Genomic DNA, 55660 nt, shown 5'->3' with positions numbered 1-55660 from the left:
GTGCCGCCTCGAGAATGTTGTCCCACGCGGTTTGTGCATGGGCGGGAAGGGCAAAAAGGCTGGCTGCGGCGAGCAGAAAATGGCGTCTGAGCATGGTCATCCCTGTGTAAGGGCCGAAGGTGTGGCCACAAGCCTGCTTGTCGCAGGATATGGCATTGGGATATGCAGGGCATCGCCTTGGTGGCAAGGGATATTCTGGCCAGACACTTGTTCGTGACGGGCAGACACATTCGCGCCAGCCGCTGTAACGCGAGGCCGTTTTTGACGAAGCAGGAGCGTGGCAGGAAAGGATTTTCGCATGCTGGACGGGGTGATGCGCCGCCTGATCGATCCGCCCTTGAACCGGGCGGGGCATTGGCTGGCCGCGCGGGGGGCGACGGCGGATGGCGTGACGCTGCTTGGCCTTGGCTTTGGTCTGGCGGCGGCGGCGATGCTGGCCGTTGGCCTGCCGGGCTGGATGGCTTTGCTGCCGCTTTTGCTGGGCCGTCTGCTGGACGGGCTGGATGGCGCGGTGGCGCGCGCAACGTTCAAGACCGATTTCGGCGGATATTTCGATATCTTTTGCGACTTCGTGTTTTACGCGGCGATTCCGCTGGCCTTTGTGCTGCGCGATCCGGCTGCGAACGGGGTGGCGGGGGCCTTTTTGCTGGCGGCGTTTTACACCAATGCGGCGAGCTTTCTGGGCTATGCGATCATTGCGGCCAAACGGCGGATGACGACCACGCAGCAAGGCGAGAAATCGCTGTATTATGCCGTTGGATTGCTGGAAGGCACCGAGACGATCGGGTTTTTCGTGCTGCTGTGCCTGTTCCCGGCCCTGTTTCCCGAGGCGGCCTTGATTTTCGGCGGGCTGTGTCTGGTCACCGCGGCCGCCCGTGTGGTGCTGGGGCGGCGCGCGTTTTTCGATGCGCCCTCCGGTCGGGATTAGACGAGGGCGCGCGCGGCCTGATGAAAGCGGAAGAAGCCATGCGTTGCATGTGGCCAAAGCGCGGCATCATAAGGGCGCATCGCCCGCACGAGACGGATGTTTTCCGCCGCGAGCCGTTGGTCGAGATCGGTGAGCAGATCGGCCACGGGGCCAACCGGGGCGAAGGGCGTGACGACTTGCAGGGCTGCCGTCTGCCGTGCCCAAGCCACCACCGCATCCACCGCGCCCGGGCCGTGCACCGGACCATGCAAAGAGGCCAGATCGGCGCTGTGGCGCTGAATGCAGTCTTCCACGCCTTGGCGCAGGAAATCCTTGATGAGCGGCGAGACCGGGCGCGGGGAGCGCGCCTCGGGATCGAGCAGGAAAGCGGTCGAGAGGGGGCGCAGCCCGGCGTTTAACAGCCAGTCCGGTGACAGATCTTCCTCGTGCAAAAGCAAGGCGGTGGGAAGGCCATGGTCCCAAGCGCCACCTTGCGGGCAAGGGCCTGCGGGTGGATTTGCGGGGCCGCTGATCGGGAAATCCTGCGTCGCAAGGCCCTTGGGCCAATAGCGCCCGTCGCTGAGCGTGGTGATCGCCTCGGCCTTGGCGAGATAGGTTTTGCCAGGCGTGTGCAGGCCCGCCACCCAGCGCCAGGACAGGGTGTTCGACGCGGGATCGCCGTCAAGGAGGTGGCGCAGGAAGAAATCGGCCCCGAGTTGCCACGGCAGATGCAAGGTGAAGATCCAGATCGAGGCAAAACACATGCGCTGATGGTTGTGCATATAGCCGGTGGCGACCAAGTCGCGCGCCCAATCATCAAAGCCATCGATCCCGGTTTGTCCGGCGCAGGCGGCCTCATGCGTGCGGGCAAGATCGCGGTCACGGTCGAGTCGGGCGAGCGCGGCGTGCACCGCCGCCCGCGTCTCACGCCAGACCTGCGGGCGCATTTCGAGCCAGCCCTTCCAATAGGTGCGCCAAAGCACTTCGGACACGAATGTATCGGCCTCGGCCCCATGGGCGGCGCGGACGGCGTGGATCACTTCGGCTTCGGTGAGAATGCGGCTGCGCAGATAGGGCGAGAGTTGCGACACATGCGGATGCCCCGGCCGGTGCAGGTTGCGCCGTATGGCGTAATCCTTGCCCGCCAGAGGCAGGAAGCGATGGAGCTGCGCCAAGGCGCTGTCGCGGGTGGCGGTGGGGTGGGGAAAGGGGGTCTTCATCGTGGCCCGCAGCTAGCCCGGTTCCGCGCAGGATCAAGGGCAAGGCTGCACAGAGGCTCTGCACCGCGATGGCGGGGAAAAAACCGGGTGCCCTTGCAGCCCCCGCATCGCCCCACTAAGACTCTGTCAATGACCGCCCCGTATTTACCTTGCAGACATCCAAGAGGCAGGCCCCATGCGCGACCCCGTTGATCACTACATGAATACCCTTGTCCCCATGGTTGTCGAACAGACCAGCCGGGGCGAGCGGGCTTATGACATCTTTTCGCGCATGCTGAAGGAGCGGATCATCTTTCTGTCCGGCCCGGTGCATGATGGCATGTCCAGCCTGATCTGCGCGCAACTGCTGTTTCTTGAGGCGGAAAATCCGTCGAAGGAAATCAGCATGTATATCAACAGCCCCGGCGGCGTGGTGACGAGCGGGCTGTCGATCTATGACACCATGCAATACATCAAGCCCAAGGTCAGCACGCTTGTGATCGGGCAGGCGGCCTCGATGGGCAGCCTGTTGCTGACCGCCGGGGAAAAGGGCATGCGCTTCAGCCTGCCCAACAGCCGGGTGATGGTGCACCAGCCTTCGGGCGGGTATCAGGGGCAGGCGACGGATATCATGATCCATGCCCGTGAGACCGAAAAGCTCAAGCGCCGCTTGAACGAGATTTATGTGCATCACACCGGCAACAGCTATGAAACGGTGGAGGCGGCGCTGGAGCGCGACAATTTCATGTCGGCCGAAGATGCCAAGGCGTGGGGCCTGATCGACGAGATCGTGGCCAGCCGTGGCAAGGTGGATGACACGACGAAGTGACACCTTGCCCCCCGGGCGGCGCGTCCGGGGGGCAATTTGACATTGTGGAGGGTTGTGGCTTGGCCTAGACTTTCCGTTGACAAGGCTTGAGGAAACCCATGGCGAACAATTCCGGCGACAGCAAGAACACGCTTTACTGTTCCTTCTGCGGCAAAAGCCAGCATGAGGTGCGAAAGCTGATTGCCGGTCCCACCGTGTTCATCTGCGATGAATGCGTGGAACTCTGCATGGATATCATCCGCGAAGAGACCAAGACCACCGGCCTGAAATCCACCGATGGGGTGCCGACCCCGCGCGACATCTGCAAGGTTCTGGATGATTACGTGATCGGCCAGATCCATGCCAAGCGCGTGCTGTCGGTCGCGGTGCACAACCACTACAAGCGGCTGAACCATTCGTCGAAATCGGATATCGAGCTGTCGAAGTCGAACATCCTGCTGATCGGGCCGACAGGCTGCGGCAAGACGTTGCTGGCGCAAACGCTGGCGCGGATTCTGGATGTGCCGTTCACGATGGCGGATGCCACCACGCTGACGGAAGCGGGCTATGTGGGCGAGGATGTGGAGAACATCATCCTCAAGCTGTTGCAGGCCAGCGAATACAACGTGGAGCGCGCACAGCGCGGGATCGTCTATATTGACGAGGTCGACAAGATCACCCGCAAGTCGGACAATCCGTCGATCACCCGCGATGTGAGCGGCGAGGGTGTGCAGCAGGCGCTTTTGAAGATCATGGAAGGCACCGTGGCCAGCGTTCCGCCGCAAGGTGGCCGCAAGCACCCGCAGCAGGAATTCCTGCAGGTGGACACCACGAACATCCTGTTCATCTGTGGCGGGGCTTTTGCCGGCCTTGAAAAGATCATCGCGCAGCGCGGCAAAGGATCGGGCATCGGCTTTGGCGCCGATGTGAAAGATCCGGATGGCCGCGGTGTGGGCGAGCTGTTCAAGGAGCTGGAGCCGGAAGATCTGCTGAAATTCGGCTTGATCCCGGAATTCGTGGGCCGTCTGCCGGTTCTGGCCACGCTGACCGATCTGGACGAGGCGGCGCTGGTCACCATCCTGACGGAGCCGAAGAACGCGCTGGTGAAGCAGTATCAGCGGTTGTTTGACATCGAAGGCGTCAAGTTGACCTTTACACCCGATGCGCTGACGGCGATTGCCAAGCGCGCGATCAAGCGCAAGACGGGTGCCCGCGGCTTGCGCTCGATCATGGAAGACATTCTGCTGGACACCATGTTCGAGCTGCCGGGGATGGAAGGTGTGCAAGAGGTGGTGGTGAAGGATGAGGCGGTGAACGCCGGGGCCAAGCCCATGTTGGTTTACACCGAAGCCCCGAAGAAGAAAGAAACCGCCAACGCCGGCTGAGACGCTGTGCGAGGGACGAGGTCGCAAGGCGCGGGTGTTCCCGCGCCTTTTTTCACCAAAAGTTGTGTTGGCGGGGGAGGACGATTTTTCTGCGAAAAATCGCGCAGGGCCCCGGCGTCTGGTGATGTGCAGGGTGCAGAGGCCCTAGACCTTGACCGCTATTTCCGCCATATCAGGCACAAGCAACCGGAGGCTCCCGATGTATTTCCTCAAGCGCCTGCTCACCTGGTGGAACAGCCAGACGATTGGCACCCAGATCTTTACCGCCCGCAAGGGGATCAAGGTGGGCGAGGATGATCAGGGCAACATCTATTACCAAACCGCCGACGCCAAGAAGCGCTGGGTGATTTACAACGGCGAGATGGAAGCCTCGCGGGTGTCGCCCGACTGGCATGGCTGGCTGCATTTCACGTGGGACGAGCCGCCGACCAAGGCGCCGCTGCGCCGTAAGGCATGGGAAAAGCCGCATCAGGAGAACCTGACCGGGACGATGGCGGCTTATGCGCCCAGCGGGTCGCTGCGCCGCGCGCAGCCAGCGCCGCGCGCCGATTATGAAGCGTGGCAGCCGGAATAATGGCATCGGAGCGCGCGGAGATCCTGGCGGGCGCTGCGGTGCTGGCCGTGGCGGTGGGGTTTTTGGCCTATGCGGCCAATTCGGCCGGGCTGATGACGCGGGTGGGACAAACCTATCCGCTGACCGCGAGCTTTCGTGCGATGGATGGAATCAGCATTGGGTCCGATGTGCGGATGGCAGGGCTTAAGGTGGGGACCATCAGTGATCTGCGCCTGAATCCGGAAACCTTTTTCGCCGATGCCACCATTCAGATCCGGCAGGACATCCTGTTGCCCGAGGACAGTGCGATTCTGATTTCTTCGGAAGGCTTGCTGGGCGGGAATTTCGTGGAGATCGTGCCGGGCGGGGCCTTGGACACTTTGTCTCCGGGGGATGAGATCGAAGACACGCAAGGCGCGGTGAGCCTGATCACGCTGTTGATGAAATTCGTCAGCGGCTCGGATGAGCCGGAGGCCACGCCATGAAGCGGCTGTGTCTGGCGCTGATGCTGCTGGCGCCCGGTCTGGCCGCCGCGCAAGAGATGGACTCGGCCCCCGGCGGGACCTTGCGCTTTCTGGACAAGGTGACGGGCCGCGTGGCGGATCTGTCGATGTCGCGCGGAGAGACGGTGCAGCTGGGTCGCTTGACGGTGTTGCTGGACGAATGCCGTTTTCCACGCGACAACCCGGCGGCGGATGCGCAGGCACACCTGACAGTGGTCGAAACGGAAGCGGCGCAGACGATGTTTTCCGGCTGGATGCTGGCGTCGAGCCCCGCGCTGTCAGCCATGGATCACCCGCGCTACGACATCTGGGTGCTGTCTTGCGATTCCGGCTTTGTGGCGCCAGAAGTGACCGAGCCGGACCCGTCGGACGAGCCGCTGGAAGAGATCAACGAAGGATAAGGCGCGTAGCCCGGGGGGGCGAACTGCGCGGCTGTGTTCAAGGCGCGCGCGAGCCTGCGGTGGTATTCGGCGCGCGGAATTTCGATGGCGCCTAGGCTTGCCAGATGCGGCGTCAGGAACTGCGTGTCAAACAGCGTGAAGCCTCCGGCACGCAAGCGGTGCACCAGCCAGGCCAGCGCGATCTTTGAGGCATCGGTCCGGCGTGAGAACATGGATTCGCCGAAGAAAGCGCCCCCCAGCACCACGCCATAGACCCCCCCGATCAGCGCGCCTTCGGCGCGGACTTCAAGGCTGTGGGCCTGTCCTTGCGCGTGCAGGGCTTGATACAGGGTAAAAATGGTCGGGTTGATCCAGGTTTCTGGCCGGTCGGCACAGGCCGCGACCACGCCTGCAAAATCGGTGTCGACCGTTACCTGATACTCCGCGCGCAAGATCGCACGGCGCAGCGAGCGCGAGATGTGGAAGCGGTCGAGATCGAAGACGCCGCGCCGCTTGGGATCGATCCAATGCACCTCGGGCGCCGAGGCGGACTCTGCCATCGGGAAGATTCCCATGGCATAGGCCTGAAGCAAAAGGGCGGGGGTGAGGTGCGTGGTCATGACACGGGCGCCGGGGCAGCGGCGCCAGCGGGGGGGCATGCCCCCCCGCCAAAGCTTAGCCGAACTGCGCGGCCAGCCATTTTTCCAGCCAGTGAATGTTGTAATCGCCGGACTGGATGTCGGGCTCGTTCAACAGGGCATCGAAGAGGGGGGTGGTGGTTTCCACCCCGTCGATGATCAGCTCGCCCAAGGCGCGGCGCAGGCGGGCCAAGGCCTCGGGGCGGTCACGGCCGTGGACGATCAGCTTGCCGATCAGGCTGTCGTAATAGGGCGGGATCGAATAGCCGGAGTAAAGCGCCGAATCCATGCGGACGCCAAAGCCGCCGGGCGCGTGGAACATCTGCACCTTGCCGGGGCAGGGCGCGAAGTTCGGCAGCTTTTCGGCATTGATCCGCACTTCGATGGCGTGGCCGTTGATTTCGAGATCATCCTGACCGAAGGACATCGGCAGGCCCGCCGCGACCCGGATCTGTTCGCGCACGAGATCCACCCCGAAAATATATTCGGTGACAGGATGTTCCACCTGCAGGCGGGTGTTCATCTCGATGAAGTAGAACTTGCCGTCTTCATAGAGAAACTCGATGGTGCCAGCCCCGATGTAGTTGATCTTGGCCACGGCATCGGCGCAGATCTTGCCGATTTCGGCGCGCATCGCGGGCGTGATCGAGGGGCCGGGCGCTTCTTCGAAGACTTTCTGGTGGCGGCGCTGAAGCGAGCAGTCGCGTTCGCCCAGATGCACGGCGCGGCCCTTGCCATCGCCAAAGACCTGAATCTCGATATGGCGGGGCTTTTGCAGGTATTTCTCGATATAGACTTCGTCATTGCCGAAGGCATTCTTGGCCTCGGAGCGGGCGGTGCGGAACGCAACCTCCAGCTCGGCGGCATTCTTGGCCACTTTCATACCGCGGCCGCCGCCGCCGGCGGTGGCTTTGATGATGACCGGAAACCCGATGCTTTCGGCCACGCCGATTGCGGTTTCGAAATCCGACACACCGCCATCAGAGCCCGGCACCACCGGAATGCCCAGATCCTTGGCCGTGACCTTGGCGGTGATCTTGTCGCCCATGATGCGGATATGCTCTGCATTGGGTCCGATGAAGGTGAGGCCGTGATCTTGCAAGGCCTGCGCGAAACTGGCGTTTTCCGACAGGAAACCATAGCCCGGATGCACGGCCTGTGCGCCCGTTATCTCGCAGGCCGAAATGATGGCGGCCTTGTTCAGATAGCTTTCGGAACTTGGCGCAGGACCGATGCAGATCGACTCATCCGCCATGCGGACATGCATGGCATCGGCGTCGGCGGTGGAGTGGACGGCGACCGATTTGATCCCCATTTCACGGCAGGCGCGAATCACGCGCAGCGCGATTTCCCCCCGGTTGGCGATCAGGATTTTTTCAAACATCGGCGTCACTCGATGATCAGGAGCGGGGCGCCGAATTCCACGGGCGTGCCGTCTTCGACCATGATGCGCTTGACGGTGCCCGAGCGGGGGGCCGGGATGTGGTTCATGGTTTTCATGGCTTCGATGATCAGCACGGTCTGGCCTTCGCTGACGGTGGCGCCGACGGTGGTGAAGGGCGTCGCCCCCGGTTCGGCGGCAAGATAGCAGGTGCCGACCATGGGCGAGGTCACGGCGCCGGGGTGCTGGGCGGGATCGTCATTGCCAGCCGGTGCGGCGGCCGCAGGCGCCGCAGCGGCGGCGGCAGGGGCGGGCGCATAGACCGGGGCAGGGCCTGCCACTTGGGTGGTGACGATATTGGCCTGTTTGACCACGCGCACTTCAAGGCTGTCATCCTCGCCATATTCGCGCTTCACGCTCAGCTCGGTCAGCTCGTTCTTGTTCAGAAGTTCTGCAAGGGCCGAGATAAAGGCCACATCTGCGTCGGGGGAATGTTTGCTCATGCCGTCCTCTGGTTGGCTTATATGCCAGTTGGTTACCGTTGACCCTTGGCGCAAGGGCCGGGCATCGGGGCTGACCGCTTATAGCCTGCGTTTTCCGGCGAGAAAAGCACCCATTCGGCTGTGCAATTTTTGGGCAGTTTTGTGCGGAAGGCCTGAAATAATGTGAGGGGCTAAAATTTACCATTTGATAAAAAAAAGGACCTGTGCCAGCGTTTTTTCAAAGATCACAAGAAAACAGGGAGACTATCGCTGATGACTCACAGCCCGCTGACGCCCGGCATTGTGTCCGGCCGCCTGCCAGCCGACAGGATCGCCGGGAACTTTGCAGACCACACGCCGCCACTGGATGGGCATGAGGCCCATGTCGCGGCGGATCGCTGTTATTTCTGCCATGATGCGCCCTGCATCACCGCCTGCCCCACCGCCATCGACATTCCGCTGTTCATCCGCCAGATCGCCACCGGCACGCCGGAAGCTGCGGCGACGACGATCTGGACGCAGAACATTCTGGGCGGCATGTGTGCCCGGGTCTGCCCCACCGAGACGCTGTGTGAAGAAGCCTGTGTGCGCGAGGCGGCCGAGGGCAAGCCGGTCGAGATCGGGCGGTTGCAGCGCTTTGCCACCGATGTGGCGATGGCGCGCGGGTTGCATCCGTTCACCCGTGCGCCCCGCACCGGCAAGACGGTGGCGGTGGTGGGGGCAGGGCCAGCGGGTCTGGCCTGTGCGCACCGTCTGGCGATGCATGGCCATGACGTTGTGATCTATGAGCGCCGCGCCAAGGCCGGGGGGCTCAACGAATACGGGATTGCCAGCTACAAATCGACGGGGGGCTTTGCGCAGAAAGAGGTGGACTGGTTGCTGCAGATCGGCGGCATCACGGTGCAGACCGGGGTGGAGCTGGGCCGCGATGTGACGCTGGACGGGTTGCTGGAGCGCCATGACGCGGTGTTTCTGGGCATCGGTCTGGGCGGGGTCAATGCCTTGCGCGCGGCGGGGGAGGAAAAGACGGGGGTGGCCAATGCGGTGGATTTCATCGCCGAATTGCGCCAGAGCACCGATCTGACCACTCTGCCGGTGGGCCGGGATGTGGTGGTGATCGGGGGCGGCATGACGGCGGTGGATGCGGCGGTGCAATCCAAGCTGCTTGGCGCCGAAAACGTGACCATCGTCTACCGGCGCGGGCAAGAAAAGATGTCGGCCTCGGGCTATGAGCAAGAGCATGCGACGGCCTCGGGCGTGCGCATCATCTGCAATGCGGCCCCGGTGGCGGTGCATGGCAATGGCGCGGTGCGCGAGGTGGAATTTGCCTATATGGCCGACACCGAGGCTGGACTGGTGCCCACGGGCGAGACGTTCCGGTTGAAGGCGGATCAGGTGTTCAAGGCGATTGGCCAGACGCTGACCGGCGTGCCGGACGGCGCGGCCGTCGCCGGGGGCAAGATCACCGGGCTGCCCGCGCGCGTCTGGGCCGGGGGCGATTGCACGGCGGGGGGCGAAGATCTGACGGTGACGGCGGTGGCGCAAGGGCGTGACGCGGCGCTTGCAATTCACGCGCATTTGTCGGAGGCGTGATGCCGCAGCGCGTGACACCTTTCACTCCGGGTGCCGCCGCCCCAGATAGGGCAGGGCCAGTGCAGCGGCCTTGTGCAGGGGGAGAGGGTCTTGGACGGAATCGGCCAGAGCATCTTGGCGTTCATCGCCGCGCATCAGGGGTGGACCCCGCTGATCATGGTGGTGTTCGCGGCCGCCGAGACCACGGCCTTTCTGTCGATCCTCGTGCCCTCGACCGCCGTGCTGGTGGGGGTGGGCGCCTTGGTGGCCACCGGGGTGGTGCCGTTTTGGCCCTTATGGGTGGGCGCATCGCTCGGTGCGCTGATCGGATCGACCTTTTCCTACTGGCTGGGGCGGCGCTATGGCGGCGCGATGTTGCAAATGCGCCCGCTTGTCGATCACCCCGATCTGATCGAACGCGCCCGCGCCGCCTTTGCAAAATGGGGCCCCGTCACGGTGCTTTTCGGCCATTTCATCGGACCGTTGCGTCCGGTGGTCTTTCTGATGGCAGGGATGAGCGGCATGCGATTGCCGCGCTTCATGATCTACAACGTGACGGGCGCCTTGGCCTGGGCCTATCTGATTCCGAAGATCGGCCAATATGGCGGCGACCTGCTGGGCTGGCTTTGGTCGCTGCTGCCCTTCTGAGCACTCCTTTCAAAAACATCAGACGTCAGGGCGGCCAAGGCCGACCTGTGACGCATCGCATGGAGAACTGACATGGCTGATCTTGCCACGGATTTCATCGGCATCAAATCCCCCAACCCGTTCTGGCTGGCTTCTGCCCCGCCGACCGACAAGGAATACAACGTCCGCCGCGCCTTTGAGGCGGGCTGGGGCGGCGTGGTCTGGAAGACCCTTGGCGCAGAGGGGCCGCCGGTGGTGAACGTCAACGGCCCGCGCTATGGCGCGATCTGGGGGGCGGACCGCCGCCTGCTGGGCCTGAACAACATCGAACTGATCACCGACCGCCCGCTGGAGGTGAACCTGCGCGAGATCAAATCGGTCAAGCGCGATTACAAGGACCGCGCGCTGATCATAAGCCTGATGGTGCCCTGTGACGAGGAGTCCTGGAAAGACATCCTGCACCGGATCGAGGACACCGAGGCCGATGGGGTCGAGCTGAATTTCGGCTGTCCGCATGGGATGGCCGAGCGCGGCATGGGCTCTGCCGTGGGGCAGGTGCCGGAATATATCGAGATGGTGACGCGCTGGGTGAAGACTCACAGCCGGATGCCCTGTATCGTGAAGCTCACGCCCAATATCTCGGACATCCGCAAGCCCGCCGAGGCGGCCAAGCGGGGCGGGGCGGATGCGGTGAGCCTGATCAACACGATCAACTCGATCACAAGCGTGAACCTTGACAGCTTCAGCCCCGAGCCGATGATCGATGGCAAGGGCACCCATGGCGGCTATTGCGGCCCGGCGGTGAAGCCGATCGCGCTGAACATGGTGGCCGAGATTGCGCGCAGTGCCGAGACGCGTGGGCTGCCGATTTCGGGCATCGGCGGGGTCACCACGTGGCGCGATGCGGCGGAGTTCATGGCGCTGGGGGCGGGCAATGTGCAGGTGTGCACGGCGGCGATGACCTATGGCTTCAAGATCGTGCAGGAAATGATCTCGGGCCTGTCGCAATACATGGATGAGAAAGGCTTTGCCTCGACCGCCGATCTGGTGGGGCGCGCGGTGCCCAATGTGACCGACTGGCAGTATCTGAACCTGAATTATGTGACCAAGGCACAGATCAATCAGGACGATTGCATCAAGTGCGGGCGCTGCTATGCGGCCTGCGAAGACACCAGCCATCAGGCGATCGCGATGAAGCCGGGGCGGGTGTTCGAGGTGATCGAGGAGGAATGCGTGGCGTGCAACCTGTGCGTCAATGTCTGTCCGGTGGAGAATTGCATCACCATGGTGGAACTGCCGAAAGGCGCGGTGGACCCGCGCACCGGGGCGACCGTGGGCGATTACGCAAACTGGACGGCGCATCCGAACAATCCGAGCGTGCAAGCCGCAGAGTAGGGCGGTTCGGACCAAGGATCTGTGATGCCGGGGGGACAAGGACGAAAAAGCGACGCTTTTTCGGGCCCCGGTCTGACAGGGCTGCGCCGCAGCCTTTAGCGCGCGCCGGGGGTGTTGAGCCTGCGGCGCGCGCAGTGCATCAGGCGTTTGTGGGTGGTGGCGGTGCGGTTGCGCAGATGGATGGCGCCGTAGACCGGCTGGTGGATCACCGGCGCATCGGGCACCAGATGGTAGCCTCCCGCCGCTGTCAGCGCGCGCGCTTGCGAGTCCATCACATAGCCCGCGCCGCCCATCTGCGCGAGCAACAGCGCCACGGCGCTGCTTTGGCCCACCGAGAGCGCTGTGGCCGCGAGATGGGGCAACAGCTGGCGGTGCGCGGCCTCGAATGCGGGCGAGAAATTCGCGCTGACATAGGTTTCTGGCGCAAGGGTGGCCAGGGTGTCGGCACGGGTTGAAATCAGACGATAGGGGAGTTCGGCGAGGCTTTCGAAATAGAGGTCGGGCTGTGGTTTGGGCGTGAAGAGCAGTGCGACGTCGAGCGTGCCTGTCACCAGATCGGCGCACATCTGGGTGGAGTAATCGGGTTCGATATAGAGCGCGGCCTGGGGCAGCAAGGCGCGGAAATCGGCGACGAGCGCGCCCAGATGAGCGGGGGCCAGATCATTCTGCACGCCGATGCGCAAGGTGAGTGCGGCGGTGCCATTGGCCAGCACCGCGCGGCGGGCCATCGTCCATTCCTGCCGCAGGAGGCGGGCGTGGGGTTCGAGCTTCAGGCCTTCGGTGGTGAGCTGTGCGCCGGCGCGCGAGCGGGTGAAGAGGCGGGCGCCGACCGCCTGTTCCAGCGCCACCAGACGGGCGGAGACGGTGGATTGGGTGAGGCCCAGCCGTTCGGCCGTGCGGTGAAAGCTGCGGGTTTCGATCAGGTCGAGGAAGGTGTCGATTTGCTCGATCTGCATCGGGTGGCTCCTGTGATTGGCCGCCGGGGCGCTGCCCCGGACCCCGGGATATTTCAGCCAAGATAAAGCCTGATCGAAGTTTCCGATCAATAGCCAAGCTGCGGGCGAATTGAATGGCGGCTGTGCGGGGCGGATAGTGCGGGGACAGGTGCGGGACCTTGAACCTTTGGGAGGCTGGGGCATGGCTGGACTGCCGTCGCAAGCGCGGGTGGTGATCATCGGGGGCGGGGCGGTTGGCGCGTCGTGTCTGTACCATCTGGCTTTGGCGGGCTGGCGGGACTGCGTCTTGCTGGAGAAGAACGAGCTGACGGCGGGCAGCACGTGGCATGCGGCGGGCAATGTGCCGACGTTTTCGTCGAGCTGGTCGATCATGAACATGCAGCGCTATTCAGCGGGCCTTTACCGCGATCTGGGGGCGCGGGTGGGCTATCCGATGACTTACAACGTCACCGGATCGGTGCGCCTGGGACATAGCGCCGAGCGCTTGCTGGAGTTCAAGCGGGTGGTGGGGATGGGGCGCTCTCAGGGGATGGATCTGGAGATCCTGAGCCCCGAGGAGATCCGCAGCCGCTATCCTTTTGTGGAGACGCATGATCTGACGGGGGCGCTCTATGACCCTTGTGACGGGGACATCGATCCGGCGCAGTTGACGCAGGCGCTGGCCAAGGGGGCGCGGGATCTGGGGGCGCATGTGGAGCGGTTCTGCCCGGTGACGGCGGCGCGCTGGACCGGGGCGGACTGGGTGCTGAGCACGCCCAAGGGCGAGATCCGCTGTGACTATGTGGTGAATGCAGGCGGATATTATGCGGCCGAGGTGGGGCGGATGTTCGGTCGCCGGGTGCCGATGATGGTGATGAGCCATCAGTATCTGCTGTTCGACACCATCCCCGCGCTTGTGGCCTGGACGGCGGAGGTGGGGCACAAGTTGCCGCTCTTGCGCGATGTCGATTCGAGCTACTACCTGCGGCAGGAGAAGATGGGGTTCAATCTTGGGCCCTATGAGAACCCGTGCCGCGCGCATTGGGCGACGCCGGATGATCCGATGCCGGAGGATTTCAGCTTTCAGCTGTTTCCCGATGATCTGGAGCGGCTGGAGTTTCAGATTCAGGATGCGATGGCGCGGGTCCCGCTGTTGGCCGAGGCCAATTTGCAGAAGGTGATCAACGGGCCCATCCCCTATACGCCGGACGGCAATCCCTTGATCGGGCCGATGCCGGGGGTGCCCCATGCCTTTGAGGCGGCGGTGTTCACCTTTGGCATTTGTCAGGCCGGGGGGGCGGGCAAGGTGCTTGCGGAATGGGTGACCGAAGGGGCGACGGAGTGGGACATGTGGTCCTGTGATCCGCGCCGCTTTACCGGCTGGGAGGATCACGACTACTGCGTGGCCAAGGGGATGGAGGTGTATGGGCATGAATATGCCATCCATTTCCCGCATCATGTCTGGCCTGCGGGGCGGATGCAGCAGCTCTCGGCGGTGCATGACCGGGTGGCGGCGCTGGGGGCGCAGTTCGGGCCCTATAACGGGTGGGAGCGGGCCTTGTGGTATGCGCAGCCGGGCGATGACACCGGGGAGGCGGCGCAGCGGACCTGGGCGCGGAACGGGCCCTGGGCGCGGGCGGTGCAGGCCGAGTGCGAAGCGGTGCGGGATGGCTGTGGCCTGCTGGATTTGCCGGGGTTTTCGCGCTTTGTGATCAAGGGCGCGGGGGCGGCGGAGTGGCTGTCGCGGCAGATCACCGGCAAGGTGCCGGGGGTGGGGCGGCTGGGGCTTGCCTATTTCGCCGATGACAAGGGGCGGATCGTCACCGAGATGTCGGTGGCGCGGCTTGCGGAAGACACGCTGATGCTGATCACCGCGGCGACGGCGCAGGCGCATGACCGGGACTGGTTGCAGCGGCATCTGGCGCCGGGGCTGAGCCTTGAGGATGAGAGTGCGGCGTGGAGCACGCAGATCGTGACCGGACCGAAGGCGCGGGCGGTGCTGGGCGCGGTCTGTGACGGCGATCTGGCGCGGCCATGGCTGAGCTGGCAAGGGGCGCGGATTGCCGGGGCCGAGGTCTTGCTGATGCGGGTGAGCTTTGCCGGTGAGCTGGGCTGGGAGGTGCATTCGCGGGTGGCCGACACGCCTGCGGTCTGGGATGCGATCTGGGCGGCAGGGCGCGCGCATGGGCTGCGGCCGTTCGGGATGTTTGCGCTGAACGCGTTGCGGCTTGAGAAAGGGTATCGCGCCTGGAAAGGCGATCTGTCGACCGATTACACCGTGCTTCAGGGCGGGCTGGAGCGGTTTGTCGATTGGGACAAGCCCGCGTTTCGCGGGCGCGCGGCCTTGATGGCGGAGCGGCAGGCGGGGGTGACCAAGCGCTTTGTCACCTTGCGGGTGGCGGCTGAGGCTTATGATCCCCCCTATATGTCGACGCTCTGGCAGGGGGGCGAGGTGGTGGGGGAGACCACCAGCAGCGGCTATGGCCACCGGGTGGAGGCCTGTCTTGCGCTGGGGATGTTGCGCGCCGATCTGGCGGTGCCGGGCACGGTGGTGGAGGTGGAGGTGTTCGGCGACCGGGTGGCGGCGGAGGTCTTGCCGGACCAGCCCGTGTGGGACCCGCAGAACAGGCGCTTGCGGGAATGAGCGGGTGGACCGGGGCTCTGCCCCGGACCCCGGGATATTTGAGCCAAGATAAAGGGGATGCAGGTGGGTGTGCCGGAGAAAGCGCGGGCGGTGATCATCGGGGGCGGCATTTCCGGCTGTTCGGTGGCCTATCATCTGGCCAAGGCGGGGTGGCGCGACATCGTGCTGTTGGAGCGCAAGCGGCTGACGTCGGGGACGACCTGGCATGCGGCGGGGTTGATCGGGCAGTTGCGCGGCAGTGCCAACATGACCCGGCTCGCGCGCTATTCGGCAGGGCTTTATCTGGGGTTGGAGGCGGAGACCGGCATTGCCACGGGGATGCGGCAGGTGGGGTCGATCTCGGTGGCCTTGACGGCGGACCGGATGGAGGAGTTGCGCCGGCAGGCGACGCTGGCGCGGATTTTCGATGTGGAGGTGCAGGAGATCTCGCCCGGTGAGATCAAGGCGATGTATCCGCATCTGACAGTATCGGATGCGGTGGGGGGGGTGCATCTGCCGCTGGATGGGCAATGTGATCCGGCCAATATCGCGATGGCCTTGGCCAAGGGCGCGCGGATGCGCGGGGCGGTGATTGCCGAAGGGGTGCGGGTGGACCGGGTCTGCGTGACGGCGGGCCGGGTGACGGGGGTGGCGTATCACGGGCCCGAGGGGCCGGGGCGGATTGACGCCGATGTGGTGATCAATTGCGGCGGCATGTGGGGGCGCGATCTGGCGGCGCAGAGTGGTGTGACGCTGCCCTTGCATGCCTGTGAGCATTTCTATCTGGTGACCGAGCCGGTGGAGGGTCTGGGCCATTTGCCGGTGCTGCGGGTGCCCGATGAATGCGCCTATTACAAATCGGATGCCGGGAAGATGATGCTTGGCGCCTTTGAGCCCAAGGCCAAGCCTTGGGGCATGGGGGGCATCCGGGCGGATTTCGAGTTTGACACGCTGCCCGAGGATTGGGACCATTTCCAGCCCATTCTGGAAGCGGCGATGGCGCGGATGCCGCTGTTCCAGACCGCGGGCATTCACACGTTTTTCAACGGGCCGGAGAGCTTCACGCCCGATGACCGCTATTATCTGGGGCCAGCGCCGGAGGTGCAGGGCTATTGGGTGGCGGCGGGGTATAATTCCATCGGGATTGCCAGCAGCGGGGGCGCGGGGATGGCGCTGGCGCATTGGATCACCGAAGGTGCGCCGCCCTTTGATCTGTGGGAGGTGGATGTGCGCCGCGCGCAACCCTTTCAGAAGAACCGCCGCTATTTGCGCGAGCGGGTGAGCGAGACGCTGGGCTTGCTTTATGCCGATCACTACCCCTATCGCCAGATGGCGACCAGCCGGGGGGTGCGGCGCAGTCCGTTGCATGAGGCCTTGGCCGCGCGGGGGGCGGTGTTTGGCGAGGTGGCGGGCTGGGAGCGCGCGAACTGGTTTGCCGCGCCCGGTCAGGAGCCGGCCTATCGCCATGGCTGGCAGCGGCAGAACTGGTTCGAGAACCAGCGCGCCGAGCATAGGGCGGTGCGCGGCGGTGTTGGCCTGTTCGACATGACCAGTTTCGGCAAGATCCGGGTGGAAGGGCGCGATGCCTGTGCGGTGCTGAACCGGGTCTGCTCGGCCCAGATGGATGTGCCGGTGGGGCGGATCGTCTATACGATGATGTTGACGAACGCCGGGGGGATCGAGGCGGATCTGACGGTGACACGGCTCTCTGAGACCGCCTATCTGCTGGTGGTGCCGGGGGCGACCTTGACGCGCAATCTGGCCTGGCTGCGGGCGCATATCGGCGAGGCCTTTGCGGTGGTGACGGATGTGACGGCCGCAGAGGCGGTGCTGTGTGTGATGGGGCCCGAGGCGCGCGGGGTGATGGGCCGGGTGAGCCCGCAGGATTTCTCGAACGCAGCGCACCCCTTTGGGCAAGCGCGCGAGATCGAGATCGGCATGGGTTTGGCCCGGGCGCACCGGGTGTCTTATGTGGGCGAGCTGGGCTGGGAGATCTATGTGCCGACCGATCAGGCGGCACATGTGTTCGAGACGCTGGTGGAGGCGGCGCCCGAGATGCGGCTCTGCGGGCTCCATGCCCTCGATTCCTGCCGGATCGAGAAGGCCTATCGGCATTGGGGCCATGACATCACCGATGAGGATCATGTGCTGGAGGCGGGGCTTGGCTTTGCCGTGAGCCGCAAGAAGACCGGTTTTGTCGGGCGTGAGGCGGTGCTGCGGCGCGAGGAGGCAGGCTTGCGGCGGCGGCTGGTCCAGTTTCTGGTGCGCGATCCCGAGGCGGCGCTGTTCCACAATGAGGGCATCGTGCGCGACGGGCGCATCGTGGGCCCGGTGACCAGCGCGAATTACGGCCATGCGCTGGGGGGATCGGTGGCGCTGGGCTATGTGCCCTGCGAAGGGCAGAGCACGGCGGAGCTGCTTGGATCGGTGTATGAGATCGAGGTGGCGGGGCGCCGCTATGGGGCAGAGGTGTCCTTGGTGCCGATGTATGACCCGGAGTCCGAGCGGATGCGCGGGTGAGCGCCCCCGGGGCGCTGCCCCGGACCCCGGGATATTTAGGAACAGATGAAGGGTGGGGGAAGCGGCCATGGGTGAGTTTGACGGCGAATTGGCAGCGGTGCCGGGCGAGGATTGCGCCCCGTCGCGGGCGCGGCGGTCGGGGGGGCGGGGTGCGCGGGTGGCCTTGCGCGCGGCACCTTTGTCGGATGCGATGCGCCCGGTGCGGCCGGGAATGCCGGGGGGGCAGTATCGGCCCTTGAGCGAGGCCGGGATGCAGCAGATCCATGCGGCGGCCTTGCAGGCACTGGAGGAGATCGGCCTGAGCCAAGCGCCGCCTTCGGGGGTGGAGGTGATGACGGCGGCGGGGGCGGTCTATGGCAGCGATGGGCGGATGCGCTTTCCGCGCGCGCTGGTGGAGGACATGCTGGCGGTGGCGGCGCGGGACATCACGCTGCACGCGCGCGATCCGCGCCATGACCTGCATCTGACCGGGACCAATGTGCATTACGGCACTGCCGGGGCTGCGGTGCATATCGTGGACCCGTTCACGCTGGAGTATCGCGATTCGACGGCGCAGGATCTCTATGACGCGGCGCGGCTGGTGGATCATCTGGACAATATCCACTTCTATCAGCGCACCATGGTGTGCCGTGATGTGGTGGACAACCGCGACATGGATCTCAATACGCTCTATGCCAGTCTGGCGGGCACGGTGAAGCATGTGGGCACGTCTTTCAGTGACCCTGCGCATGTGGCCGATTGCTTTGACGTGATCCACATGGTGGCGGGGGGGGAGGCGGCGTGGCGGGCGCGGCCTTTTGTGAGCAATTCCAACTGCTTTGTGGTGCCGCCGATGAAGTTTGCCGAGGAATCCTGCATCACGATGGAGGACTGTATCCGGCGGGGGATGCCCATGCTGTTGCTGAGCGCGGGCCAGGCGGGGGCCACCGCGCCCGCGCCCATAGCGCTGACCATCGTGCAGGCGGTGGCGGAATGTCTGGCGGGGGTGGTTTACGCCAATGCGATCCGAAAGGGCGCGCCGTGCATCTTTGGCACCTGGCCTTTCGTAAGCGATCTGCGCACGGGGGCGATGTCGGGGGGGAGTGCCGAGCAAGCCTTGCTGACGGCGGGCTGCGCGCAGATGCACCACTTCTATGGGCTGCCGGGCGGCGCGGCGAGCGGCATCTCTGACAGCAAACTGCCTGACATGCAGGCCGGCTGGGAGCAGGGGATCACCAATGTGCTGGCCGGTTTGTCAGGGCTGAACATGTGTTATGAGGCGGTCGGGATGCATGCGAGCCTGCTCGGGTTCTGTCTGGAATCGCTGGTGCTGGGCGATGATCTTCTGGGACAGGCGATGCGCTGTGTGCGCGGGATCGATGTGACGCCGGACAGCACCAGCATCGAGGCGATGAAGGAGGTGTGTCTGGGCGGGCCGGGGCATTACCTTGGGTCGGAGCAGACGCTGCGGCTGATGCAGACAGAATATACCTATCCGGTGGTGGGCAACCGCATGAGCCCCAAGGAATGGAACGAGGCGGGCAAGCCCTTGTTGCTGGAAAAGGCGCTGGAGCGCAAGAATGCGATTTTGGCCAAGGCGGGGTCTCGCATCGATCCGCAGATCGATGCGGCGATCAGGGCGAAATACACGATCCACTTCCGGTAAAGGCAGGGCGGGGCATGAAGATTGGCTATATCGGGCTTGGCAATCTGGGCGGGCATCTGGCGGCCAGTCTGATCCGGGCGGGGTTTTCGGTGGTGGTCCACGACCGCGATCCGGGGCTGGCCGCGCGGCACCGGGCGATGGGGGCCGAGGTGGCCGAGAGCCCGGCGGATCTTGCGGGGCGGGTGGAGCATGTGTTCACCTGCCTGCCCTCGCCCGCGGTGTCGGCCGCGGTGCTGGCGCAAGTGCTGACGGCGGCGCGGCCCGGGATGACCTGGGTGGAAAACTCCACGCTGGGACGTGAGGATGTGCTGCAATTGGCGGGAATCGCGCAAGGCGCCGGGCTGCGGATGCTGGAGGCGCCGGTGACGGGGGGCGTGCATCTGGCCGCGCGAGGCGAGATCACGGTGCTGGCGGGGGGCGATGCGGACCTGCTGGATCTGCACCGCGCCGCGCTTGAGGCAATCGGCAACCGGCTGTTCCATATGGGGCCTTTGGGGTCGGCGGCGGTGATCAAGGTGATCACCAATATGCTCGCCTTCATCCATCTGGTCGCCGACGGCGAGGCGCTGATGCTTGCCAAGCGCGGGGGGCTGGATCTGAAGACCGCCTGGGAGGCGATTGCGGCGTCATCGGGCAGCAGTTTCGTGCATGAGACCGAAGGCCAGCTGATCCTGAACGGCAGCTATGACATTGCCTTCACGATGGATCTGGCGCTGAAGGATCTGGGCTTTGCCATGGGTTTTGGCCGTGAATTCGGCGTGCCGCTGGATCTGGCGGGGCAGACCCTGCAGACCTTTGTCAGGGGGCGTGCGGCCTATGGCGGGGGGGCGCAATCGACACAGATCGTGAAGCTGCTGGAAGACGCGCTGGGCACCGATCTGCGGGCGGACGGCTTTCCGGCGCGGTTGGCGTAAGGGGGGGGCGCTGCCCCCCGCTGCGCGCCCCCCGGAGTATTTTCAAAAGCTGCAAGTCATAACCGGACAGGCTGCAAGGATTTGCACCTTTCTGAAATACTCCCGCCGGAGGCGTCCGCCGGTGCCGCCTTACCGCCAGATGGGGTTTGACCATGCCCGTTTTCCGGCTGCGTCCATCAAGGTGACGCGCAGCCAAGGGCTGTTGCCAAAGCGGCTGAGATCGAGCGCCGAGGTGGTCATCGAATGTCCATGCACGGCGCGGGCGGCGGTGCCTTGGCCTTGGACGATCATGGCGGAGACGGCGGAATGGTCCACCTCGATGCGGGTGTCATGCAGGCGGATGTCGCGCAGCTCGGGGCCTTGGCTGGCGTAGAAATCTCCGGATTTGAGCGCGGCGAGCAAGGCTTCGGGCGTATTCTCGGCGGCCTTGACCATGACCCAGCCGCCAAAATGGTCGGGTTCGTAGAAATGCGCGTCATCGGTGGCGATCATCGTTAAGCGGCGGCCTTCGCTGAGCAGCAGATCGGCGATGGCGAAGCCGTCGGGGCGGTCGCAGCCATTGGCGCAGCCGTGGTTGTAGACCTCTACCGCATGGGCCGCAGTCACCGCTCGCGCGTCGGCGAGGGTGAGGCCGGACCATTGCGGATGTGCGATCGCCACGAAGGCGCCTGCGGCGACGGCGCGGGCGGCGAGGTCGGCTGCGGTTTCCTGACCTGGCTTGGGGTGGAAATCCGGGCTGTCCGAGGGGGCGAAATCGGGCGGCAGGCCGACGGCGAGGATATGCCACAGCTCGCCATTGGCCATGGCGCCCGAGTGCAGTTCGGCGCCGAGGATCGTGGTGAAGCCTTCGCCGCGAAAGGCTGTGGTGTCGACGATGGGATAGTCATAGGCGCCGACGAAGTGATCGGTCAGCGCCAGAAAATCATAGCCTTCGGCCCGGTAGCGGCGGCAGACCTCTTCGGGCGAGAGCACGCCATCCGACCGGGTGGAGTGGGTGTGCAGATTTCCGCGCCAGAAGCGGCCGGGGGCGGTGAAGGCGGAAGGGCGGTGCATGGCATGTCCTGACAGGTCAAAGGCCCCGGCAGGCTAGCCGGGGCCTTTGACGCTGACAAGCCGGCGCTTAGCCCAGCGTGACCAATGCGTGGCGCTTCTTGCCCGCGGTCAGTTTCAGGGGCTGGGCCAGATCGCCCGCGCCATAGCGCAGGCCACTGTCGGTGACGGTTTCGTCATTCACCTTGGCGCCGCCTTCGGAGATCAGGCGTTTGGCATCCTTGCCGCTTGCGGAAAGTCCCGCACGGACAAAGAGTTGTACGATGCCGATCCCCTCCGCGACTTCTGCGGGCGCAAGGGTGACGGTGGGCAGATCCTCGCCGATGCCGCCCTTTTCAAAGACCTCGCGCGCGGTGGCCTCGGCGGCCTGCGCGGCCTCGGCCCCGTGCAGCAGCGTGGTCACCTCATTGGCGAGGATGATCTTGGCCGCGTTGATCTCGGATCCTTGCAGCGCGCCGAGACGGTCACATTCCTCGAGCGGCAGTTCGGTGAAGAGCTTGAGGAAGCGGCCGACATCGGCATCGGTGGAGTTGCGCCAGAACTGCCAGAACTCGTAAGGTGACAGCATCGCACCATTGAGCCAGACCGCGCCATTGGCGGATTTGCCCATCTTGCGCCCGTCGGAGGTGGTCAGCAGCGGCGTGGTCAGGCCGTAGACCTCATGGTCCACCACCCGGCGCGTCAGATCCACGCCGTTGACGATATTGCCCCATTGATCCGACCCGCCCATCTGCAACAGGCAGCCATAGCGGCGGTTGATCTCAAGGAAATCATAGGCTTGGAGGATCATGTAATTGAATTCGAGGAAGGACAGCGATTGTTCGCGGTCCAGCCGGGATTTCACGGAGTCAAAGGACAGCATCCGGTTCACGCTGAAATGCCGCCCGATGTCGCGCAGGAATTCCAGGTAGTTCAGATGATCGAGCCATTCGGCATTGTTGAGCATGATGGCATCGGTGGCGCCATCGCCATAGGAGAGGTAACGGGCAAAGACCTGCTGCATTCCGGCGATGTTTTCATCGATCTTTTCCGGCGTCAGCAGCGGGCGCTCTTCGGCGCGGAAGGAAGGATCGCCCACCTTTGTGGTGCCGCCCCCCATGAGAGTGATCGGCTTGTGGCCGCATTTCTGCAACCAGCGCAGCACCATGATGTTGAGCAAATGGCCCACATGCAGCGAAGCCGCCGTGGCATCATAACCGATATAGGCAGGCACGACCCCCTTCAGAAACGCCTCGTCCAGCGCCTGATAATCCGTGCAATCGGCCAGAAAGCCACGGGTCATCATCACGCGCATGAAGTCTGATTTCGGATGGTAGGTCATTGCGTCCTCGTGTCATACTTGCGGGCGGTATAGCGGTCTGGGGGGCGCAAGGGAAGATGCGAGGTTCGGGGGCGATCTGGGCGTTGGGGGCGATGTCGGGCACATCCTTGGACGGGGTGGATGCCGCGATGGTGCTGACCGATGGTCACAGCATCGAGGCCTTTGGGCCCGACGCCTATCGCGCCTATAGCCAAGCCGAGCGTGACGTGATCCGCGCGGGCTTTGGGTTGTGGCCGGGGGAGGCGGCGGTGGCGGCGGCGGCCGAGGTGGTGGAGGCCGCCCACGCCGAGGTGCTGGCGCGGTTTTCCGGGGTGGATGTGGTGGGGTTCCACGGCCAGACCTTGGCGCATGATCCGCGTGGGCAGGGCACGCATCAGGCGGGCAATGGCGAGCTGCTGGCGCAGGTTCTGGGCCTGCCCGTGGTCTGGGATTTCCGCAGCACGGATGTGCAGATGGGCGGTCAGGGCGCGCCGCTGGCGCCGTTCTTTCACCACGCTTGCGCGCGCCATGTGGGGCTGGAGGCTCCGGTGGCCTTTCTCAATCTGGGCGGGGTGGGGAACCTGACCTGGGTGGACCCGCGCGTCGCGCAGCCCGAGGCGCCGGGGGCGTTGCTCGCGTTTGACACCGGGCCTGCCAATGCTCCGGTGAATGATCTGATGTTGGCGCGGACCGGTCTTGCGCAGGATGCGGGCGGGGTGTTGGCGGCGGCGGGGCAGGCTGATGAGGCGGTGGTCACGGCCTTTCTGGCGCATCCCTATTTCTTCAAGATGCCGCCAAAGTCACTGGACCGGAATGATTTTCCCGCCTTGCTGCCTGCGGTTGCGCATCTGGGCGATGCCGATGCGGCGGCCACCTTGGTTGCCTGTGCGGCGGCGGCGGTGGCGCGCGGGGCCGAGCATTTTCCGCAAAAGGTGGACCGCGTGTTCGTCTGTGGCGGCGGGCGGCACAATGCGGCGATGATGGCGGCGCTGTCGGCGCGGCTTGCTTGCGCGGTGGGCCCGGTCGAGCAGATCGGGCTGAACGGCGATATGCTGGAGGCGCAGGCCTTTGCCTATCTTGCGGTGCGGGTGATGCGCGGTCTGCCCACCAGCGCGCCGCTGACGACGGGCGTTCCGGCAGCGGTGGGGGGCGGCCAGATCAGCCGCCCCTAGGCCCTGTCAGTCGTCCGTCATCGGCAGATCGGGCAGGCGGCGGGCGGCCTCTTTGCGGGCAAAGGTTTTCAGGCCCAGACCGGGGCCATCCATGAACTCGGCGGCGCGGGCGGGGTCGTGCTTGGCCAGTGTGTCGATCCAGTCGGCGATGGCCTTCTGGATGAACCAGTTGCGATCGGTCACCAGATGCTCGGCCCAGATCAGCCCGGTTTCGCGGGCGTCATATTCGGGGTCTTTCAGGTTGTTCAGCTTGGCGAAGGGCAAAAGCATTTGCAGCGCGGCGCGGCGGGCCCAGTGGTTTTCGCTTTCCACCCAAGGTTCCAGATCGGCGATACGGTCCAGATCGGCCACCACGCGCTTTTGTCCGGCGGTGGTCACCAGATCGGCCAAGGCCCAGACATCCAATTCCTCGACCCACATGCAGATCACCGTCCAGGCCCGGCTGTCGGGGCGGATGCGGGCCTGCGTCAAGAGCTTGGCGGCGGCGACGCGGGCGTCATGCACATTGGTGTTCCACAGGCCTTCGGCCAGTGACACCCGGCCTTCGACCGAGAGGGCGCTGCGCCAGTCGGCGGCCTGTTCGTCGATCTGTGCCGGCGTGAGGCCCAGATAGCGGCGGGCTGCACCTTCGGGCGCCTTGTGATAGGCCTCGGCCTCTGCCGCGCGGGCAGGATCGGCCATGGATTCAAGGATTTCAAGGGCTTGATAGGGTGTCATCGCTGCGCACCCAAAGTTTCGTCTGTCACCGTCAACCCCTTTTGTCCGCGTTATCCGCGTATTTCGAACCGCACCGACCCTATCGGAAAACCGGCCCGAGAGACAACCGCATCATTCACGATCACCCCGTCGTCGCGCAGATAGATCACATCGGCAAAGCCAAGCCGGGTGACGCCCGAGGGTGATCTGAAATCGGCGGTATAGGTGAGACGCACTTCGCCGTCCTGCTCGACCACCTGCGCCGCGCCCACCGTATCTTCGCGCCGCCCGGTCCAGAGCCCGGGGCCGCTGCGGTCGAACACCCAAGTGAGCCGGTCGGTCTGGCCATCGTCATAGACGAAATCCTCGACCACCGTCAGCCGCTGACCGCCGCGCGAGAGCCGCCCGTCGAGCCGCGCGTCAAAGCGGCGTTCATCCCCGGTCAGCCAGACCCGGAACACCCCTTGGCCACGCTTTTGGCCCACGAAGGCCGCGTCGAGGGTGACGGGCCGGGTGGCAACCGTGGGAGAGGCGGGGACAGAGGCGCAACCGCCAAGGGCGGCGGCGCCAATCAAAAAGAAGCGGCGGTGCATCGGGCTCTCCGTGACGGATGTGATCGTCTCCGTCAGATAGGACGCGTCACTCCACAGTCACGGATTTCGCCAGATTGCGCGGCTGATCCACATCGGTGCCTTTGGCGATGGCGGTGTGATAGGCCAGAAGCTGCGCCGGAACCGCGTAAAGGATGGGCGCAAAGATCGTGTCGGCGGCGGGCATGGAAAGGCTGGCCCAGACTCCGTTGCCCGCCTCGGCCAGACCTGCGGCATCCGAGATCAGCAGCACCTTGCCATGGCGGGCCATCACCTCTTGCATATTCGACACCGTCTTGTCGAACAGCGCATCCCGCGGGGCCAGAACGATCACCGGCACCTGTGCGTCGATCAGGGCGATGGGGCCGTGCTTGAGCTCGCCCGATGCATAGCCTTCGGCGTGGATATAGCTGATTTCCTTGAGTTTCAGCGCGCCTTCCAATGCCATCGGATACATGGGGCCACGGCCCAAGAACAGAATGTCCTGTGCCCGCGCCAGTTCTTCGGCGAGTTTGGCGATCTCGCCCGACAGGCCAAGCGCGTGGTTCATCAGGCCGGGCAGCGCCTGCAAGGCCGCGAGATGCGCCGCAAGGCCCGCGCTGTCGACCCGGTCCCGGTCTACCCCGGCCTTGAGCGCCAAGAGCGCCAGCACCATCAGCTGCGACGTGAAGGCCTTGGTCGAGGCCACACCCACCTCGACCCCGGCCATGATCGGCAAGGTCAGATCGGATTCGCGCGCGATGGAAGAGGTGGGGACGTTGACGACCGACACCACTTTGGCCACGCGGTCCTTTGCGTAGCGCAAGGCGGCGAGCGTGTCGGCGGTTTCCCCCGACTGGCTGACGAAGATCGCCCATTGTTTGGGCGACAAAGGCGGTTCACGGTAGCGGAATTCGGACGCAATATCGATGTCGCAGGGCAGGCCGGCGACGGTTTCAAACCAATACTTCGCCACGTGGCAGGCGTAGGACGCGGTGCCGCAGGCGACCAGAACGATGCGCTCTACCCCGGTGAAATCGACGCCTTCGGGCAGATTCAAGGCGGGGTTGGCGCCCCCTTTGGAATAGTGCCGCAGGCCATCGGCCAGCACCACCGGCTGTTCGGCGATTTCCTTGGCCATGAAGTGCTTGTAGCCCGCTTTTTCAATCCGGGTGGCGTCAATCTGGATGCGGGTTTCGGCGCGGCGGGCCGGGCGGTCTTGGGCATCGAAGACCTCGGCGCCGGCGCGGGTGATCACCGCCCAGTCGCCCTCTTCCAGATAGGTGATGCGGTCGGTCATTGGCGCGAGGGCAATGGCATCCGATCCCACGAACATCTCACCGCTGCCATGGCCGATGGCAAGCGGGCTGCCTTTGCGCGCGGCGATCAGCAGGTCCGCCTCGCCATCAAAGAGGAAACAGAGCGCGAAGGCGCCGTGCAGGCGTTTGAGCGTTTGGCGCGCGGCTTCGATCGGCGTCGCCCCCGCCTCCATCGCTTGCCGGACGAGAATCGCCACGGTTTCGGTGTCGGTCTGGCTTTCCTGCGCATAGCCTGCGGCGGCAAGCTCGCTGCGCAATTCGCGGAAGTTCTCGATGATGCCATTGTGGACCACCGCCACCGGGCCTGCCTTATGCGGGTGCGCGTTTACCACCGTCGCCGCGCCATGAGTGGCCCAGCGGGTGTGGCCGATGCCCGCCTTGCCGGGCAGTGGGTCATGCACCAGAAGATCTGACAGGTTCACCAGCTTGCCCACCGCGCGGCGGCGATCCAGCCGCCCGCCATTCACCGTGGCGATCCCGGCGGAATCATAGCCGCGATATTCCAGCCGCTTCAGGGCTTCGACCAGCAAAGGGGCCACTTCGTGATTGCCCAGAACGCCAATAATGCCACACATGGAACCGGTCCTCTTGAGGGTGCGGGCATAGATGCTTAGGAGGGCCTCCGCATCTACGCGGGAAATTTATGAACAGATGCGCGGGGTCACTTGCGGCTGGCTTTGAGCTTTTGCAGGTGTTCGCGCAGGCGGGTGGCGAGGCCGGGCTTGGTGACCTGCCGCGCCCGCCCGATCGCCAGCGCCTCGGCGGGGACGTCTTCGGTGATGACCGAGCCTGAAGCGGTCAGGGCGTTGTCGCCCACCGTGACAGGGGCCACCAGCATGGTGTCCGAGCCGATGAAGGCGTTCTTGCCGATGCGGGTGCGGTGCTTCATCACGCCATCATAATTGCAGGTCACGGTGCCCGCGCCGATGTTGGTGAATTCGCCCACATCGGCATCGCCGATGTAAGTCAGATGGCCGACCTTTACGCCTTCGTCCAAAATGGCGTTCTTGATCTCGACGAAGTTGCCGATATGCACATCTTCGGCCAGTTCCGCGCCGGGGCGCAGGCGGGCGAAGGGGCCGATGGTGGCGCCACGGCTGATGTGGCAGCCTTCGAGATGGCAGAAGGGCTTGATTTCGGCGCCGGATTCGATTGTGACGCCGGGGCCGAAGATCACATTGGGGCCAATGATGGCATCGCGCCCCACCACAGTGTCCAGTCCGAAGAAGACGGTGTCCGGCGCGGTCAGGGTGACGCCGTTTTCCAGAGCCTCGGCGCGGGCGCGGGCTTGAAAGGCGCGTTCGGCCTCGGCCAGTTGGGCGCGGGTGTTGACGCCCAGCGTTTCATCCTCGGGGCAGATCACCACACCCGCCGACAGCCCGCGCTTGCGCGCCAGTTCCGGCAGGTCGGTCAGGTAATATTCGCCCGAGGCATTGGCATTGCCCACCTCGGCCACCAGCGCGAACATCAGCTTGGCATCGGCGCAGATCACGCCGGAATTGCACAAGGTGATGGCGCGTTCTTCGGGCGAGGCGTCCTTGTATTCCACGATTTTCTGCAAGGCGTCGCCTTCGGTCACCAACCGGCCATAGCGGCCCGGATCGGCGGCGTGAAAGCCCAAGACCACCACCGCGTGCTGGGCGCGGGCGGCGAGCATCGCTTCCAGCGTTTCGGGGCGCACCAAGGGCGTGTCGCCATAGAGCACGATCACATCGCCCGAAGCATCGGCCAGCAAGGGCGCGGCTTGTGCGACGGCATGGGCGGTGCCCTTCTGTTCGGACTGCACCACCGTCAGCGCATCTTCGTCGAAGGCGAGGGTGGCTTTGGTCACCGCATCGGCGCCGTGGCCGGTGACAACCACCACCCGCTCTGGCCCGAGGCTGCGTCCGGCCTGCATGGCGTGGTGCAAGAGGGGGCTGCCTGCCACCAGGTGCAGCACCTTGGGCAGGTCGGAATTCATCCGCGTGCCTTGACCTGCTGCCAGAATGACCAAAGATACCGGCATGCTGCCCCTTTCCTTATTGGTGCCCCCGTTTTACCCATGGGCCACTTGGCCGCAAGGGCCGTGTTCTTCACGCAAGGTTACAGAAGATGCGCACCGTGGTTTTCGATCTGGACGGCACTTTGGCAGACACGAGCGCCGATCTGTTGGCGGCGGCGAACGCCTGCTTTCGCGGGCTGGGGCATGGCGATTTGCTGGGCCCGGCCGATGCGCTGACCGCCTTCCATGGGGGGCGCGCGATGCTGCGCTTGGGCTTCTCGCGGCTGGGCGTCGCGGATGAGGCCTTGGTCGATGCGCAGTATCCGGTTCTGTTGGAGGCCTATGCGGCCGATATTGCCGTGCATACCACCCTTTATCCCGGTGTGGTGGACGCGGTAGAGGCGCTGCGGCGCGAGGGGTTTGCGGTGGCGATCTGCACCAACAAACCGGAAGGCCTTGCTGAAGAACTGACGCTGCGGCTGGGGATTCGGGGCCTGTTCGGCGCGTTGATCGGAGCGGATACCTTGCCCACGCGCAAACCGGATGCGGCCCCCTATCTGGCGGCGGTGCAGGAAGCGGGGGGCAATCCGCGGCGGTCGATGTTGATTGGCGATACCGAGACCGACCGTAAGACCGGGCTTGCCGCTGGCGTTCCGGTCGCGCTGGTGACCTTTGGCCCCGAGGGGCGCGGCGTCGAACGGTTGCAGCCCGAGGCGCTTTTGGACCATTTCGACGATCTGCCAGCGCTGGCCGCGCGGATGCTGCGCTGACGGTCAGTCGAGAAAGGTGCGGCGGCACCACAGGGCGGTGTCTGTGTATTCCTGCGCCAGTTCTGCGGGGCTTCGGCTGGTCATGATGCGCTCGAAGCGCTGCACCATGGCGCGGCGGCGCTGATCCTCGGTCCCGGGCACTTGATCGAGCATCACGAGGGCGGCCCGTTGGGCGTTGTCGCGGGCATTGCGCGAAATCTCGCCGAGATCAAACAACTCGGTCGAGACGATGAACAGCATCGCGGCGCAGTGCAGCGCTTGGGCGGAGCGGCCTTCGATGACAAGTTCGGCCTTTGCCGGCGTGGCAAGGGTGGCCGCCAGAAGGGCGGCGGCACAGAGGTGGCGCATGCGGATGTTCCTTTGTTCAGGCCCCCACCGTGCCACAGTGTTGTGGCGCCGCCAACCCATTGACGAGGGTCACGTTGCGCCGCATGCTGAAGGGTATGGAAAGATTTACCGGCAGTTTCACCCAGCAAGAGGCAATTCCCGAGGAGGGCATTGCGGCGGCGCTGGAGGTTATGCGCCATGGGCGGCTGCACCGCTATAACACAGCCCATGGCGAGATCGCCGAGACGGCGCTGCTGGAAGAGGAATTTGCGGCCTTTACCGGCGCGCGCTATTGTCTTGCGGTGGCTTCGGGCGGCTATGCGCTGGCGACGGCCTTGCGTGCGTTGCAGGTCTGCCCGGGCGCGCCGGTTCTGACCAATGCCTTCACGCTGGCACCGGTTCCGGGCGCGATTGCGAGCATGGGCGCGCAGCCGGTGTTTATCGAGACAACGCCCGATTTGACCATCGACTTCGCGCATCTGGAGGTTATGGCGCGGGAAACCGGGGCCCGCGTGCTGATGCTGTCGCACATGCGCGGGCATATCTGTGACATGGATCGTCTGATGGCGCTGTGTGATGGCTTGGGCCTGAAGGTGATCGAGGATTGCGCGCATACCATGGGGGCCGCGTGGAACGGCGTGCCGTCGGGGCGCCATGGGGTGATCGGTTGCTATTCGACGCAGACCTACAAGCACATGAATGCGGGTGAGGGCGGTCTTTTGGTGACGGATGACCCGGGCCTTGCCGCGCGGTCGGTGCTGCTGTCGGGGAGTTACATGCTTTACGCCCGTCACCGCGCCGCACCGCCGCCCGAGGTGTTCGAGGCGCTGCGGCTGGACGTGCCCAATGTGTCGGGGCGGATGGACAATCTGCGGGCGGCGATCCTGCGGCCGCAGATCGCGCTGCTGGCAGAGCGGGGCGTGCGGTGGAATGCGCTTTACCGCGTGCTGGAGGCGGGGCTTGCGCAGACGCAGGGGCTGCGGCTGATCCCGCGGCCGGCGGCGGAGCAATTCGTGGCGTCGAGTTTTCAATTCACGCTGCCGGAGTGGGAGCCCGAACGGGTGGCGGCGCTGATTGCGCGCTGTGCCGCGCGCGGGGTGGAGATGAAGTGGTTTGGCGCGCCGGACCCGGTGGCCTTTACCAGCCGCTATGCACATTGGCGTTATGCCGCGCCAAACCCGCTGCCGCAGACCGATGCGGTGCTGGCGGGGCTGATCGACATGCGGCTGCCGCTGACCTTTACAACCGAGGATGCAGCCCTGATCGCCCGCATCATCCGGGCCGAGGTTCTGGCGGTGGGGCAGGGCCCGGTGGGCCCGGTGGACGCGCTGCCCATGGGCGACTGATCGCGCCCGCGCGGCGTGCTGCGATTCTGCTGCCGCAGCGCGGCGTCAGCGGCCAGGCACAAACCGGACCCGGCGCATTCTTTTGAGGCTGCGACGAAATTCAACAGATATCGTCCGGTGTTTTCGCTGCCGCCTCCGTTGACCCGGCTGGGGGAGCAGAGTAAACGGGTGCCCAAGAGTGCAAGCGGGTCGCCAGCATCCGCAGCTCGCAGTCGCCAGCCGAAGGAGCATCTCGTGGACATACTTCTCCGAGAGTATTTTCCTATCATCGTTCTACTCGCACTTGCGATTGGTCTGGGGCTTGTTCTGCTCCTTGCCGCTGCCGTGCTTGCGGTGCGCAATCCCGACCCGGAAAAGGTGTCGGCCTATGAATGTGGGTTCAACGCATTCGATGATGCGCGGATGAAATTTGACGTGCGGTTCTACCTCGTGTCGATCCTGTTCATCATCTTTGACCTTGAGGTCGCCTTCCTGTTCCCTTGGGCGGTTGCCTTTGGCGAGATCAGCATGACCGCGTTCTGGTCGATGATGGTGTTCCTTGGCGTGCTGACGGTGGGCTTTGCCTATGAATGGAAGAAAGGGGCCTTGGAATGGGAGTGATGGCAGGAGCCAACACGGCGGGCGGCGACATGGAGGTTGCCACCCAGGCCCTGAACCGCGAGTTGCAGGACAAGGGGTTCCTGCTGACGTCGACCGAAGACATCATCAACTGGGCCCGGATCGGGTCCTTGCACTGGATGACCTTTGGTCTGGCCTGCTGCGCGGTCGAGATGATGCACACGTCGATGCCGCGCTATGACGTGGAGCGGTTTGGCGTGGCCCCGCGCGCATCGCCGCGCCAGTCGGACGTGATGATCGTGGCCGGCACCCTGACCAACAAGATGGCCCCGGCGCTGCGCAAGGTCTATGACCAGATGCCAGAGCCGCGCTATGTGATTTCCATGGGCTCTTGTGCCAATGGCGGCGGTTACTACCACTACAGCTATTCGGTGGTGCGTGGCTGTGACCGGATCGTTCCGGTCGACATTTACGTGCCCGGCTGCCCGCCCACGGCCGAGGCGCTGCTTTACGGCATCTTGCAGTTGCAGCGGAAGATCCGCCGCACCGGCACCCTGACCCGCTGAGGAGGAAATCATGTCCGAAGCCCAAGTCTCGGAAGCCCTGCAAGAGCTTGCCGCCCATATCGAATTGCGCCGCCCGAATGATGTGGTGGCGTCGCATATCGCGTTTGGCGAGCTGACGGTGGAGGTGGTGGCGAGCCACATCGCTGATTTCGCGGATTTCCTGCGCACCGATGCGTCTTGCCGTTTTTCCTCGCTCGTGGACATCACGGCGGTGGATCACCCCACGCGTGAGCGCCGCTTTGACGTGGTGTATCACTTCCTGTCGATGTATCAAAACCACCGTATCCGCGTGAAAATCGCGGTGGGCGAAGAGGATATGGTGCCGTCTTTGGTGGACGTGCACCCCAGCGCCAACTGGTTTGAACGCGAAGTGTTCGACATGTTTGGCATCCTGTTTTCGGGCCACCCGGATCTGCGCCGCATCCTGACCGATTACGGGTTCCGCGGGCACCCTTTGCGCAAGGATTTCCCGACCACGGGCTATACGGAAGTGCGCTATGATGAGGCGCAAAAGCGTGTGGTCTATGAGCCGGTGAAGCTTGTGCAGGAATACCGGCAGTTTGATTTCATGTCCCCTTGGGAAGGCGCGCAATACGTGCTGCCCGGGGATGACAAGGCGGGGGCGAAGTGATGGCCCGCGACCAGAGGGGAGCAGTCTGATGGACGGCGATATCCGCAGAAACACCTATGACGACGGCTCGACCGATTTCGAGACGGGCGAGCAGAAGATCCGCAACTTCAACCTGAACTTCGGCCCGCAACACCCTGCGGCGCACGGCGTTTTGCGCCTTGTGCTGGAGCTTGACGGCGAGATTGTCGAGCGGTGCGATCCGCACATCGGCTTGCTGCATCGTGGCACCGAGAAGCTGATGGAAAGCCGGACCTATTTGCAGAACCTGCCGTATTTCGACCGGCTGGATTATGTGGCGCCGATGAACCAGGAACATGCCTGGTGTCTGGCAATCGAGAGGCTGACCGGCACCGTGGTGCCGCGCCGCGCCAGCCTGATCCGGGTGCTGTATTCCGAAATTGGCCGCATTCTGAACCATCTGCTGAACGTGACGACGCAAGCCATGGACGTGGGCGCGCTGACGCCGCCGCTCTGGGGCTTTGAAGAGCGCGAAAAGCTGATGATCTTCTACGAGCGGGCCTGTGGCGCGCGTCTGCACGCGGCCTATTTCCGCCCCGGTGGGGTTCATGCCGACCTGACCGAAGCGCTGATCGAGGACATCGACCAGTGGGCGGTGGAGTTCCCGCGCGTGCTGGATGACATCGACACGCTGCTGACCGAAAACCGCATCTTCAAGCAGCGCAACGCCGACATCGGGATTGTCACCGAGGACGACATCCTGAAATGGGGCTATTCGGGCGTGATGGTGCGCGGGTCAGGCCTGGCTTGGGATTTGCGTCGCAGCCAGCCTTATGAGTGCTATAACGAATTCGACTTCAAGATCCCGATTGGCAAAAATGGCGATTGCTATGACCGCTATCTGTGCCGGATGCAGGAGATGCGCGAAAGCACGTCGATCATCCGTCAGGCGATTGCCAAGCTGCGGGTGGAAAAGGGCGATGTGCTGGCACGCGGCAAGATCACGCCGCCCAAGCGCGGCGAGATGAAGACCAGCATGGAAGCGCTGATCCATCACTTCAAGCTGTATACCGAAGGGTTCCATGTGCCCGCCGGTGAGGTTTACGCTGCGGTGGAAGCGCCCAAGGGTGAGTTCGGCGTGTATCTGATGGCGGATGGCACCAACAAGCCTTACCGCGCCAAGATCCGTGCGCCCGGGTTCCTGCACCTGCAATCCATGGACTATATCTGCAAGGGGCATCAGCTGGCTGACGTCTCTGCCATCATCGGCACGATGGATGTCGTGTTCGGGGAGATCGACCGCTAATGCTGCGCCGCCTGCACAAAGACCAACCCGCCTCGTTTGAGTTCACCCCGGCAAACCTTGCCTGGGCCGAGGGGCAGATTTCCAAATATCCCGAAGGGCGTCAGGCCAGCGCCATCATTCCTTTGCTGTGGCGTGCGCAGGAGCAGCACGGATGGCTGACGCGTCCGGCGATCGAATATGTGGCGAACATGCTGGGCATGGCCTATATCCGCGCGCTGGAAGTGGCGACCTTCTACTTCATGTTTCAGCTGCAACCCGTTGGGTCTGTGGCCAATATCCAGATCTGCGGCACCACGTCCTGCATGATTTGCGGCGCTGAAGAATTGATCGCCGTCTGTCAGGAGCTGATCGCCAAGCAACCGCATACGCTTTCGGCGGATGGCAAGTTTTCTTGGGAAGAGGTGGAATGTCTGGGCGCGTGCAGCAATGCGCCCATGGCCCAGATCGGCAAGGATTACTACGAGGATCTGACGCCAGAAATCCTGCGCAACCTGATCGCGCGCTTCAGTGCAGGCGAAGTGCCGGTGCCGGGGCCGCAGAATGGGCGCTATGCATCAGAGCCGATCTCGGGGCTGACCTCGCTCAAGGACCACGAGGCCGGGCGCAAGCCATACAATGCCAGCGCGCAACTCGCGGTGGACATTGGCGAAACGGTCAAGCGGATCGACGGCACCGAAGTGCCGCTGACGACGCCTTGGGTCCGTCAACCCGAAGCGCCTGAGGCGACGGAGGCTCCGCAAGAGCCGGTGCCGGGCGCTGGCCATGCGGCGGATGCCACCGGGGTGACGGTGCAGGAAGCGCCGGCGCAATCCAAAGGCAAGCCGGTTTCCAAGGATGACCCGGCCACTTCTGGTGCCGAAGCGGCCGCAGCCCCCGACACCGTGGCGACGCGTGACACCGGTCCGGGCACACCGGTGGCCCCAGAGCCCGGGCTTGCGCCATCGACGGTCGCAGGCTCCCGGCCGGAAGGATTGTCTGCGGCACGGGGCGGTGCAGCGGATGATCTGAAGCAGATTGAGGGCATCGGCCCGGCACTGGAAAAGCTGCTGCATGAGATGGGCGTTTACCATTTCGATCAGATCGCAGGCTGGACCGACGCCGAGATCGCATGGGTTGACCAGAACCTGAAAGGCTTTCGTGGCCGCGTGACCCGTGACAAATGGGTGTCGCAGGCCCGTATCATCGTGACCGAAGGGCTGGAGGCATTCCGCATCCGGGCCAAGACGAACGATTATTGAGAGGTCGAATGTCCGGGCCAGACCCAGAACATGCGCGCAAGATGGCCCTTCAGGCCCGTCTTGTCGCATTCGTTCTGGCCGGGACAATGTTGCTGTGGATGGGCGCGCAATATCTGGGCGGAAAGATGGGCTGGGATACCCGCTATGTCTTTCTGTTCGATTTTGCCGCGATTGCCGCGTTCTTGTGGGCGTTGGTTGTGACGTATCAGATCTGGCGCAGTCGTCAGGGTTGAAGGAAGGGGCAAGCAATGCTCAAGGATCAGGACCGCATCTTTACCAACCTCTACGGGATGCATGACCGCACCCTTGCGGGGGCGAAAGCGCGTGGCCATTGGGATGGCACCGCCGAGATCATCTCGCGCGGCCGCGACAAGATCATCGAGCAGATGAAGGCATCTGGCCTGCGCGGGCGCGGCGGGGCAGGGTTCCCGACCGGGCTGAAATGGTCGTTCATGCCCAAGCAGTCGGATGGTCGCCCGGCCTATCTGGTGATCAATGCGGACGAGTCCGAGCCCGGCACCTGCAAGGACCGCGAGATCATGCGGCATGATCCGCACACGCTTATCGAAGGCGCGCTGATCGCGTCTTTCGCGATGAATGCAAACACCTGCTACATCTACATTCGTGGTGAATACATCCGCGAGAAAGAGGCGCTGCAGGCGGCGATTGACGAATGCTATGAGGCGGGGCTGCTGGGGCGCAACGCGGCCAAGTCCGGCTGGGATTTTGACCTGTATCTCCATCATGGGGCAGGCGCCTATATCTGCGGTGAGGAAACCGCGCTGCTGGAAAGCCTTGAGGGCAAGAAGGGGATGCCGCGCATGAAGCCGCCGTTCCCGGCGGGGGCGGGCCTTTATGGCTGCCCGACCACGGTGAACAACGTGGAGTCGATCGCGGTGGTGCCGACCATCCTGCGCCGTGGGCCGGAATGGTTTGCAAGCTTTGGCCGCCCCAACAATGCCGGCACCAAGCTGTTTGGCATCTCGGGCCATGTGAACGCGCCTTGTGTGGTCGAAGAGTCGATGTCGATCCCGCTGAAAGAGTTGCTGGAGCGGCATTGCGGCGGCGTGCGCGGAGGCTGGAAGAACATCAAGGCGGTGATCCCCGGCGGGTCCTCGGTGCCTTTGTTGAACGCGGCGCAATGCGAGGATGCGATCATGGATTTCGACTGGCTGCGTGAGCAGCGGTCGGGTCTTGGGACGGCGGCGGTGATCGTGATGGATCAGTCGACGGATGTGATCAAGGCGATCTGGCGCTTGTCGAAATTCTACAAGCACGAGTCCTGCGGCCAGTGCACGCCGTGCCGCGAAGGCACCGGCTGGATGATGCGCGTGATGGACCGCTTGGTGCGCGGCGAGGCCGAAGTCGAGGAAATCGACATGCTGATCTCGGTCACCAAGCAGGTGGAAGGCCACACGATCTGTGCGCTTGGCGATGCGGCGGCTTGGCCGATCCAAGGGCTTGTGCGGGCATTCCGCGACGAGATCGAGGATCGCATCAAGGCCAAGAAAACCGGGCGCATCAGCGCGGTCGCGGCGGAGTGATGCGGGTGGCGGTGGCCATGTCCCTGACGCTTGCGCTTGGCGCTTGCGTGTCGCAGGCCCCGACGGGACCGGCGCAGGGTATGGTTGCGCCTGTCGCGGCACCGCTGCGGGTGACCAAAGCGGGACAGCCGTTCCAAGCCCATGAGGGCGTTGCCGCCCGCCGGGTGGCGGAGGCGGAGTGCAATGCGCGGGGGCGCCGTTTGCAGCCCAGCATCTATGACCGTTTCGAGGCGGGGGCTTGGGTCTATGTGGAGGGCTGCGCATGATGTGTTATGCGATAGCCGCCCAAGATTGCGTGAGGAACGCCGCGTGTCATCGCCTATCAAGGCCCGGAGTCCTTATGTCCTTGGCATGGAATGCCAAGGAGGCTTTGATGAAACTGATCCCGATGACCCTTGTTGCCCTGATGCTGTCGGCCCCTGCCTTTGCGCTGGTGCCGATCAATCAGGAGAAAACGATCAACGGCACCCTGCTGAGCGGGTTCATCGCCGATGCAATCGCCGACAATTGCCCGACGATGCAGCCGCGCAAGCTGCGGGCCTTGAACGAGTTGCTGAAACTGCGGGACTACGCGCTGCGGGTGGGCTATAGCGCGGCTGAAGTGCGGGCCTTTGTGGAAAGCCCGACCGAAAAAGCGCGGGGCAAGGCGGAGGCGGCGGCGTGGCTTGCGCGCAAGGGCGCGGTGCCGGGACAGGCCGAGGCCTATTGCGCCGCTGGTGAGGCAGAGATTGCGAACGGCAGCCTGATCGGCACATTGCTGAGGTCGACGCGATGACGGCCGCGCAACAGATTCTTCGGGCAGCGTGCTGCCCGAACCAGAACATGGCGTTTGGGCGGGTGATCCGTTCACGCCTGAGGACTGCGGAGTAAGCAGATGACGAACCTGAAGAAGATCAGCATTGACGGCATCGAGGTCGAGGTGGATGGGGCAATGACCATCATCCAGGCGGCCGAAGTGGCAGGCGTGGAGATCCCGCGTTTCTGCTATCATGAGCGTCTGACGATTGCGGGCAACTGCCGTATGTGTCTGGTCGAGGTCGTGGGCGGCCCGCCGAAACCGGCGGCAAGCTGCGCAATGCAGGTTCGCGATCTGCGCCCCGGCCCCAATGGCGAGGCGCCGGTGGTCAAGACCAACAGCCCCATGGTCAAGAAGGCCCGCGAGGGTGTGATGGAATTCCTGCTGATCAACCATCCCCTCGATTGCCCGATCTGCGATCAGGGTGGGGAATGCGATCTGCAGGATCAGGCCATGGCCTATGGCGTGGACTTCAGCCGCTACCGCGAGCCGAAGCGCGCGTCAGAAGACCTGAATCTGGGGCCGCTGGTCGCCACCACCATGACGCGCTGCATTTCCTGCACCCGCTGCGTGCGCTTTACCTCGGAAGTCGCGGGGATCACCCAGATGGGCCAGACGGGCCGGGGTGAGGATGCAGAAATCACCAGCTATCTGAACGAGACGCTGAACAGCAACCTGCAGGGCAATATCATCGATCTGTGCCCGGTGGGCGCGCTGACGAGCAAGCCCTATGCCTTTACCGCGCGTCCTTGGGAATTGACCAAGACCGAATCCATCGATGTGATGGATGCGCTGGGGTCGAGCATCCGCATCGACACCAAAGGGCGTGAGGTGATGCGGATCATCCCGCGCAACCATGATGGCGTGAACGAAGAGTGGATCTCGGACAAGACCCGCTTCATCTGGGACGGTCTGCGCCGTCAGCGGCTGGACACGCCCTATATCCGCGAGAACGGCCGTTTGCGCAAAGCGGGCTGGGGTGAGGCTTTGGCGGCGGCTGCCACCGCGATGAAGGGTGGCAAGGTGACCGCGATTGTCGGCGATCTGGCCCCGGTGGAGGCTGTGTTCAGCCTGAAGCAATTGGTGGAAGGTCTGGGCGGCAAGATCGAGTGCCGCACCGATGGGGCGAAGCTGCCTGCGGGCAACCGCTCGGCCTATGTCGGGACGGCGGCGATCGAAGATATCGATACGGCCCGGACGATCATCCTGATCGGCACCAACCCGCGGGATGAGGCGCCTGTTCTGAACGCGCGCATCCGGAAGGCGTGGAGCGCTGGTGCGGATGTGACGCTGATCGGCACGGCTGTGGACCTGACCTATGACTACGCCCATGCCGGAACGGACCGCGCCGCGCTGGTGAAGGCGACGGCGGATGCGGCGGCGACCGAAGCGGCTGTGGTGATCGTTGGCCAAGGCGCACTGAATGAAGCCGATGGTGAGGCGGTGCTGTCTCAGGCGATGAAGCTTGCCGAGGTGATGGGGGCCAAGCTGCTGGTTCTGCACACCGCTGCGGCGCGCGTCGGGGCGATGGACGTGGGCGCCGTCACCGATGGCGGCATGTCGGCGGCGATGGATGGCGCGCAGGTGATCTTCAACCTTGGCGCGGATGAGGTGGAAATCGCCCCCGGTCCCTTCGTGATCTATCAGGGCAGCCATGGCGACCGGGGGGCGCACCGCGCCGATCTGATCCTGCCCGGTGCGGCCTATACCGAAGAAAACGGGCTCTTCGTCAATACCGAAGGCCGCCCACAGCTGGCGATGCGCGCGGGCTTTGCCCCCGGCGAGGCCAAGGAGAACTGGGCAATCCTGCGGGCGCTTTCGGCTGAGATTGGCGCGACTTTGCCTTGGGATTCGCTGGCGGGCCTGCGCCGGGCTTTGGTGGCGGCGCATCCGCATCTGGGGCAGGTGGATATGGTGGCCGACAATGGCTGGACCCGCATTCCGCTGCGCGACCCGGCAAGCGCGAGCTTCCGTCTGCCGGTCAAGGATTTCTATCTGACCAACCCGATTGCCCGCGCCTCGCAGGTGATGGCGGAAATGTCGGCCTTGGCCAAATCCCGCACCCAAGCCCCTTTGGCAGCGGAGTAAGCTGATGCCACAGGCGCCCGTTCTTGCCAGCCTGACCGCCGCTTTCGCGGCGCTCTCGGCTTGTGCGCAGAGCGAGCCCGTGGCACAGGGCGACTTTGCGCCGTCTTATGAGGGCATTCAGACCGTGTTGCTGCAAGATGACATGGTCAATTTTCGCGTGGCGCTGCAAGGCGGACGCGGAAACGAAGATGTAGAAGCCTATGGCCGCTGTGCGGCCGCACAATATGCGCTGATCCGGGGGTATGGATTCGCGCGGCATGTGCGGACCACGGTGACGCAGGCAGGAAATACCTGGCGGGGGGACGCGGTCTATCTGATCTCGGCCGCGCTGCCACCCGGGCTCCGCACCATCGATGCCGAAGTGACGGTGCGTGATTGCGGAGCGCTCGGGATCCCGACGATTTGAAGATGAGAGGCTGAGAATGTCTGACTTTCTGGCAACGCCAATGGGCACGTTGGTTCTGGTCGCGGCGCAAAGCCTGCTGATCGTGGGCTTCGTGATGATCAGCCTGTTGTTTCTGGTGTATGGCGACCGCAAGATCTGGGCCGCCGTGCAGATGCGGCGGGGGCCGAACGTGGTGGGGGCCTTTGGCTTGCTGCAGTCGGTGGCCGATGCGCTGAAATATGTGGTCAAGGAAATCGTAGTGCCTGCCGGTGCGGACCGTCCGGTGTTCTTCCTTGCGCCGATGCTGTCTTTTGTGCTGGCGATGCTGGCTTGGGCGGTGATCCCCTTCAACGATGGCTGGATCTTGGCCGACATCAACGTGGCGATCCTGTTCGTTTTCGCGGTGTCGTCGCTTGAGGTTTACGGCGTGATCATGGGGGGCTGGGCCTCTAACTCGAAATATCCATTCCTTGGCTCCTTGCGGTCGGCCGCGCAGATGATCTCTTATGAAGTGTCGCTGGGTCTGATCATCATCGGCATCATCATCTCGACCGGGTCGATGAACTTCTCGGCGATCGTGGCGGCGCAAGACGGGGCTTATGGTCTGTTCTCGTGGTATTGGCTGCCGCACCTGCCGATGGTGGTGCTGTTCTTCATCAGCGCCTTGGCCGAAACCAACCGCCCGCCGTTCGACCTGCCAGAGGCGGAATCGGAACTCGTGGCTGGCTTCATGGTGGAATATTCCTCGACGCCCTATCTGCTTTTCATGGCGGGTGAATACATCGCCATCTTCCTGATGTGCGCTTTGATGAGCCTGCTGTTCTTTGGCGGCTGGCTGTCGCCGATCCCGGGGCTGCCGGATGGCTTCTTCTGGATGTTCATCAAGATGGCCTTCTTCTTCTTCCTCTTTGCCATGGTGAAGGCCATCGTGCCGCGCTATCGCTATGACCAGTTGATGCGGATTGGTTGGAAGGTGTTCCTGCCGCTGTCCTTGGGTTGGGTTGTTCTGGTGGCGTTCCTTGCAAAATTTGAAGTCTTCGGCGGCGCTTGGGCCCGCTGGACGATTGGGGGCTGATGATGGCGAACATCGACTGGAACCGCGCGACCCGGTATTTCCTGCTTCAGGATTTCATCAAGGGCTTTGCCTTGGGGATGAAGTATTTCTTCGCGCCCAAAAGCACGGTGAACTATCCGCATGAAAAGGGGCCGCTCTCTCCGCGTTTTCGGGGGGAGCACGCGCTGCGGCGCTATCCCAACGGGGAAGAGCGCTGCATCGCCTGCAAATTGTGTGAAGCGGTGTGCCCGGCGCAGGCGATCACGATTGACGCAGAGCCGCGTGAGGATGGCAGCCGCCGCACCACCCGCTATGACATCGACATGACGAAATGCATCTATTGCGGGTTCTGTCAGGAAGCCTGCCCGGTGGATGCGATCGTCGAAGGGCCGAACTTCGAGTTCAGCACTGAGACCCGCGAGGAGCTGTTCTACAACAAGGATAAGCTTCTGGATAACGGGGCGCGCTGGGAAGCCGAGATTGCCCGCAATCTTGAACTCGACGCGCCGTATCGGTGATGGTGATGACCGAAGCCTATACCAAGATGCTGCAGCAGATGTTCGAGCAGGGCCAGAAAATGGCCAGCGCGTTCATGCCCGGCATGGAAACGATCGATCCCAAGGCGTTCGAGAAGATGTTTCCCGCGATGCCGAAGGAATTGCTGGAGATGTGGTTCGGCAAGACCTTCAATCCCGAGGGGCTGGACGCGCGCACCCGTTTCTTGGTGACAATCGCGGCGCAAACCGTGCTGGGCCCGGTGGGTGAGCCGCAGTTGCGCATCACCATCAAGAATGGTTTGGCCGCCGGAGCCACGCAGCGCGAGATTGCGGAAGTGATCTGGCAGATGAGCATGTTCGGCGGCCTGCCCGCCACGCAAAAGGCACTGGAAATCGCCCAGTCTGTCTTTGCCGAGACCGAGGAGACCGAGAAATGACCGTGGCGGATTATGCCTTTTATGCCTTTGCCATCGTGGTGGTGTCGGCGGGGCTGATGGTGACCATCAGCCGTAACCCGGTGCATTCGGTGCTGTGGTTGATCCTTGCCTTCCTGTCCTCGGCGGGTCTGTTCGTCTTGCTGGGGGCCGAATTCGTGGCGATGCTGTTGATCATCGTCTATGTCGGCGCGGTGGCCGTGCTGTTCTTGTTCGTGGTGATGATGTTGGACATCGACTTTGCCGCGCTGAAGGGCGAGATCGCGCGCTACATGCCTTTGGGACTGCTGATCGGTGTGATCTTGCTGATGCAGCTTTCGCTGGGCTTTGGCGCCTGGGTGCAGGCCGAAGGGGCGATGGGGTTGCGGCAAGCCGTTGCGCCAGCGATGGAAGAGGTCGAGAACACCCGCGCCTTGGGGCTGTTGATCTATGACACCTATCTGCTGTTGTTCCAGCTGTCGGGTTTGATCCTGCTGGTGGCGATGATCGGGGCGATCCTTTTGACCTTGCGCCACCGCAAAGACGTGAAGCGGCAGAACGTGTTGCAGCAGATGTGGCGCGATCCGGCCAAGGCGATGGAGCTCAAGGATGTGAAGCCGGGGCAGGGGCTGTAAGGCCTGAGCCTGGCGGGTAGGGTGCGTGCAAGCACGCACCCTACGGAACGATAAACGGGCGCAAAGCCGCCTACGAGGGAACGACAAATGGTTGGTCTGGAACATTACCTGACAGTCGCGGCGGCGCTGTTCGTCATCGGCATTTTCGGCATCTTCCTGAACCGGAAGAACGTGATCGTCATCCTGATGTCGATTGAACTGATGCTGCTTGCGGTGAACATCAACATGGTCGCATTTTCCAGCCAGCTGGGCGATCTGGTGGGGCAGGTCTTCACCATGTTCATCCTGACCGTGGCGGCGGCCGAGGCGGCGATTGGCCTTGCGATCCTTGTGGTGTTCTTCCGCAACCGTGGAACGATCGACGTTGAAGACGTCAACGTGATGAAAGGCTAAGTCAGATGGCAACGATCATTCTTCTGGCGCCCTTGGTTGGCGCGCTGATCTGCGGCTTTGGCTGGCGCATCATCGGTGAGCGGGCGGGGCAGATCATTGCAACGGCTCTGGTGTTTTTGGCGGCGTTTCTGTCTTGGATCATCTTTCTGGGCTTTGACGGTGAGACCTATCGGGTGGTGCTGTTGCGCTGGATCGAATCCGGCACCTTGGGCAGTGAGTGGAGCATCCGCATCGACCGGCTGACCGCGATCATGCTGGTGGTGGTGAATTCGGTGTCCGCCTTGGTGCACCTCTATTCGTTCGGTTACATGGCGCATGACGACAACTGGAACCATCACGAACATTACCGTGCCCGGTTCTTTGCCTATTTGTCGTTCTTCACCTTTGCCATGCTGATGCTGGTGACCTCAGACAACCTTGTCCAGATGTTCTTCGGCTGGGAAGGCGTGGGCGTCGCGTCTTATCTGCTGATCGGGTTCTACTACAAGAAGCCAAGCGCCAATGCGGCGGCGATGAAGGCCTTTATCGTGAACCGCGTTGGTGACTTCGGGTTCGCGCTGGGTATTTTCGCGCTGTTCTACCTGACGGATTCGATCCGCTTCGATGAGGTCTTTGCGGCGGCGCCGGGCTTGGCCGAGACATCGGTCCGGTTCTTGTGGACGGAATGGAACGCGGCCAATCTGGTGGGGGTGCTGTTGTTCATCGGTGCGATGGGCAAATCGGCGCAGCTTTTCCTGCACACTTGGTTGCCGGATGCGATGGAAGGGCCGACCCCGGTTTCCGCGCTGATCCACGCGGCAACCATGGTGACGGCGGGCGTGTTTCTGGTGTGCCGCATGTCACCGGTCTATGAATATGCGCCGCAAGCCATGGCCTTTATCACTGTGCTGGGGGCTTGCACCGCCTTTGTCGCTGCGACCATTGGCTTGGTGCAGAATGACATCAAGCGTGTGATCGCTTATTCGACGATGTCTCAGCTGGGCTATATGTTCGTGGCTGCGGGCGTTGGTGTGTATTCGGTGGCGATGTTCCACCTGTTCACCCATGCTTTCTTCAAGGCGATGCTGTTCCTTGGCGCGGGGTCGGTGATCCATGCGACCCATCATGAACAAGACATGCGCAACTATGGTGGGCTGCGCAAAAAGATCCCGCTGACCTTCTGGGCCATGATGATCGGCACCTTGGCCATCACCGGCGTGGGGATCCCGCTGACGCATATCGGCTTTGCCGGTTTCCTGTCGAAAGATGCGGTGATTGAATCGGCCTTTGTCGGAAATCAGGGAGCGTTCTGGCTCTTGGTGGTCGCCGCCGGTATGACGAGCTTCTACTCTTGGCGCCTGATGTTCATGACCTTCTTCGGCGAGAACCGCGCGGGATCGGTGGGCCATGCGCATGGCCACCACGGGCATGACGACCATCATCATGAGCCGCATGAAAGCCCGACCATCATGCTGATCCCGCTGGGGGTGCTGGCGCTTGGCGCGGTGTTCTCGGGGATGCTGTGGTACAGTGTCTTCTTTGGCGACGAAGACAAGGTGCGCAACTGGTTTGGCATGGAAGCCGCGCATCACGCGGCGCAAGGCGAGGCGGCTGCGGAGACAGCAGAAGCGCCGGTCGCCGTGACAGAGGCTGCTCCGGCCGAGGGCGCTGTGGCGACGGAGGCTGCGCCGGCCGAGGGGGCTGTTGCTACCGAGGCTGCGCCGGCAGAGATGGCGGCTGCAGAGCCAGTGCCGCACCATGCGGCGGTGGCCCCGAAAGGCGCGATCTTTATCGGGCCAGAGAACACCGTGCTGCACGATGCGCATTATGTGCCCAAGTGGGTGAAGGTGAGCCCGTTCGTCGCGATGGTTCTGGGCCTTGCGCTGGCGTGGCTCTTCTACATCAAGAATCCTTCGCTGCCGGGTCGTTTGGCCGCGAACCAGCGACCGCTGTATTTGTTCTTGCTGAACAAGTGGTACTTTGACGAGCTGTATGACTGGGTTTTCGTGCGCTCGTCCAAGTGGTTGGGGCGTTTCCTCTGGAAAAAGGGCGATGGTGCCGTGATCGACGGTGGCATCAACGGGGTTGCCATGGGGATCATTCCCATGTTGACCCGCCTCGCCGGTCGGGCGCAATCCGGCTATGTCTTCCATTATGCCTTCGCCATGGTCGTTGGGGTGGTTGCCGTGATCACATGGCTCACACTGTCTGGCGCGCAGTAAGGGGGCGAAAGAGTACTTATGGACAACCTGCTTTCCATCATCACCTTCATCCCCGCGGTGGCCGCGATCATCATGGCGCTGTTCCTGCGTGGCGATGATGCCGCCGCGCAGAAGAACGCCAAATGGCTGGCGCTTTTGGCGACCACGGCGACCTTTCTGGTGTCGCTCTTCGTGCTTGCCGGGTTTGACCCTGCCAATACCGAGATGCAGTTCGTGGAAGAATACGACTGGATCTTGGGTCTGAAATACAAGATGGGCGTTGACGGCATCTCGGTGCTTTTCGTCATGCTGACCACGTTCCTGATGCCGATCACCATCGCCTCTTGCTGGGATGTGAAGGTGCGGGTGAAGGAATACATGATCGCCTTTCTTCTCCTTGAAACCCTGATGCTGGGCGTGTTCTGCGCGCTGGATCTGGTGCTGTTCTACCTGTTCTTCGAAGCTGGCCTGATCCCGATGTTCCTGATCATCGGCATCTGGGGCGGCAAAGAACGGATCTACGCGGCGTTCAAGTTCTTCCTGTATACCTTCCTTGGCTCGGTGCTGATGCTGGTGGCGATGATCGCCATGTATTGGGATGCGGGGACGACGGATATTCCCACGCTGCTGACGCATAGCTTTGCGTCTGAGAGCTTCTCGCTGTTGGGGATCACCGTGGTCGGCGGCCTGCAGACGATGCTGTTCCTTGCGTTCTTCGCCTCGTTCGCGGTGAAGATGCCGATGTGGCCGGTGCACACCTGGTTGCCGGATGCTCACGTGCAAGCGCCGACGGCAGGTTCGGTGGTGCTTGCGGCAATCCTGCTGAAGATGGGGGGCTATGGCTTCCTGCGCTTCAGCTTGCCGATGTTTCCGGTGGGGTCGGATGTGCTGGCTGATGTAGTCTTGTGGATGTCGGCCATCGCAATTGTTTACACCTCGCTGGTGGCGTTGGCTCAGCAAGACATGAAAAAGCTGATCGCCTATTCATCGGTCGCGCATATGGGCTATGTGACGATGGGCATTTTCTCTGCCAATCAGCAGGGGATTGACGGGGCCATCTTCCAGATGATCAGCCACGGTTTCATCTCGGGCGCGCTGTTCCTCTGTGTGGGCGTGATCTATGACCGGATGCACACGCGTGAGATTGACGCGTATGGCGGCTTGGTGAACCGGATGCCGGCCTATGCGATGATCTTTATGTTCTTCACCATGGCCAATGTCGGCTTGCCGGGCACCTCGGGCTTTGTCGGGGAATTCCTGACGCTGGTGGGCGTGTTCCAGGTCAACACCTGGGTGGCGGCCGTGGCAACCAGCGGCGTGATCCTGTCGGCGGCTTATGCGCTGTGGCTCTACCGCCGGGTGGTTATGGGTGAGATGATCAAGGAGGCCTTGAAGTCGATCACCGACATGACCCGCCGTGAAAAGGTGATCTTTGCCCCCTTGGTGTTCATGACCCTGCTTCTGGGCGTTTACCCTTCTTTGGTGACCGATATCATCGGCCCCAGCGTTGGCGCCCTTGTGACCGATTATCAGGCCGCGATCCCGGTTTCGGGTGAATCGCAACTGGCCCAGCACTGAAGGAGCGGGAACGATGACCGCAGTTGATTTCAACACCATTCTGCCAGAGTTCATTTTGGCGGCCTTTGCGCTCGGCGCGCTGATGTTTGGCGCCTATGGCGGTAAGGACAAGACGGCCCCGCTGCTGGTCTGGGCCACCTCTGGCCTGTTCTTCGCCTTGGCCTTGTTCATCGGCTTTGGCACCACTGGAGAGCGGATGGCCTTTGGCGGGCTGTTCACCGATGACCCGTTTGCGCGATTTGCCAAAGTGGTCATTCTGGTTTCGGCGGCCTGTGTGATGCTGATGGCGCAGGATTACATGCAGCGCCGCGACCTGCTGCGCTTTGAGTTTCCGATCCTTGTGACCCTTGCCACCATTGGGATGATGGTGATGGTGTCGGCTGGCGATCTGATGACGCTCTATATGGGGTTGGAGTTGCAGTCGCTGTCGCTGTATGTGGTCGCGGCCATGCGGCGGGACAGCACAAAATCGTCCGAGGCGGGCCTGAAGTATTTTGTTCTGGGCGCGCTGTCCTCGGGTCTCTTCCTTTATGGCGCGTCGCTCACTTATGGCTTTGCCGGGACCACCCAGTTCGCAGGCATTCTGTCGACGCTGCAGGGGGAAACACCGGTGGGTCTGACCATCGGGCTGGTGTTCATGCTGGCGGCGCTGGCCTTCAAGGTGTCGGCAGCCCCGTTCCATATGTGGACGCCTGATGTCTATGAAGGGTCGCCCACGCCGATCACCGCCTTTTTTGCCACGGCACCCAAGGTTGCTGCGATGGCATTGATCGCGCGGCTGGTGCATGACGCTTTTGGTGGCGTTCCGGGCGACTGGACCCAAGTGCTTGCCGCCTTGGCCGTGGTCTCGATGTATCTTGGCGCGATTGCCGCCATTGGTCAGCGCGACATCAAGCGCCTGATGGCCTATTCCTCGATCGCGCACATGGGCTTTGCGCTGCTGGGTCTGGCGTCGGGGACAGCCGCAGGCGTGCAAGCCATGCTGATTTATATGGCCATCTATGTGACAATGAATGTGGGCACCTTTGCCTTCATCCTGTCGATGGAACGTGACGGTCGCCCGGTGACCGATATCCAGTCGCTGAACATGTTCTCGAAAAAGGAACCGCTCAAGGCTTTGGCATTGCTGATCCTGATGTTCAGCCTTGCTGGTGTGCCGCCCATGCTTGGCTTCTTTGGCAAGTTCTATGTGCTCAAGGCTGCAGTGGATGCCGGGATGGTCTGGCTGGCCGTTGCCGGGGCGGTGGCATCGGTGATCGGGGCGTTCTATTACCTGCGGATCGTCTTTTATATCTATTTCGGCAAGGACGGCGAACCGGCAGACAGCAACATGGCACCGGTGCAATGGGTGATGATGGTGGGTGTTGCCGCCATCATGATCTTGGGCATCGTGAACCTGTTCGGGATCGAGCCCGTCGCGGCGATGGCCGCCGAAGCTCTTGTCCGTTAAGGCCATGGGCACGGCCAGATGGCCAGAGGGCACCGCGCGTGTCCTCTTGCCACAGGTCGACAGCACCAATGCTGAGGCTTTTCGCCGGGCCCCGCAGCTTGCGGGGCCTGCGTGGATTCTGGCGGCCGAGCAGTCGTCAGGGCGCGGCCGTCGCGCGCGGCCATGGTCAAGCCCGCCGGGCAATGCTTATGCGACGCTGGTGATGCACCTGCAGGACACGCCCGCGCAGATTGCCTTGCGCAGCTTTGTCGCGGCCTTGGCGCTGCATGATGCGCTGTCCTCTGTCATGAAAACACCGCAGGGCCTTTCGCTGAAATGGCCCAATGATGTGCTGCTGAACGGTGGCAAGGTGGCGGGCATTCTGCTGGAATGCCAGAGCGCAGGGCAGGGGCGCCAAACGCTGGCGATTGGCATTGGCGTGAACCTGATCGCTCATCCGCCGCTTTCTGAGGTGGAACCCGGGGCCACGCCGCCTGTCTCGGTCCTCTCGGAAAGTGGGATGCGGGTCAGTCCCGAGGCCTTCCTGACACCGTTGGCCGCCGCCTTTGCCGCATGGGAGGCACGATTCGCGACCGAAGGCTTTGCCCCGATCCGCAGTGCCTGGCTTATGCAGGCCGCGCGCCTTGGAGAGCCCATCCGCGCCCGCACCGGCACGCAGGAACGGCATGGCGTTTTTGAAAGCATTGATGCCGACGGAAATCTGGTTTTGCGCACCCCTCAGGCCACCCTTGCCATCCCCGCTGCCGAGGTGTTCTTCTGACCTCGGAGGTCAGTTTCTGCCCTGAAATAACCCACGGGGGGCCGGGGGTGTGAAACCCAAGGTCCACCCTCAGCCAAAAAGCGTGCCCCATGCTTCTCGCCATCGATTGCGGCAATACCAACACTGTGTTCTCCGTCTGGGACGGCAGCCGGTTCCTTTCGACGTGGCGCATTGCCACCGATCACACCCGCACCGCGGATGAGTATTTCGTCTGGCTGTCGTCCTTGATGGCGATGACGGGCACCCGGGTTCAGATCACCCAATCGATCATTTCATCCACCGTGCCGCGTGTGGTGTTCAATCTTCGGGTGCTGTGCGACCGCTATTTCAATTGCCGGCCATTGGTGGTGGGAAAACCAGAATGCCGCCTTCCGGTGGCCCCTCGCGTCGATCAGGGCACCACGGTTGGGCCCGACCGCTTGGTGAATACGGTGGGCGCGCATGACCGCCATGGAGGCGATCTGATCGTCGTTGATTTCGGCACCGCGACCACCTTTGATGTGGTCGATACCGATGGCGCCTATGTCGGCGGGGTTATCGCCCCCGGTGTCAACCTTAGCCTCGAGGCGCTGCACATGGCGGCTGCTGCCTTGCCGCATATCGATGTGGCCAAGCCAACAAAGGCCATCGGCACGAATACGGTGGCTTGCATGCAGTCTGGGGTGTATTGGGGTTATATCGGGTTGGTCGAAGGCATCGTGCGCGAAGTGCGGCGTGAGCGGGACCGACCCACCAAAGTTATCGCAACCGGGGGGCTGGCCTCCTTGTTTGCCCAAGGCACAGATTTATTTCACAAGATCGAGGATGATCTGACCATGCATGGCCTCGTCCTGATCCACGACTACAACAAGGAAACCGCATGAGTTTGAACCGTCTGATCTATCTTCCCCTGGGTGGCGCGGGTGAGATCGGGATGAATTGCTACGTCTATGGCTACGGCCCGCAAGGCCGTGAACGATTGATCGTGGTCGATCTCGGCGTCACCTTCCCCGATATGGATGGCAGCCCGGGGGTGGATCTGATCATGGCCGATGTCTCGTGGCTTGAGGCGCGGGCCGACCGGATTGACGGTATTTTCATCACCCACGCCCATGAAGACCATATCGGCGCGCTTGGACTGTTGTGGCCCAAGCTGAAAGCGCAGGTCTACGCCCGCCGCTTCACCGCAACCATCGGACGGTTGAAGCTGGATGAGGTGGGGCTGCCTTTGGACGCTGTCACTGTGGTCGAGCCTCGTCCTGCGGTGGTCACGGCCGGTCCCTTCGAGGTGCAGTTCGTTCCGGTCAGCCATTCGATCCCCGAGGCGAGCGCGCTTGTGATCGACACACCGGCGGGCCGCATCTTCCACTCGGCCGATTTCAAGATCGACCACAACCCGGTGGTGGGCGAACCTTGGGATGATGAGGCGATCAAGGCAATTGCAGAAGAGCGCCCGATCAAGGCGCTGATGTGCGATTCCACCAACGTGTTCTCAACCCATCCGGGGCGGTCAGAATCCACTCTGGCGGCGCCGCTGCGCGAGTTCATCTCGAAATCTGGCGGTATGGTGGTCGCGACCACGTTCGGCTCCAACGTGGCCCGGCTGAAAACCCTGGCCGAGGCTGCGCGCGCATCCGACCGTTCGATTTGCGTGCTGGGACGCTCGATGCGGCGGATGCTGTCTGCCTCGGAAGAGACAGGGGTGTTGTCAGGTTTCCCGCGTCTGGTTTCGCCGGAAGAGGCGCTCGACATTCCGCGTGGCAATCTGATGCTGCTTGTGACCGGCAGCCAAGGCGAGCGGCGCGCGGCTTCGGCGCAGCTGAGCCGCGGCAAGTATCTGGGCTTGCAGATGAAAGAAGGGGACACCTTCCTGTTTTCGTCCAAGGTGATTCCGGGCAACGAGCGCGGCGTGCTGAAGATCATGAACGCTTTCTCGGAAATGGGCGTTGATGTCGTGGATGACTCCAACGGTCTGTATCACGTCTCTGGTCATGCCAACCGCCCGGATCTGGAGCATGTGCACCGCCTGCTGCTGCCCGATATGCTGATCCCGATGCATGGTGAGCACCGGCACCTGCGCGAACATGCCAAGATCGCCACCCAATCAGGCATCGCTGCGGCGGTGGTGACCAATGGGATGATGATGGATCTGACCGGCGAGGCGCCTCAGGTTGCAGAGCATATAGAAACCGGGCGGCTTTATCTGGATGGCAATGTGCTGATCGGCGCGTTGGACGGTGTGGTGCGCGATCGTATCCGGATGGCGCTGAACGGGCATGCCATGGTGACTGTCATTCTGGATGAGGCAGACGAACCCTTGGGAGAGGCCTGGGTGGAGCTTTCGGGGCTGCCCACCGTCGGGCGGGGCGAGCGCGATCTGGTGGAAACCTTGGAGGGTGATCTGACCGCTTATTTGGAAAGCGCCGGCACCAAAGTTCTGGCCGATGACGGCAAACTGGATGAAGCGCTGCGCCGAATCGTGCGACAGGTGTCGATGGAGGAAATCGGCAAGAAGCCCGAAGTGACGGTGGTGATCAGCCGCCTGCAAGCTGATTAGGCTTTGGTTGAATTGACATGAAAAAGGCCCTGCACTGTTGCAGGGCCTTTTTGGCTTTAACGAGGGTCTGTTCAGCCGTCCGTGCCGGTGGCGGGCTCGTCTTCGGCCTCGTCCTGGGTCACTGCGGTGATCTTGAAGCTGCGCAGGATGAAATCCGGCACGTGATCGCCCATGCCGACCACGGCATGGTCACGACGGTCGCGGCGATCGTCGCGCCGCTCGCTCCGGCGCTCGTCGCGCGCGGGTTCGTCACGGCGTTCGGTGCGGCGGTCTTCCCGGCGTTCTTCGCGACGGTCTTCGCGGCGCGGTGCCATCACCGGTGCCTCAGCGACACTCTCGGGGGCGGGCTGGGCGATGGGCTCCATGCTTGCAGGGGGCGCATTTTCATCGCGCTTTGGCTTGCGGTTGCGATCGCGTTCGCGCGATTTGCCGCGCCCTTCTCCACGCGCCTCACGGGGGCGATCCGAGGATGACTCATCCAACCCACTCAGCGCCCCCTCGGGCACTTCAGCGCGCGGGATTGCCTGCTTGACCAGCGATTCAATGGCGGTCAGATACTTTTCGTCATTCGGCACGGCGATCGAATAGGCTTTGCCCAAACGCCCGGCGCGCCCGGTGCGGCCAATCCGGTGCACGTAATCTTCGGGGTGTGAGGGCACGTCGAAGTTGAACACATGGCTGACGGCAGGGATATCCAGACCGCGCGCCGCCACATCCGACGCCACCAGCAGGTGGAGCGATCCGTCGCGGAACGCATCGAGCGTTTTCATCCGCTGAGACTGTTCCAGATCGCCATGGATCGGAGCGGCATTGAAGCCATGGGCCTTGAGCGACTTGGCGACCACATCCACATCCATCTTGCGATTGCAGAAGATGATCGCATTGGTGCAGGCCTCGCCTTCACCCTTGATCAGGCTGCGCAAGACCGCGCGCTTCTCGGTGAAGCTGCGGTCCTTGCGGGAGGGCGTGAACTGGACCAGCAGCTGTTCGATCGTGGCAGAGGTGGAGTTCTGCCGCGCCACTTCAACCTTGGCCGGGTTGGTCAGGAATGTCTTGGTGATGCGTTCGATTTCAGGCGCCATGGTGGCGCTGAAGAACAGCGTCTGGCGGCTGAACGGGGTCAGCTGAAAAATGCGTTCGATATCGGGGATGAAGCCCATGTCAAGCATCCGGTCGGCCTCATCGACCACCATGATCTCGACACCGGTCAGGAGGAGCTTGCCACGCTCAAAATGGTCGAGCAGGCGGCCCGGCGTTGCAATCAGCACATCCACGCCACGGTCGATCAGTTTGTCTTGCTCGCCAAAAGACACGCCGCCGATCAAAAGCGCCTTGGTCAGCTTGGTGTGCTTTGCGTAGGTGTCGAAGTTTTCGGCAACCTGAGCTGCCAGTTCGCGCGTCGGGCACAGCACAAGGCTGCGCGGCATGCGCGCACGGGCGCGGCCCCGACCCAGCCGGGTGATCATCGGCAGCGTGAAGCTGGCCGTCTTCCCGGTGCCGGTCTGAGCGATGCCAAGCACATCGCGCCCTTCCAGCGCAAAGGGAATGGCCTGCTCCTGAATGGGGGTAGGGGTTTCATAGCCGGTATCAATCACGGCCTGCAAAACGCGCGGATCAAGCGCGAGGTCAGAAAATTTAAGCATCAGCGTCCTTTGGATGCGGGATCGGCCCGCAAATCATGAAGAGGGACGCGACTGTTCCGGGCGCCCCGGCGTTATCCATCGTACATGGATCAAGAGTTCCTTAGCTTGAATACGCTGTGCGGTCAAGCAAAGCCCATCCGGCCGAGGTGAGGGGCGCATCAGGGCTGGGATGCCAAGGTTTCCTTGGCCGCGGCTACAGCCTCTGCCAATCCGTCAACCGGTGCGGTCAGCGCGACGGGTGCCGATGCGCTGTACGGAAAGAACTGCACATCAATCGCGGCATTTGCTGCAAGAGCGGCAAAATCGGCATCGGCAAACGGCATCATGGCGCGGCAGCCATCGGGGAAACAAACCTCAAACGGGATGTCGACCGACTTGTCAGCATAGACCACCCGTGCGCCCGGAGCCAGAGCGAGGCCCAAGGGCAGAGCCAGACCAAAGCGGAGATCTTCCGACGCTTTGGGAACGGCGACAAGCAAGGTTGCCATCTGCTTGCCCGTCCCTTCCTCGGCCAGCCCGCGCGACAGGGTGCAGAGATCTGGCTGGCATTGTGTTACCCAGCCTGTGTTGTCCTGAGAAAGAGCAGCGGTGGCAAAAAGAGCAAGCGGTATGACAAGCAACAGGCGTTTCAGCATAACGGGTCACCTTTTGGGGGGCTTTGACAGGACCGGTTGAGACGGGCGACTCCGCGCCCGTCTCGAAGTTTAAGAGCAGCTCAGGCCAGTTTGCAACGCCGCCGTTTGGCGGCCAGTGCACCCAGCCCTGCCAGCAGCAGCCAGCCAGCGGCAGGCAGCGGAACCGGATTTGGCCCCGGAGGGGGGACAATGATCGTGCCGCCGACGCCCTTGAAGGCAAAAAGGAAAGTCGGCGTGATTTCCCGGCCAGTGCCAAAGCCATTCTGGTCTGGGTCCAGCCCGGACCACCCCATGGAGTAGAGTTCTGCCCCGACCGCGCCCAGAGCCGCCAAGGCGGCCGTCTTGTTCGCGGCGCCACCATAGAAGATGTCGAAGCTGTAAGACTCTCCCGCAGCGATATCGGCCAATCCGAAATCAAACCCAGCCCCATGATCTGCCGTGCCGCAGGCGCTGAAATCGACCAGGACACCGCAACCGGGAGAAATGTTGCCCAGCGCGCCCGACAGCGGATCAGCATCGGCAAAACCGTCGTTGGAAGAGCCGATCAAAAGGCTCGTGGTTCCCGTGCCTTGGATGGTGACATATTCGCTGAATGGCGTTGGCGAGGTGTCCCAGTCCATCACACGGCGATAGACAAGACCGGTCGCTGCCGTTGCCCCGGTGTTGGCCACGGTCACGCGCACCCGGTAAAGATCGTCTGTCTCTGCCGCGAGCGCAAAGTCATGCGTGACCTGCACATCCGTTCCGGTGATCTGAACCACCGAAGTCGCTGTCGTCGCCGTTGATGTGAAAGACAGCGCGGTCAGGCCGCCGATCCCCGAGGCGTTGTTTGCATAGCCCGAGGTGCCATTCACGGCCAGACCCCACCCTTCGCACAAACAGCCATGCGACGTAGACTCATATTGGTTGCCCGTGCCATCAATCCAGCGAACACCAACCTCGGTTGTTCCGACAACGTCAGCTGTTCCTCCGCCCACATTCAATTGGCCGAGGGTGTCAACACCCAGAGAAACATTGCCGTTCGTGATTACGGCACCGGATGCCGCGAGCGGGGAAAACCCGATCGCCAGCGCAAGTGCCATCAGATAAGTCTTCATTCTATCCTCCCTTGACAATTACGTGTTCAGGCAAGTGACGCAGAAATCGCGACCGGCTTAAATCAGACTGACGCAGGGTTGGGTGTGGCAGCGAAATTCTGCGATAGGTAACGTCAGTGTGAACAAACGTTACTCCTGATTCCCTTATTTTCAAGGCTATTTTTCGATTGTTGCGCTCCAGTGGACAATCCTGCCTGTTCGAGAGGGATCGGCAAACAGCTTAGAATATTTCCTCTCATGTGTGCCTGCGACGCTGGTGAACGCGCCGTGCGAACGGGAGGGTGATGTGGCACAGAAGGAAAAGCACAGCCGTTTCCCGGACGTGTCCGAGGCGCTCTCCCTCACCGTTTTGGCGACATCTGTCGGCGCCGCATCGCACCCTTTGGTATGACCCGCTTGCGGGGCTTGGGGATCATCCGGGATGACGGAAAGCTTGATCTGGCGGAAGGTGAGGCTGTGCAGCGATCTGCCCGACGAACCGCCGTTGTGTCTTTGCTCCTCGCGCGCTTGCGAGGTTGACCGTCTTCGCCATCTTGCAGGGAATCTGTTCGGGCCCACAGAGTCCGGCTGGCCGCGGGGGCACGCGATCTGTGACGATGTGCATCCTCACATCCGCTTCCGTGACGCAGACGCCTCAGACACGCGCAGGGCAGATGATGCTTGGGGGGGCAGGAGTTAGCAGGGGTCTTGCCACTCCTGCCATTACACTGTGCCGCTGCCTG

Annotated in this window: 55 protein-coding genes (2 of these 55 running past the window's edge); 39 read left to right on the top strand and 16 right to left on the bottom strand. The window is 63.2% G+C overall.

What is annotated here, in order from left to right; all coding sequences use genetic code 11:
* Window positions 1-94, bottom strand: the 5' portion of a protein-coding gene (locus CUR21_RS16635) for an ABC transporter substrate-binding protein (RefSeq protein ID WP_232622836.1). The gene continues 1106 nt to the left of window position 1, outside the view; the window shows 94 of its 1200 coding nt (coding positions 1-94); it begins with the start codon at window positions 92-94; the stop codon falls past the left edge of the window.
* Between the two features lie 204 nt (window positions 95-298).
* Here CUR21_RS16635 and CUR21_RS16630 point away from each other — a divergent pair, with 204 nt between their 5' ends.
* Window positions 299-928, top strand: a complete 630-nt coding sequence (locus CUR21_RS16630; protein ID WP_100198190.1) for a CDP-alcohol phosphatidyltransferase family protein — start codon at window positions 299-301, stop codon at window positions 926-928.
* On the opposite strand, the gene CUR21_RS16625 is transcribed toward CUR21_RS16630, so the two are convergent.
* The gene (locus tag CUR21_RS16625; RefSeq protein ID WP_100198189.1) at window positions 925-2127 is read right to left on the bottom strand and encodes an FAD-binding domain-containing protein; all 1203 of its coding nucleotides are present in this window, start codon (window positions 2125-2127) and stop codon (window positions 925-927) included. The two genes, CUR21_RS16630 and CUR21_RS16625, sit on opposite strands and share 4 nt — an antisense overlap.
* A gap of 175 nt (window positions 2128-2302) precedes the next feature.
* On the opposite strand from CUR21_RS16625, the gene CUR21_RS16620 reads away from it, so the two are divergent.
* The 5 genes from CUR21_RS16620 (at window position 2303) to CUR21_RS16600 (ending at window position 5756) form a co-directional block, all read left to right on the top strand.
* A complete protein-coding gene (locus tag CUR21_RS16620) occupies window positions 2303-2935 on the top strand; it encodes an ATP-dependent Clp protease proteolytic subunit (RefSeq protein WP_100198188.1) in 633 nt (210 codons plus the stop codon).
* Window positions 2936-3033: 98 nt separating this feature from the next.
* The gene (gene clpX, locus CUR21_RS16615) at window positions 3034-4299 is read left to right on the top strand and encodes an ATP-dependent Clp protease ATP-binding subunit ClpX (protein WP_100198187.1); all 1266 of its coding nucleotides are present in this window, start codon (window positions 3034-3036) and stop codon (window positions 4297-4299) included.
* A 199-nt stretch (window positions 4300-4498) separates the two neighbouring features.
* A complete protein-coding gene (locus CUR21_RS16610) occupies window positions 4499-4873 on the top strand; it encodes an NADH:ubiquinone oxidoreductase subunit NDUFA12 (protein ID WP_100198186.1) in 375 nt (124 codons plus the stop codon).
* Window positions 4873-5337 (top strand): outer membrane lipid asymmetry maintenance protein MlaD, encoded by a 465-nt coding sequence (gene mlaD, locus CUR21_RS16605; RefSeq protein WP_100198185.1) that lies wholly within the window; start codon window positions 4873-4875, stop codon window positions 5335-5337. The genes CUR21_RS16610 and mlaD overlap by 1 nt, the downstream gene beginning before the upstream one ends.
* The gene (locus CUR21_RS16600; protein WP_100198184.1) at window positions 5334-5756 is read left to right on the top strand and encodes a DUF2155 domain-containing protein; all 423 of its coding nucleotides are present in this window, start codon (window positions 5334-5336) and stop codon (window positions 5754-5756) included. Before mlaD ends, CUR21_RS16600 begins: the two co-directional genes overlap by 4 nt.
* Here the strand turns inward: CUR21_RS16600 and aat are convergent.
* The 3 genes from aat to accB are packed head-to-tail and all read right to left on the bottom strand — an operon-like array spanning window position 5654 to window position 8257.
* Entirely contained in the window at window positions 5654-6355 is a 702-nt protein-coding gene (gene aat, locus CUR21_RS16595) for a leucyl/phenylalanyl-tRNA--protein transferase (protein WP_100198183.1), read from the bottom strand. The two genes, CUR21_RS16600 and aat, sit on opposite strands and share 103 nt — an antisense overlap.
* A gap of 55 nt (window positions 6356-6410) precedes the next feature.
* The gene (gene accC / locus CUR21_RS16590; protein ID WP_100198182.1) at window positions 6411-7757 is read right to left on the bottom strand and encodes an acetyl-CoA carboxylase biotin carboxylase subunit; all 1347 of its coding nucleotides are present in this window, start codon (window positions 7755-7757) and stop codon (window positions 6411-6413) included.
* A gap of 5 nt (window positions 7758-7762) precedes the next feature.
* Window positions 7763-8257, bottom strand: a complete 495-nt coding sequence (gene accB / locus CUR21_RS16585) for an acetyl-CoA carboxylase biotin carboxyl carrier protein (protein ID WP_100198181.1) — start codon at window positions 8255-8257, stop codon at window positions 7763-7765.
* 252 nt (window positions 8258-8509) lie between these two features.
* Here accB and CUR21_RS16580 point away from each other — a divergent pair, with 252 nt between their 5' ends.
* The 3 genes from CUR21_RS16580 to preA all read left to right on the top strand — a co-directional run bounded on the left by CUR21_RS16580 (window position 8510) and on the right by preA (window position 11830).
* On the top strand, window positions 8510-9829 hold the full coding sequence (locus CUR21_RS16580) for an NAD(P)-dependent oxidoreductase (protein WP_100198180.1): 1320 nt from the start codon (window positions 8510-8512) through the stop codon (window positions 9827-9829).
* 90 nt (window positions 9830-9919) lie between these two features.
* Window positions 9920-10456, top strand: coding sequence for a DedA family protein (locus CUR21_RS16575; protein WP_100198179.1), 537 nt, complete (start codon window positions 9920-9922; stop codon window positions 10454-10456).
* Between the two features lie 72 nt (window positions 10457-10528).
* Complete coding sequence (gene preA, locus CUR21_RS16570) at window positions 10529-11830, top strand: NAD-dependent dihydropyrimidine dehydrogenase subunit PreA (RefSeq protein ID WP_100198178.1); 1302 nt, start codon at window positions 10529-10531, stop codon at window positions 11828-11830.
* Between the two features lie 95 nt (window positions 11831-11925).
* Here the strand turns inward: preA and CUR21_RS16565 are convergent, their stop codons facing one another.
* On the bottom strand, window positions 11926-12786 hold the full coding sequence (locus CUR21_RS16565) for a LysR family transcriptional regulator (protein WP_100198177.1): 861 nt from the start codon (window positions 12784-12786) through the stop codon (window positions 11926-11928).
* A 181-nt stretch (window positions 12787-12967) separates the two neighbouring features.
* Between CUR21_RS16565 and CUR21_RS16560 the strand changes: the two genes are divergently transcribed.
* The 4 genes from CUR21_RS16560 to CUR21_RS16545 all read left to right on the top strand — a co-directional run bounded on the left by CUR21_RS16560 (window position 12968) and on the right by CUR21_RS16545 (window position 20467).
* Window positions 12968-15409 (top strand): FAD-dependent oxidoreductase, encoded by a 2442-nt coding sequence (locus CUR21_RS16560; protein ID WP_100198176.1) that lies wholly within the window; start codon window positions 12968-12970, stop codon window positions 15407-15409.
* A gap of 57 nt (window positions 15410-15466) precedes the next feature.
* Window positions 15467-17908, top strand: a complete 2442-nt coding sequence (locus CUR21_RS16555; protein ID WP_100198175.1) for an FAD-dependent oxidoreductase — start codon at window positions 15467-15469, stop codon at window positions 17906-17908.
* Window positions 17909-17975: 67 nt separating this feature from the next.
* Entirely contained in the window at window positions 17976-19553 is a 1578-nt protein-coding gene (locus CUR21_RS16550; protein ID WP_100198174.1) for a trimethylamine methyltransferase family protein, read from the top strand.
* Between the two features lie 14 nt (window positions 19554-19567).
* Window positions 19568-20467, top strand: a complete 900-nt coding sequence (locus CUR21_RS16545) for an NAD(P)-dependent oxidoreductase (RefSeq protein WP_100198173.1) — start codon at window positions 19568-19570, stop codon at window positions 20465-20467.
* Between the two features lie 129 nt (window positions 20468-20596).
* Here the strand turns inward: CUR21_RS16545 and CUR21_RS16540 are convergent, their stop codons facing one another.
* Window positions 20597-21520: a PHP domain-containing protein gene (locus CUR21_RS16540; protein WP_100198172.1), complete on the bottom strand. Its 924-nt coding sequence runs from the start codon at window positions 21518-21520 to the stop codon at window positions 20597-20599.
* Between the two features lie 67 nt (window positions 21521-21587).
* Window positions 21588-22838 carry a tyrosine--tRNA ligase gene (gene tyrS / locus CUR21_RS16535; protein WP_100198171.1) on the bottom strand — a complete coding sequence of 417 codons (1251 nt, stop codon included), beginning with the start codon at window positions 22836-22838 and terminating at the stop codon, window positions 21588-21590.
* 56 nt (window positions 22839-22894) lie between these two features.
* Here tyrS and CUR21_RS16530 point away from each other — a divergent pair, with 56 nt between their 5' ends.
* Entirely contained in the window at window positions 22895-23989 is a 1095-nt protein-coding gene (locus CUR21_RS16530; RefSeq protein ID WP_100198170.1) for an anhydro-N-acetylmuramic acid kinase, read from the top strand.
* 6 nt (window positions 23990-23995) lie between these two features.
* On the opposite strand, the gene CUR21_RS16525 is transcribed toward CUR21_RS16530, so the two are convergent.
* From CUR21_RS16525 to glmU, 4 genes are all read right to left on the bottom strand, one after another.
* The gene (locus CUR21_RS16525) at window positions 23996-24706 is read right to left on the bottom strand and encodes a DNA alkylation repair protein (RefSeq protein WP_100198169.1); all 711 of its coding nucleotides are present in this window, start codon (window positions 24704-24706) and stop codon (window positions 23996-23998) included.
* Between the two features lie 50 nt (window positions 24707-24756).
* Window positions 24757-25278, bottom strand: a complete 522-nt coding sequence (locus tag CUR21_RS16520) for a DUF3833 family protein (protein ID WP_100198168.1) — start codon at window positions 25276-25278, stop codon at window positions 24757-24759.
* A gap of 46 nt (window positions 25279-25324) precedes the next feature.
* The gene (gene glmS / locus CUR21_RS16515; protein WP_100198167.1) at window positions 25325-27148 is read right to left on the bottom strand and encodes a glutamine--fructose-6-phosphate transaminase (isomerizing); all 1824 of its coding nucleotides are present in this window, start codon (window positions 27146-27148) and stop codon (window positions 25325-25327) included.
* 86 nt (window positions 27149-27234) lie between these two features.
* Window positions 27235-28578 (bottom strand): bifunctional UDP-N-acetylglucosamine diphosphorylase/glucosamine-1-phosphate N-acetyltransferase GlmU, encoded by a 1344-nt coding sequence (gene glmU, locus CUR21_RS16510; RefSeq protein WP_100198166.1) that lies wholly within the window; start codon window positions 28576-28578, stop codon window positions 27235-27237.
* An 86-nt stretch (window positions 28579-28664) separates the two neighbouring features.
* Between glmU and CUR21_RS16505 the strand changes: the two genes are divergently transcribed.
* Entirely contained in the window at window positions 28665-29324 is a 660-nt protein-coding gene (locus tag CUR21_RS16505; protein WP_100198165.1) for an HAD-IA family hydrolase, read from the top strand.
* Between the two features lie 3 nt (window positions 29325-29327).
* Here the strand turns inward: CUR21_RS16505 and CUR21_RS16500 are convergent, their stop codons facing one another.
* On the bottom strand, window positions 29328-29672 hold the full coding sequence (locus CUR21_RS16500; protein ID WP_100198164.1) for a hypothetical protein: 345 nt from the start codon (window positions 29670-29672) through the stop codon (window positions 29328-29330).
* A gap of 95 nt (window positions 29673-29767) precedes the next feature.
* Between CUR21_RS16500 and CUR21_RS16495 the strand changes: the two genes are divergently transcribed.
* The 23 genes from CUR21_RS16495 (at window position 29768) to CUR21_RS16385 (ending at window position 51563) form a co-directional block, all read left to right on the top strand.
* Entirely contained in the window at window positions 29768-30997 is a 1230-nt protein-coding gene (locus CUR21_RS16495) for a DegT/DnrJ/EryC1/StrS aminotransferase family protein (protein ID WP_100198163.1), read from the top strand.
* Window positions 30998-31231: 234 nt separating this feature from the next.
* Entirely contained in the window at window positions 31232-31597 is a 366-nt protein-coding gene (locus tag CUR21_RS16490; RefSeq protein ID WP_100198162.1) for an NADH-quinone oxidoreductase subunit A, read from the top strand.
* On the top strand, window positions 31597-32121 hold the full coding sequence (locus CUR21_RS16485) for an NADH-quinone oxidoreductase subunit B family protein (RefSeq protein WP_164608696.1): 525 nt from the start codon (window positions 31597-31599) through the stop codon (window positions 32119-32121). Before CUR21_RS16490 ends, CUR21_RS16485 begins: the two co-directional genes overlap by 1 nt.
* Before the next feature lie 10 nt (window positions 32122-32131).
* Window positions 32132-32752 carry an NADH-quinone oxidoreductase subunit C gene (locus CUR21_RS16480; protein ID WP_100198160.1) on the top strand — a complete coding sequence of 207 codons (621 nt, stop codon included), beginning with the start codon at window positions 32132-32134 and terminating at the stop codon, window positions 32750-32752.
* Window positions 32753-32780: 28 nt separating this feature from the next.
* Window positions 32781-34016: an NADH-quinone oxidoreductase subunit D gene (locus CUR21_RS16475; RefSeq protein ID WP_100198159.1), complete on the top strand. Its 1236-nt coding sequence runs from the start codon at window positions 32781-32783 to the stop codon at window positions 34014-34016.
* Window positions 34016-35254: an NADH-quinone oxidoreductase subunit E gene (locus CUR21_RS16470; RefSeq protein ID WP_100198158.1), complete on the top strand. Its 1239-nt coding sequence runs from the start codon at window positions 34016-34018 to the stop codon at window positions 35252-35254. The genes CUR21_RS16475 and CUR21_RS16470 overlap by 1 nt, the downstream gene beginning before the upstream one ends.
* A gap of 8 nt (window positions 35255-35262) precedes the next feature.
* Entirely contained in the window at window positions 35263-35487 is a 225-nt protein-coding gene (locus tag CUR21_RS16465) for a DUF5337 domain-containing protein (RefSeq protein WP_100198157.1), read from the top strand.
* 15 nt (window positions 35488-35502) lie between these two features.
* Window positions 35503-36798 (top strand): NADH-quinone oxidoreductase subunit NuoF, encoded by a 1296-nt coding sequence (gene nuoF / locus CUR21_RS16460; RefSeq protein ID WP_100198156.1) that lies wholly within the window; start codon window positions 35503-35505, stop codon window positions 36796-36798.
* A 17-nt stretch (window positions 36799-36815) separates the two neighbouring features.
* The gene (locus CUR21_RS16455; RefSeq protein WP_157792049.1) at window positions 36816-37064 is read left to right on the top strand and encodes a hypothetical protein; all 249 of its coding nucleotides are present in this window, start codon (window positions 36816-36818) and stop codon (window positions 37062-37064) included.
* Between the two features lie 107 nt (window positions 37065-37171).
* Entirely contained in the window at window positions 37172-37573 is a 402-nt protein-coding gene (locus CUR21_RS16450; protein WP_157792048.1) for a DUF5333 domain-containing protein, read from the top strand.
* A 99-nt stretch (window positions 37574-37672) separates the two neighbouring features.
* A complete protein-coding gene (gene nuoG, locus CUR21_RS16445) occupies window positions 37673-39682 on the top strand; it encodes an NADH-quinone oxidoreductase subunit NuoG (protein WP_100198153.1) in 2010 nt (669 codons plus the stop codon).
* A 4-nt stretch (window positions 39683-39686) separates the two neighbouring features.
* Window positions 39687-40088 carry a hypothetical protein gene (locus CUR21_RS16440; RefSeq protein ID WP_100198152.1) on the top strand — a complete coding sequence of 134 codons (402 nt, stop codon included), beginning with the start codon at window positions 39687-39689 and terminating at the stop codon, window positions 40086-40088.
* 16 nt (window positions 40089-40104) lie between these two features.
* A complete protein-coding gene (gene nuoH, locus CUR21_RS16435) occupies window positions 40105-41142 on the top strand; it encodes an NADH-quinone oxidoreductase subunit NuoH (RefSeq protein ID WP_100198151.1) in 1038 nt (345 codons plus the stop codon).
* A gap of 2 nt (window positions 41143-41144) precedes the next feature.
* A complete protein-coding gene (gene nuoI / locus CUR21_RS16430; protein ID WP_100198211.1) occupies window positions 41145-41639 on the top strand; it encodes an NADH-quinone oxidoreductase subunit NuoI in 495 nt (164 codons plus the stop codon).
* 5 nt (window positions 41640-41644) lie between these two features.
* Window positions 41645-42055: a carboxymuconolactone decarboxylase family protein gene (locus CUR21_RS16425; protein ID WP_100198210.1), complete on the top strand. Its 411-nt coding sequence runs from the start codon at window positions 41645-41647 to the stop codon at window positions 42053-42055.
* Window positions 42052-42666 carry an NADH-quinone oxidoreductase subunit J gene (locus tag CUR21_RS16420; RefSeq protein ID WP_100198150.1) on the top strand — a complete coding sequence of 205 codons (615 nt, stop codon included), beginning with the start codon at window positions 42052-42054 and terminating at the stop codon, window positions 42664-42666. The genes CUR21_RS16425 and CUR21_RS16420 overlap by 4 nt, the downstream gene beginning before the upstream one ends.
* Before the next feature lie 87 nt (window positions 42667-42753).
* A complete protein-coding gene (gene nuoK, locus CUR21_RS16415; protein WP_100198149.1) occupies window positions 42754-43059 on the top strand; it encodes an NADH-quinone oxidoreductase subunit NuoK in 306 nt (101 codons plus the stop codon).
* Window positions 43060-43064: 5 nt separating this feature from the next.
* Window positions 43065-45260, top strand: coding sequence for an NADH-quinone oxidoreductase subunit L (nuoL, locus tag CUR21_RS16410; RefSeq protein ID WP_100198148.1), 2196 nt, complete (start codon window positions 43065-43067; stop codon window positions 45258-45260).
* A gap of 18 nt (window positions 45261-45278) precedes the next feature.
* A complete protein-coding gene (locus CUR21_RS16405) occupies window positions 45279-46817 on the top strand; it encodes an NADH-quinone oxidoreductase subunit M (protein WP_100198147.1) in 1539 nt (512 codons plus the stop codon).
* Window positions 46818-46830: 13 nt separating this feature from the next.
* Window positions 46831-48267, top strand: coding sequence for an NADH-quinone oxidoreductase subunit NuoN (nuoN, locus tag CUR21_RS16400; RefSeq protein WP_100198146.1), 1437 nt, complete (start codon window positions 46831-46833; stop codon window positions 48265-48267).
* A gap of 4 nt (window positions 48268-48271) precedes the next feature.
* Entirely contained in the window at window positions 48272-49027 is a 756-nt protein-coding gene (locus CUR21_RS16395) for a biotin--[acetyl-CoA-carboxylase] ligase (RefSeq protein WP_100198145.1), read from the top strand.
* Between the two features lie 89 nt (window positions 49028-49116).
* Window positions 49117-49890, top strand: a complete 774-nt coding sequence (locus CUR21_RS16390; protein WP_100198144.1) for a type III pantothenate kinase — start codon at window positions 49117-49119, stop codon at window positions 49888-49890.
* Window positions 49887-51563, top strand: coding sequence for a ribonuclease J (locus CUR21_RS16385; protein WP_100198143.1), 1677 nt, complete (start codon window positions 49887-49889; stop codon window positions 51561-51563). Before CUR21_RS16390 ends, CUR21_RS16385 begins: the two co-directional genes overlap by 4 nt.
* A 71-nt stretch (window positions 51564-51634) precedes the next feature.
* Here the strand turns inward: CUR21_RS16385 and CUR21_RS16380 are convergent, their stop codons facing one another.
* From CUR21_RS16380 to CUR21_RS16370, 3 genes are all read right to left on the bottom strand, one after another.
* Entirely contained in the window at window positions 51635-53206 is a 1572-nt protein-coding gene (locus CUR21_RS16380; protein ID WP_100198142.1) for a DEAD/DEAH box helicase, read from the bottom strand.
* 158 nt (window positions 53207-53364) lie between these two features.
* Window positions 53365-53841, bottom strand: a complete 477-nt coding sequence (locus CUR21_RS16375) for an invasion associated locus B family protein (RefSeq protein ID WP_100198141.1) — start codon at window positions 53839-53841, stop codon at window positions 53365-53367.
* An 80-nt stretch (window positions 53842-53921) separates the two neighbouring features.
* Complete coding sequence (locus CUR21_RS16370) at window positions 53922-54938, bottom strand: VPLPA-CTERM sorting domain-containing protein (protein WP_100198140.1); 1017 nt, start codon at window positions 54936-54938, stop codon at window positions 53922-53924.
* 596 nt (window positions 54939-55534) lie between these two features.
* On the opposite strand from CUR21_RS16370, the gene CUR21_RS19085 reads away from it, so the two are divergent.
* Window positions 55535-55660 carry the 5' end (the start) of a transglutaminase domain-containing protein gene (locus tag CUR21_RS19085; RefSeq protein ID WP_100198139.1) on the top strand. The gene runs 159 nt beyond the window's last position, so the window shows 126 of its 285 coding nt (coding positions 1-126); its start codon is at window positions 55535-55537; its stop codon lies beyond the right edge, outside the window.

Source organism: Pseudorhodobacter sp. MZDSW-24AT, assembly GCF_002794355.1.
Taxonomy (GTDB): domain Bacteria; phylum Pseudomonadota; class Alphaproteobacteria; order Rhodobacterales; family Rhodobacteraceae; genus Pseudotabrizicola.
Note: the sequence above shows the minus strand (reverse complement) of the source record. Positions and strands in the feature narration are given on the sequence as shown.

What these genes read in the sequence shown, in the direction of transcription:
- CUR21_RS16370 (WP_100198140.1), bottom strand. Translation starts at nt 54,938, where the DNA reads ATGAAGACTTATCTGATGGCACTTGCGCTGGCGATCGGGTTTTCCCCG.
- CUR21_RS16555 (WP_100198175.1), top strand. Translation starts at nt 15,467, where the DNA reads ATGCAGGTGGGTGTGCCGGAGAAAGCGCGGGCGGTGATCATCGGGGGC.
- CUR21_RS16405 (WP_100198147.1), top strand. Translation starts at nt 45,279, where the DNA reads ATGGACAACCTGCTTTCCATCATCACCTTCATCCCCGCGGTGGCCGCG.
- nuoL (WP_100198148.1), top strand. Translation starts at nt 43,065, where the DNA reads ATGGCAACGATCATTCTTCTGGCGCCCTTGGTTGGCGCGCTGATCTGC.
- CUR21_RS16565 (WP_100198177.1), bottom strand. Translation starts at nt 12,786, where the DNA reads ATGCAGATCGAGCAAATCGACACCTTCCTCGACCTGATCGAAACCCGC.
- nuoK (WP_100198149.1), top strand. Translation starts at nt 42,754, where the DNA reads ATGGTTGGTCTGGAACATTACCTGACAGTCGCGGCGGCGCTGTTCGTC.
- CUR21_RS16560 (WP_100198176.1), top strand. Translation starts at nt 12,968, where the DNA reads ATGGCTGGACTGCCGTCGCAAGCGCGGGTGGTGATCATCGGGGGCGGG.
- preA (WP_100198178.1), top strand. Translation starts at nt 10,529, where the DNA reads ATGGCTGATCTTGCCACGGATTTCATCGGCATCAAATCCCCCAACCCG.
- CUR21_RS16465 (WP_100198157.1), top strand. Translation starts at nt 35,263, where the DNA reads ATGTCCGGGCCAGACCCAGAACATGCGCGCAAGATGGCCCTTCAGGCC.
- CUR21_RS16525 (WP_100198169.1), bottom strand. Translation starts at nt 24,706, where the DNA reads ATGACACCCTATCAAGCCCTTGAAATCCTTGAATCCATGGCCGATCCT.
- CUR21_RS16620 (WP_100198188.1), top strand. Translation starts at nt 2,303, where the DNA reads ATGCGCGACCCCGTTGATCACTACATGAATACCCTTGTCCCCATGGTT.
- CUR21_RS16375 (WP_100198141.1), bottom strand. Translation starts at nt 53,841, where the DNA reads ATGCTGAAACGCCTGTTGCTTGTCATACCGCTTGCTCTTTTTGCCACC.
- accB (WP_100198181.1), bottom strand. Translation starts at nt 8,257, where the DNA reads ATGAGCAAACATTCCCCCGACGCAGATGTGGCCTTTATCTCGGCCCTT.
- nuoF (WP_100198156.1), top strand. Translation starts at nt 35,503, where the DNA reads ATGCTCAAGGATCAGGACCGCATCTTTACCAACCTCTACGGGATGCAT.
- CUR21_RS16520 (WP_100198168.1), bottom strand. Translation starts at nt 25,278, where the DNA reads ATGCACCGCCGCTTCTTTTTGATTGGCGCCGCCGCCCTTGGCGGTTGC.
- glmS (WP_100198167.1), bottom strand. Translation starts at nt 27,148, where the DNA reads ATGTGTGGCATTATTGGCGTTCTGGGCAATCACGAAGTGGCCCCTTTG.
- CUR21_RS16470 (WP_100198158.1), top strand. Translation starts at nt 34,016, where the DNA reads ATGCTGCGCCGCCTGCACAAAGACCAACCCGCCTCGTTTGAGTTCACC.
- CUR21_RS16390 (WP_100198144.1), top strand. Translation starts at nt 49,117, where the DNA reads ATGCTTCTCGCCATCGATTGCGGCAATACCAACACTGTGTTCTCCGTC.
- nuoH (WP_100198151.1), top strand. Translation starts at nt 40,105, where the DNA reads ATGTCTGACTTTCTGGCAACGCCAATGGGCACGTTGGTTCTGGTCGCG.
- CUR21_RS16485 (WP_164608696.1), top strand. Translation starts at nt 31,597, where the DNA reads ATGGCAGGAGCCAACACGGCGGGCGGCGACATGGAGGTTGCCACCCAG.
- nuoI (WP_100198211.1), top strand. Translation starts at nt 41,145, where the DNA reads ATGGCGAACATCGACTGGAACCGCGCGACCCGGTATTTCCTGCTTCAG.
- CUR21_RS16455 (WP_157792049.1), top strand. Translation starts at nt 36,816, where the DNA reads ATGTCCCTGACGCTTGCGCTTGGCGCTTGCGTGTCGCAGGCCCCGACG.
- CUR21_RS16540 (WP_100198172.1), bottom strand. Translation starts at nt 21,520, where the DNA reads ATGCACCGCCCTTCCGCCTTCACCGCCCCCGGCCGCTTCTGGCGCGGA.
- CUR21_RS16530 (WP_100198170.1), top strand. Translation starts at nt 22,895, where the DNA reads ATGCGAGGTTCGGGGGCGATCTGGGCGTTGGGGGCGATGTCGGGCACA.
- CUR21_RS16475 (WP_100198159.1), top strand. Translation starts at nt 32,781, where the DNA reads ATGGACGGCGATATCCGCAGAAACACCTATGACGACGGCTCGACCGAT.
- CUR21_RS16450 (WP_157792048.1), top strand. Translation starts at nt 37,172, where the DNA reads ATGAAACTGATCCCGATGACCCTTGTTGCCCTGATGCTGTCGGCCCCT.
- tyrS (WP_100198171.1), bottom strand. Translation starts at nt 22,838, where the DNA reads ATGACCTACCATCCGAAATCAGACTTCATGCGCGTGATGATGACCCGT.
- CUR21_RS16500 (WP_100198164.1), bottom strand. Translation starts at nt 29,672, where the DNA reads ATGCGCCACCTCTGTGCCGCCGCCCTTCTGGCGGCCACCCTTGCCACG.
- CUR21_RS16610 (WP_100198186.1), top strand. Translation starts at nt 4,499, where the DNA reads ATGTATTTCCTCAAGCGCCTGCTCACCTGGTGGAACAGCCAGACGATT.
- CUR21_RS16385 (WP_100198143.1), top strand. Translation starts at nt 49,887, where the DNA reads ATGAGTTTGAACCGTCTGATCTATCTTCCCCTGGGTGGCGCGGGTGAG.
- glmU (WP_100198166.1), bottom strand. Translation starts at nt 28,578, where the DNA reads ATGCCGGTATCTTTGGTCATTCTGGCAGCAGGTCAAGGCACGCGGATG.
- mlaD (WP_100198185.1), top strand. Translation starts at nt 4,873, where the DNA reads ATGGCATCGGAGCGCGCGGAGATCCTGGCGGGCGCTGCGGTGCTGGCC.
- aat (WP_100198183.1), bottom strand. Translation starts at nt 6,355, where the DNA reads ATGACCACGCACCTCACCCCCGCCCTTTTGCTTCAGGCCTATGCCATG.
- CUR21_RS16420 (WP_100198150.1), top strand. Translation starts at nt 42,052, where the DNA reads ATGACCGTGGCGGATTATGCCTTTTATGCCTTTGCCATCGTGGTGGTG.
- CUR21_RS16505 (WP_100198165.1), top strand. Translation starts at nt 28,665, where the DNA reads ATGCGCACCGTGGTTTTCGATCTGGACGGCACTTTGGCAGACACGAGC.
- CUR21_RS16380 (WP_100198142.1), bottom strand. Translation starts at nt 53,206, where the DNA reads ATGCTTAAATTTTCTGACCTCGCGCTTGATCCGCGCGTTTTGCAGGCC.
- CUR21_RS16495 (WP_100198163.1), top strand. Translation starts at nt 29,768, where the DNA reads ATGGAAAGATTTACCGGCAGTTTCACCCAGCAAGAGGCAATTCCCGAG.
- CUR21_RS16625 (WP_100198189.1), bottom strand. Translation starts at nt 2,127, where the DNA reads ATGAAGACCCCCTTTCCCCACCCCACCGCCACCCGCGACAGCGCCTTG.
- CUR21_RS16440 (WP_100198152.1), top strand. Translation starts at nt 39,687, where the DNA reads ATGCCACAGGCGCCCGTTCTTGCCAGCCTGACCGCCGCTTTCGCGGCG.
- accC (WP_100198182.1), bottom strand. Translation starts at nt 7,757, where the DNA reads ATGTTTGAAAAAATCCTGATCGCCAACCGGGGGGAAATCGCGCTGCGC.
- CUR21_RS16545 (WP_100198173.1), top strand. Translation starts at nt 19,568, where the DNA reads ATGAAGATTGGCTATATCGGGCTTGGCAATCTGGGCGGGCATCTGGCG.
- clpX (WP_100198187.1), top strand. Translation starts at nt 3,034, where the DNA reads ATGGCGAACAATTCCGGCGACAGCAAGAACACGCTTTACTGTTCCTTC.
- nuoN (WP_100198146.1), top strand. Translation starts at nt 46,831, where the DNA reads ATGACCGCAGTTGATTTCAACACCATTCTGCCAGAGTTCATTTTGGCG.
- CUR21_RS16395 (WP_100198145.1), top strand. Translation starts at nt 48,272, where the DNA reads ATGGGCACGGCCAGATGGCCAGAGGGCACCGCGCGTGTCCTCTTGCCA.
- CUR21_RS16600 (WP_100198184.1), top strand. Translation starts at nt 5,334, where the DNA reads ATGAAGCGGCTGTGTCTGGCGCTGATGCTGCTGGCGCCCGGTCTGGCC.
- CUR21_RS16550 (WP_100198174.1), top strand. Translation starts at nt 17,976, where the DNA reads ATGGGTGAGTTTGACGGCGAATTGGCAGCGGTGCCGGGCGAGGATTGC.
- CUR21_RS16580 (WP_100198180.1), top strand. Translation starts at nt 8,510, where the DNA reads ATGACTCACAGCCCGCTGACGCCCGGCATTGTGTCCGGCCGCCTGCCA.
- CUR21_RS16425 (WP_100198210.1), top strand. Translation starts at nt 41,645, where the DNA reads ATGACCGAAGCCTATACCAAGATGCTGCAGCAGATGTTCGAGCAGGGC.
- CUR21_RS16630 (WP_100198190.1), top strand. Translation starts at nt 299, where the DNA reads ATGCTGGACGGGGTGATGCGCCGCCTGATCGATCCGCCCTTGAACCGG.
- CUR21_RS16480 (WP_100198160.1), top strand. Translation starts at nt 32,132, where the DNA reads ATGTCCGAAGCCCAAGTCTCGGAAGCCCTGCAAGAGCTTGCCGCCCAT.
- nuoG (WP_100198153.1), top strand. Translation starts at nt 37,673, where the DNA reads ATGACGAACCTGAAGAAGATCAGCATTGACGGCATCGAGGTCGAGGTG.